This window comes from Candidatus Limnocylindrus sp. (genome assembly GCF_040397215.1).
In the GTDB taxonomy this organism is placed as follows: Bacteria; Chloroflexota; Limnocylindria; order Limnocylindrales; family Limnocylindraceae; genus Limnocylindrus.
Genome location: NZ_JBBAWK010000006.1, coordinates 1 through 57671, shown reverse-complemented (window position 1 = coordinate 57671; position 57671 = coordinate 1). Strand labels below are relative to the sequence as shown.

The following is a 57671-nucleotide window of genomic DNA, read 5'->3' as shown; positions in this document are numbered from 1 at the left end:
TGATCGGGTACTCCGCCGGATTCTGGCGCTAGGCCTCCGCCCGCGATGGTCTTTGGCTTTCTCTCCCGACTTGTAGATTCAAACGACCGCGAGCTCGGTCGCCTCAAGCCGATCCTAGACGCCGTTAACGCGCGCGCCACCGAGATGGAGGCGGCGACCGACAATGAGATTCGGTCGCGCATTGACGCGATCTCCGCCGTGCTGCGCACCCTTGACGGCGAAGCGCTGAAGGTGGCGCTCGACAAAGAGTTGCCTGAGATTCTCTCCGCCGCTCGCGAAGCATCGCGTCGCACCACAGGAATGCGCCCGTACGACGAGCAGATCCTCGGTGCCATTGTGTTGCACCAGGGGAAGATCGCTGAGATGCGCACCGGCGAAGGGAAGACGCTCGTTGGTCCGCTCGGTGCCACCGTCAACGCCGTTGGTGGCCGCGGCGTGCACGTGGTGACCGTGAACGACTACCTCGCCCGTCGCGACGCACGCTGGATGGGTCCAATCTTCGCCTTCATGGGTCTCAGCATCGGCGTGATTGCGCACGACAGCTCATATCTGTTCGATCCCGAGCATCACAGCAACGACGAGCAGACCGCCAAACTGCGCCCTGTTACCCGACGTGAGGCGTACGCCGCTGATGTGACCTACGGCACGAATAATGAGTTCGGATTCGACTATCTGCGAGACAACATGGTCACCGAGCTTGAAGCGCGTGTGCAGCGCGGCCACGCCTTCGCCATCGTCGACGAGGTTGACAACATCCTGATCGACGAGGCGCGCACGCCGCTCATCATTAGTGGACAGGCCGCAGAGTCGCAGGATCTGTATGCAACGTTCTCAAAGCTTGTGCCACGCCTGCGTGCGCGTGACGCCGGCGCAGAGGGCGGCGGCGACTACTTCCTTGACGAGAAGGAGAAGGCGGTTTCACCAACAGAGGATGGTGTCGCTCGCGTCGAACAGATGCTCGGCATCGAGAACCTCTACAGCGGTGATCCCCTCATGGCTCGACATTTTGAATCGGCGCTCCGTGCGCACGCGCTCTTCAAGCGCGACCGCGACTACATCGTTGAGGGTGGCGAGATTGTTATTGTCGACGAGTTCACCGGACGAAAGATGCCGGGGCGACGTTGGTCTGAGGGCCTTCACCAGGCAATCGAGGCGAAGGAGGGGCTCCACGTTCAGCGTGAGTCAGTGACGCTTGCAACGATCACCTTCCAGAACTACTTCCGCCTCTACAGCAAACTCGCCGGCATGACCGGTACCGCCATGACCGAGGCGGAGGAGTTCAGCAAGATCTACAACCTTGAGGTCACCGCGATTCCAACGCATCGACCGATGGTGCGCGACGATCAGTCCGACCTTGTCTATCGCACTGAGCGTGCCAAGGATGGCGCCATCGTGGAGCACATTAAGGAGCGACGTGCCGCCGGTCAGCCGGTGCTTGTCGGCACCACGTCCGTTGAGCGCTCCGAACATCTCGCGGCGCTACTGAATCGCGAGGGGATTACGCACAACGTCTTGAACGCGAAGCAGCATGAGCGCGAGGCACCCGTTGTTGCACAGGCGGGACGCAGCGGTGCTGTAACGATCGCCACCAACATGGCCGGTCGTGGTACCGACATCGTGCTCGGCGGCAATCCTGCTGGGCTTGCTTCGGAAGCGCTGCGCGTGCGCGGACTCAATCCCGCCGAGGTTGATGCGACGACGTACGCCGAGGCGCTCGCTGAAGCGGAGCGCTCCTGCGCAACAGATCGCGAGATCGTTCTCGCCGCAGGTGGCCTCCGCATTCTTGGCACCGAGCGCCATGAATCGCGCCGTATCGACAACCAGCTGCGGGGTCGCGCAGGCCGCCAAGGCGACCCGGGCTCCTCGCGCTTCTACCTCTCGCTCGAAGACGATCTCATGAAGCGCTTCGCTGGCGAGCGTGTCGTGAGCCTGATGGATCGCCTCGGCTTTGATGAGACACAGGCGCTTGAGTCCGGCATGGTCAGTCGCACGATTGAAGGGGCGCAGACACGCGTTGAGGGGTACAACTTCGACATTCGTAAGCGCGTCGTTGAGTTTGACGATGTCATCAACAAGCAGCGCGCAACCGTCTACGGCGAACGTGATCGCGTGTTGCACGGCGACGATCTAAACCTGACCGTTGAGGATTCGCTCAGCGCAGAGGCGCGCTCCATCGTCATGACCCACTGCCCTCCGGGGATTCCTGCCGATTGGAACTTTGAGGCGCTCAAGGGTGACCTTCGACGCGCTGGCATTGAGCCGCCGGAGAACCTCGAGAACATCGTTGAGGATGCGATCTTGATTGATGCGATTGAGGTTGCCGCACTTGCGGCGCTCAACAAGAAGGCAGAAGAGTTTGGCCCGGAGATTTGGCCGCGCGTCTTACGCGCCGTGATCTTGCGCAGCATCGATCAGCTCTGGGTTGAGCATCTGACTGAGGTGGATGACTTGCGCCGTGGCATTGGGCTGCGCGGATACGCCCAAGAGGATCCGCTCAATGCGTTCAAGAAAGAGGCGTTCAAACTCTATGACGAGTTCCAGGGACTCATCCGCGTCAGCATCGGCCGATCGATCTTGCGCGTTAGCGTGGTGCAGCAGGAGGCGCCGCGCCCCAAAATCGTGGCCACCAGCGCAGCGAGCACCACGTCAGCCCCAGCGCCAAAGGCGCCTGTTGCGGCCGCCGCCACGGTCGGCCGGAACGACCCGTGCCCCTGTGGCTCTGGGAAGAAGTACAAGAAGTGCCATGGTGCGTAGCGTGAGCAGCAAGTCCCCCGTGGGTGCCGCGGTTCGGCTGGGTGAGGGTGCAGGGTGAGCGTCGACGCCGCCTCCCTGCGGGACCTCCTCGGCCGCATCGAGGCAACCTCGGGGCGTCTTTGACCCTGTAACAAAGGCTGCCCGCCTGGCCGAGATCGAGACGGCAATGCTCGCCCCAGGCTTCTGGGACGACCAGAGAGTAGCTCGGCGGCTCGCCCGCGAAGCGGAGGGACTACGCGAAGAGCTCACCCTCTGGAGGGAGCTCACCACCGCCGCGCGCGACCTCGGCGAACTCTTCGAACTGGCCGAATCAGAGGCTGACCAGGGGCTGCAAGACGAGGTCTCTGCGAAGGCGGCGCTCCTTGAGGGCGACTTCGAGAAGGCGCGCACCTCACTCCTCTTTAGTGGTGAGTACGCCGACGCCGACGCCATCGTCACTCTTCAAGCGGGCGCCGGCGGCACCGAAGCGTGTGATTGGACCGCCATTCTGCTGCGCGCCTACATGCGCTGGGCTGAGCGGCATAGCTTCGCGGCAGAGATCGTGGACTCGACCGATGGCGAAGGTGCGGGGTATCGCAGCGTTGTTCTAGAGATTCGCGGCCGCAATGCGTTCGGATGGCTGCGCGCAGAGCGTGGCGTGCACCGCCTTGTGCGCATCTCACCATTCGATGGACAGAAACGTCGACAGACCACCTTTGCAATGTTCGAGGTTATTCCAGAGGTAGAGGATGATGCCGAAGTCACGCTCAACTGGGATGAGATTCGTGTTGACACATATCGCTCCAGTGGCGCGGGTGGCCAGCACGTGAACAAAACTGAGTCCGCAGTGCGCCTCACCCACCTTCCAACGAACTCTGTCGTCTCCAGTCAGAACCAGCGTTCACAAATGCAGAACCGCGAAACCGCTGAGCGGATGTTGCGCGGCAAGCTGATTGAGCTAAAGATCCGTGCGCGTGAAGATGAGCTTGCGCGTGTGCGTGGCGAGACGATCTCCGCCGGCTGGGGGAACCAGATTCGCAGCTATGTGTTGCACCCGTACCAGATGGTGAAAGACCACCGCACTGGCCAGCAGACCTCAGACACCGTTGGCGTGCTTGATGGCGACTTCGATGCGCTCATCCTTGCTGAGCTTGAGCGGGTCTCCACTGGGGCACCGCTCGCTGGCGGCAGTGTGGATGAGGAGTAGGATCAACCGATGAGCAACGCAGTAGATTTTGGTGCAAGCGAAGGCGCAGTCGTTGACCTGCAGGGTATCTCCGTGACCTACCCGAGTGGCCACATTGCCCTCGGTGATGTGAGCCTCACGATTCAGCGCGGTGAGTTTGTCTTCCTCGTTGGACCGTCGGGTGCAGGTAAGTCCACCCTGATCGGACTTCTCGTTCGCGACGTGCTCCCAACGGCGGGCGAGGTCTACGTTGCGGGCTTTCCGATTCATCGCCTCTCTGGTGGTGAGGTGCCAAAGCTTCGTCGTCGGATCGGCGTCGTCTTTCAAGACTTCCGGCTCTTGCCGCGACGAACCGTTCGCGAGAACGTTGCCTTTGCGCTCGAGGTGACCGGAGCGGCACCAGAGCTCGTTGCCTCCGCTACGGATCGCGCGCTGCGCATCGTTGGCTTGGCGCGTCTCGCCGATCGTTATCCCTCTGAGCTCTCTGGCGGCGAGCAGCAGCGCACGGCAATCGCGCGCGCCATCGTCGGTGAGCCGGAGCTGCTCATCGCCGACGAGCCGACGGGCAACCTTGATCCGCTCATCAGTTGGGAGATCATGGAACTCCTGATGGACATCAATCGGCTCGGCGTCACGGTACTGGTAGCAACCCACGACTCCGACATCGTCACCACGCTACGTCGTCGTGTGATCGGCCTTGAGGGTGGCCGCCTCATTCGTGATGAAGCGAACGCAACATATCACCGGGTGGGCTGATGAGCGTGCAGCGCGAGAGCCAGTCAAATCGCGGTCGCCTGATCCGGCTGAGCATCTCTGCGGCGGCAAATGGGCTCTCTCGTAATCGATTAGCAACGATCGCCGCCACAACGACGATGACGCTGATGCTGATGGTCCTCGCCTCTGTGCTCGTGATTCGAGCAGGCCTCGACGCAGCGCTCTCATATGCCGACTCAAAGGTTGAGGTTATTGCCTATTTAAAGAGTTCTGTCACAGAGAACCAAGCTCGCTCTATTCAGGTGCAAATTGAGGGTATTGACGGGGTTAAGGGGGCTACGTACGTGAGTGCGGACGATGCTCTCGCCGCCTTTAAGGTGCGCCTGAAGGAGCGTGGCGAACCAGACCTCACCGGCAACCTTGGAGTAAACCCGCTGCCCGCCAGCTACGAGATCGCCCTAGACAACCCTGCAGACACGGGGCAGGTTGCTGACGGCCTCGCATCGATTACCTCGGCCTCTTCATTTAGTCGCATCATTGATGGGCGCGCACTTGCAGAGAGCCTCGTCGCCATCACTGGTGCGCTGCGCATCGTTGGGCTGATCATCGTGATCGGCTTCTCGCTTGCGGTGCTCGCCGTGGTCGTCAATGCCATTCGGCTCGCAATCTTGGCGCGCAGCGATGAGATCGCGATCATGCGCATTGTCGGCGCGAGCGCTACCTGGGTGCGCCTCCCATTCATTCTCGAGGGCCTCGCGATCGGGGCCGCCGGAGCGCTGATCACACTCTTCATCTTCGGCATTCTGAGTGCCAGCATTGGCGCCGTCATGCTCAACCTCTTCCGTGTCCTTCCTGTGCAAACGTCGGCGATCCTTGCCGGACAGGTCTCGCTCTCAGTGATCGCCGCTGGGCTCGGCCTTGGAGCGCTCGGCGCGCTACTCTCTCTACGAGGGCGATTAAACTAGTCGCCACGCAGAGCGAAGGAGCACCACCATGAGCCTGCCGCCGAACGGAACGCCGCTCCTCACGCGAGCCGGTCGTCTCCTTCTAGCCGTCATCATTGCCGTTGCCGCCTATAACGCCGGGTTGCGCTCGAGCGGAAACACTGCACAGGGGAACGGCACCCTCAATCTCACGCGCTTCAACGAGGTCCTCACCCTTATTCAGGAGCAGCATGTTGGTACAGAGACCAATGAGGCACTCATTAACGGTGCGATCAAAGGCCTCGTCAACTCGCTAGATGATCCGTACTCCCAATATCTAACCGCCGAAGAGATGGCCTCAATGAAAGAGGGGCTCTCAGGGAGTTTCACTGGCATTGGCGCCGTGATTGACCTGCGCACCTCAGCGGGTGAGCTTTGCACGGCAATCAGTGCAGACTGCCTCCTTACCGTTGCTTCAACAATTGAAGGGGCGCCGGCACGTGCCGCAGGGATTCTCGGTAGCGACAAATTTCTCGCCATTGATGGTGATGCGCTAACTGGTCTCTCCGTTGACCAGGCGGTGCTCAAGGTGCGTGGCGCTGAAGGGACAACTGTGGTCATCACCGTTCGCACGGGCACCACTGCGCCACGCGATGTTTCAATCGTTCGCGCAAAGATTGAACTGCCAGCGGTGGCGACCAAGCAGCTGCAAACAGCCGCTGGGAATCGTGTTGACTACATCGCGCTCAACGAATTCACCGACATCGCTGCTGGCCAATTCCATGACGCACTCCAAAAGATCGTCGGTGCTGGTGGCGACAAGATTGTTTTAGACCTTCGCAACGATCCAGGTGGGTACCTCTCCACGGCGCTCTCCATCGCAAGTGAATTTATTGCCGACGGCGTGGTCTACATCGAAGAGAACAGCAAGGGTGTGCAGTCCAGCACCACAGCGCAGGCTGGCGGGGTCGCGACTAATGCCTCTATTCAGCTTGTTGTGCTGATGAATAAAGGGAGCGCATCTGCGAGCGAGATTCTCGCTGGTGCGCTGCAGGATCGTGGGCGGGCGATCCTCATCGGAGAGACCAGTTTTGGTAAGGGGGTTGTGCAAACGTTCATTGACCTCAGCGACGGTTCTGGTTTAAAGCTCACGATCGCCAAATGGCTGACACCAAACGGGCGCTGGATCCATAAGGTTGGTCTAACGCCCGACATTGCCGTTACCTCGGCCCCTGAGGGCTCAGGCGCCGACCCCGTGCTGGACGCTGCGCTGGGCGCCTTTAAGTAGCGCTCGCGCTGCACAGTACTTGCGCCCTCCCCTTCGGAGGCGTATCCTTCGCCACAGACGAAAGGAGGTGGTGTGCAGTGTCAAATGACAGTTGTACCGCCGCCTCTCACGAGGTCAGCGCATAGTTGACCCGCGAGAGCGGTAAAAACTGAGCAGAGCCCTGGCCTTCGGGCCGGGGCTCTCTCGTCTCCGCCGTTAGTCACCCCGCAGTACACCCGCCCACGGTTGGCGCGTACCCTACAGGGGCGCCCACGGGTGGCAACGCAGCTCGAGAGGAGGTAACGCTATGGCTAAGGCCCCAGTAAAGACGGCGCCCTCCCCTGCCCCAAAGCCGAAGGCGCCCCCCTCGGGGACCACGCTCTCCTCCAACCGCAAAGCATCGTATGAGTACGAGATCATTGAGCGCTATGAGGCGGGGGTCGTACTCTCAGGAACCGAGATCAAGTCGATTCGCGCTGGAAAGGCCGATATCGGCGACGCCTACGTGCGCCTCGAGGCGGGCGAGGGTCGCCTGATCGGCATGCACATCGCGGAGTGGCCCGGTGCCGCCAGCCAGAACCACGAGCCGAAGCGGGTGCGGCGCCTCTTGCTCCACAAGTCTGAGATCATCGCCATCGGTACGAAGGTGAAGACCAAGGGGCTCACGCTGATTCCGCTGCGCCTCTACCTCTCGCGTGGGCGTTGCAAGGTCGAGATTGGCCTCGGGCGCGGGAAAAAGGCCTTCGATAAGCGTGCCGCGATCGCCGATCGCGAGGGGCGTCGCGAGGCGGAGCGCCAGCTCAGCGACTGGAAGCGCGGCGAATAGCTTCGCTCGTACTAGTAATCACACCGCACGCGCGGTATCATCCGCCCCTTGGGGATGCGTGGTTTCGACGGAGATCCGCACCTTGGGAACGCGAGTCGAGGTTGCTATCAGGCCTCGTTAAACCGGTAGCAAAAAGAAGTAACTGGCAATCGCCAGCCTGCTCTCGCCCTCGCTGCCTAAGGCAGTAAGGTGAGCGTGGAAGCGGCCCCCGCTTCGCGGGTCGTGGAAGCGTCATAAAGCGAAGCTGCAGTGATGACGAGCGACGCATAGTCATCGCGTAAGCCCGATTTAGGGACATGTATCTCGGTTGAGGGTCGATCCGGCCTGTGGGAGCGCCTCAACTTAGACTAAACCGCAGGACACGCTCGTAGTGGTCTCAAGGAAGGCTTTTCGGACGAGGAGTTCGACTCTCCTCCATCTCCACCAATTCTTACCCGTCGCGCCGTCGGCGCGCGCTAAGCGATCTCTGCAATGCGCGCCTTGGCCATCGCGAGCAGTAGCTTCTCGTCGATCTCCCAGTCGTTGGGGATCGTGATCGAGTGCTTTAGTACGCGGAGCTCCTTTATCTTTGGAGTAAAAGCGTCGATGACCGCCTTGCTAAACGGATTGATTAGGAGGTACTTCTTCAACGCTGATGCGCCGAGCACATACTGCGTTCCCTTGCGAAGCATCGGTTGGTTGTAGGCGATTACGAACTCAAGCTCTGGATACTTTGCACGCACCACCTTGAAGACCGCGCGCATCGTGCGGGCCTGCTGCGCATCAATGGTTTTGAAATAGGCGGTCGGCGTTGCATGTCGCTGGGACGATGTTGAACCGCGCGAGAAGAGCACCAGCGCATTTGCATGCGCCTGCGAGAATCCGTAGTTCTCTCGCAGATGTGCGATCTGTGCCGGGTAGCGCTCCCCTGCAATGCTCTGCATCACGGTGAACCAGTGTTTCATCGGTTCGCCGTACCGCTTCTCAATTGCAGGGAAGTGAGCCTCCCGTCGTGGATCTTTTGGTGGCATTCCGCTCTGTTTGGAGGTTAGGCTGGAATAACGACGACGCGGCGCACTGGCTCTTCCCCCGCCGACTCGGTCGCGATGCCATCCATCTCCTGGAGCTCAACATGAATCCAACGGCGCTCCAGCGCCGTCATTGGCTCAAGCTGCACTGCGCGGCCGGTCTCCTTCACGCGGTCTGCCGCCTTGCGTGCAAGTGCGCGGAGCTGTGCCTCACGTCGACCTCGATACTCTTCAATGTCTACGGTGACACGCGCCCACTCGCCCATCTTGCGGCTGAGCATCAGGTTGACCAGGTGCTGGATCGCCTGCAGTCGCTCGCCGCGGCCGCCGATCAGGTTGTTCAACTCATCAACCGCCTCTGGTGAGGTGCCGGCAACGTTCAGCACGGTGTCAGCACCAGTTCCAGTGATGCGCACTTCGGCCTCGAAGCCGAGGTGCTTCACCAGCGTCTCAAGGATCTCCTTGCCGCCGCTGATCATCTCTGGCGTCGTCTCGCTGCGCTCGCGTCGCTCTCGTGGCTCCCGCTCCTCACGTGGTGAACGCTCAGGGCGCGGTGCACGCTCAGGTCGTGGCCCACGATCGCCGCGTGGCGCGGGGCGCCCTGCAGCTTGTGGCGCAGCAGCTCGCGCTACTGGTGCATCGTTGCGTGGCGTAGGACGCGGCGCTCGCTCTTCGCGAACCGGCGCCGGCGCTGGGCGGCTTGACTCGCCGGCACGCTTCGGAGCGGCACCGCCAAGTGCGCTGATTGGCGCAGCGACGATGCGGGCAGGCTCAGCACCCATGCCGAGCACGCCGCGCGACCCTGGTGCAATGATCTCGAAATCGAGATCGCCGATGCCAACCTTGAACGCCTCGCAGGCACCCTTGAGTGCCTCTTCAACGCTCTTCCCAGTGAACTCCTGGTATGCGCTCTCGTTCGCCATCACTTACTCCCTCGTCGACCATGTCGGTCGCGCTTCTTCGCCGAACGGATCGTGGCGGCCGCTGATGCAGCGCGGTCAAGATCCGTTCGCTCGTGTGGTGCCACCACTTCCCCAGCAACATTCGGAATCGATTCCGGCATTGCCACTGGGAAGCGTGGGGCATGGTTAGCGGCAAAGGCAGGCGTCCACCCGAAGAGCGGGAAGAGCCCACCGAAGCCGAGGATCAAGTACTGCTGAACGATCGAGAACAGCGTGGACGAGATCCAGTAGATGAACAGGCCGGCAGGAAGGATCCCGCCGTACAGTACCGAGATGAGTGGCAGGAAGACCAGGGTCTGCCCCTGCGCCCCTGCAGTTGCGTCGTTCTTCGGTGCGTTTGGATTAATCGTCATGCGCGTCTGAATCACCTGCAGCAGTGCGCTGATGATCGCGAGGATCGAGACCCCAAAGCCGGCAATGAGAATAACCGATGGCTTCGATGCATTCAGCCCCCCGAGCCATGGCACGGTGGCCTCGATGCACGGCTTCATTTTGTCATAGGCGGCGGTGCCGAAACCATTCGCGCACACCACGCCAACAGCATCTCCAATGTTAAACCCGAAGACGCTCAACATTCCTGTTGGGTTCGGGTTCGTGAGGCCGTTCGAGATCACGGTGTACATCGGAATCAGCACGATGAATTGCAACAGCGTTGGGAGACAGCCGCCGAACGGGCTGACGCCACGCGATTTGTAGAGCTCCATCTGTGCCTGCTGAATCTTGACCTTGTCACCCTTGTAGCGGCGCTGAATCTCCGCCACCTCTGGTGCGAGGAGTTGGGTGCGCTTCTGTGAAACCAGCTGCTTGCGGTATGGCGAGATCAAGATAACGCGAATAACGAGCGTCAAGATTAGGATTGAGATGCCAACATCGCCGGTGAGGCGATCAAGTAGCACGAGGCCGATGAAGAGCGCCTGGAAGACTGGCGTGAAGAGCCAGGCGAGCAGGCTAAACGGATCCGCACCTGGGGCAGCAGGAACGAGCGGCGGGTGTGGTGTTGGGCTCACGCTCGCCGTTGCTCCAGCGCCGCCGCATGCGGCAACCAGGAGCAGTGCGAAGCCGAGCAGTGCGAGGACCTTCAACGTGTGGCGGCTCATCGAACTGGGTCCAATCCGCCAGCGCTGAGTGGCGAGCAGCGCGCGATGCGCTTGGCTCCCATCCATGAACCCTTCAGTAGTCCGTACTTCAAGATCGCCTCCTCTGTGTAGCGCGAGCAGCTCGGCTCGAAGCGGCAGCTCGACGGGGGCCAAAAAAACAACACGCGGTATGCCTTGATCAGTAGTGTTCCAGCAATCGCTGGAAGATTGGCAACACGTCGCAGCGCGTTCATGCCGACACCTCGACGAGTCGGGCGCGGCGCAGGCACTCGGTGAGCGCGGCGCGCAGCTCTGCGCTTGAAGCGGTGCTTGCCGCGGTGCGAACGCCGATCAGGATCTCTGCGCCAGGGCGCATTTGTGGTGCAAGCTCGCGCGCGATGCTCTTCAGTCGACGGCGGATGCGATTGCGCACCACGGCGTTCCCCACCTTGCGGCTCGTTGCGATGCCGAGTCGGAGTGACGCGGTGCCCTCTGTGACGGCGACGGTGCGATGGCGAACGCCGAGCAGCGGCGTGGTAACGCCGGGTGCGGCGCTTAGCGCGGCGAAGTCAGAGGGTGTGCGCAACATGTCAATGCTCCTGGGGCGCGTACGCGCCGCCTTGATCAGACGGTGAGGCGCTTGCGACCGCGTGCGCGGCGTCGGGCCAGGACCCGGCGGCCGGACGTTGTCGACATGCGCTTACGGAATCCGTGCTCGCGGAACCGCTGGCGCTTCTTCGGCTGGTACGTTCGCTTCATTGGTGTCACTCCGATCCGGTGGTCTCAAGTGCCACGGTTGCCTTCGTCGGCGGTGGCCCCCAAGGGGTTCTTCCTGGTTTTCACTCAGGCCGCGAAGAGGGCGGTTCTGAGAGGGGAAGTATCGTTCCTCGCAGGTGACGATGTCAATTCTGACCCCCGTAACGGGGATTTTCCCAGATACCCCTAGGGAGTATATAAAATCGGAGTGAGCCTGGGCTTGCAGGAAGCGCCGTGGATGCTATTCTCCGCCTCCCCACAAAGGGCCCGATCGACATCACACCGTCGGTTGGTCTCTCTGAACGGGGCTGTGGGAGGGGCTGGCGTGAGTCAGTCAGCACAGACTCAATCTTGCACCAGGGTGGTACCGCCGACTCCTCGGCAACTCGCCCTTCTGCCGCGATGTTGGTGGCGTACACCAACGGGACAAAGGGGGGCGCCGCGGAATGGATCAACGACAGGTCTGGCGCGCGGTCCTCGGAGAGCTGGAGATCAGCCTTTCGCAGGCCACCTTCGAGACCTGGTTCCGTCGCACCGCACTCCTTCGTGTCGACGAGTCGAGTGCCACCTTTGTTCTCGGTGTCCCATCTGGTTTCGCAAAAGATTGGGTCGATGAGCGCTACCGCTCCCTGATCGCACAGACGTTGGCAAAAGTTGTTGGCTATAGCGTGACGCTCTCCGTTGAAGTGGTGAGCGACGCAGAGCTTGATGCACACGGCGCACTCGCCGCGAAGGGGAAGGGTGTTGTCGCAACCGACGCAGCGCCGCGCGTCACCGCACCACAAGAGAGCGTGCGCATCATTGATCGCGATGTGCCAACGCGCGCAACGAACTTGAATGCTCGCTACACATTCGCCACGTACGTTGTTGGCGCAGCAAATCGTCTCGCGCATGCTGCGTCGCTCTCCGTTTCCGAGCGGCCTGGTGGCGCATACAACCCGCTCTTCTTGTATGGCGGCACCGGCCTTGGTAAGACACATCTGTTGCACGCCATTGGTAATGCGGTTGCCGAGCGCTCGCCGAAGCGTCAGGTGCTCTACATCACAGGCGAAGCGTTCACCAACGAGTTCATCACGAGCATTCAGCAGAGCGGCGCTGAGGCATTCCGTTCACGTTTCCGCAAGATTGACGTGCTCCTCATTGACGACATTCAGTTCCTCGCCGATAAGGAGCGCACGCAGGAGGAGTTCTTCCACACCTTCAACGCGCTGCACTCCGCCGGGAAGCAGATTGTGTTGACGTCGGATCGCACACCGAAAGAGATCTCGTTGCTCGAGGAGCGCCTTCGCTCGCGATTTGAGTGGGGTCTCATCGCCGACATCTCGTCGCCAGATCTTGAGACGCGCATTGCAATCTTGCGCGCCAAGGCGGAAGAGAGTGGCGTCATCGTTGCAAACGATGTTGTTGAACAGGTTGCGCGCCGCGTGCAGAGCAACGTGCGCGAGCTTGAAGGCGCACTGACGCGACTTGTCGCTGTTGGCCGACTCAGCGGCATGCCGGTCACGATGGAGCTCGCGGCGCGCGTACTGAACGAGGCTGTCTATCCAAACCCGAAGCGCATCCTTGAGCCAGAGCAGGTGGTCGCCACCGTTGCCGAGCACTTCAGCCTGACGGTTGAGCAGCTCCGTGGACCGAAGCGCGACCGGGAGATTGTGACCCCACGGCAGATCGCGGCGTACCTGTCCCGCGAGGAGACCGACGCTTCGCTCGTTCGCATTGGGGCTGCCTTGGGCGGTCGCGACCACTCGACCATCATTCACGCCTGCACCAAGATCGAACGGGAGATGGGCTACGACGGTGAGTTGCGCCGAGAGGTTGCCCTTCTACGCGAAGCCCTTCTTCGCCTCGGCCAAGGGGTCGCCGCCCGACCGTAGCCCCCCGTTGCAGGTGTGGACATCTCGTGGATAAAGCCCCTCCAGGTGTGGTTTTGTGGTGGTTTTCTCAAGAGGGTATGAAGAAAGGTGTGGGTAACCCCGTGCGGTTCTCCGCAGAGTCTCCCCAGCCCCGGGGGTGCCCCGGGGGGTGGGTGGGGGTTCTCCACGTGGAGAGGGGCCCTTCCCACGGCGCGTTTGTGCGAAGGTGAGCACGGCTCTCCACATCGCCCACAGTACTAATACGGTGATGACGAGTTAAAACAACTAAGACACTATTACCCTAGAGAGGGAACCTATATGTGGAGGAACAGATGAAGCTCTCGGCAATCCAGGAGCACTTAGCCCGCGGACTCGCCATCGTTGGCCATGCTGTGGCAACCCGTAACACCCTGCCAATCCTGTCGAACGTATACCTTGGAACCGAGGATGGCGGGCTTCGCCTTGTTGCCACAAATCTTGACATTGCGATTACCCACTGGGTCCCCGCAAAGGTTGAAGAGAAGGGTTCCACCACCATCCCCGCCCGGCTGCTCGCCGATGTGGTGAACGGTCTGCCCAACGAGAAGATCGACCTTTCGCTCCTTGCAGACGGGCGTGCGCAGATCAAGTGTGGTCGGAACGCCTCACATCTTCGCGCCACACCAGCCGATGACTACCCACCAGTGGGCGCCGCCAGCGAGCGACCAACAGCGCGCATCACACAGAAAGCGCTGAAGGCAGCACTTGAGTCGACCGTCTTCGCCGCCGCTGGTGACGAGGCGCGGCCGATCCTCACTGGCGTGCTGACTAAGTTCACCGGCCAGAAGGCGACATTCGCGGCCGCCGACAACTACCGCATCGCCGTCGCTGGCGCACCGCTCGCAGAGGCGGCCTCGGAGACAAACCTGATCGTGCCTGCTCGGTCATATGCAGAGCTGCTACGCCTCCTCTCAGATGTGGAAGACCTTGTTGAGATCACTTTCACCCCAACAAAGAACCAGCTGCAGTTCAAGCTCGGCGACACCATGTTGGTGAGCCGCCTGATCGAGGGGCAGTTCCCAAACTTCCAACAGGTTGTTCCAACAAGTCACACCACAAAGGTCACGCTCGATCGAGATAGTTTCCTCTCAGCAGTGAAGTTGGCACAGGTTGTTGCCGACGCGTCTGCGCACATCGTGCGCTTCGCCATCACAACCACCGGTGGTGGCGCGATTGACATCACAGCAGCGGCGGATGTCGGCGACCACGCTGCGCACATCGAGGCGAAGGTTGAGGGCGAGGGAACAACGATCGCATTCAACGCGAAATACCTTGTCGACGTGCTCTCGCGCGTGGAGGCCGATCAATTCTCACTCGAGCTCACCGGCCCAGTCGCACCCGGGTTGCTTCGCCCGCTTGACGGTCGCGACTACCTGCACGTTGTGATGCCGGTGCGCACACCCTCCTGATCCGTACCGCTCGCGAACGCGCGGCGCAGCAGTGATTGAGAGCGTACGGCTCCACCAGGTTCGTAGCTGGGCCAACGGCAACGTCGCGCTGACACCAGGGACGCACATCTTCTGGGGCGAGAACGGCGCGGGAAAAACCACCATCCTGGAAGCGTGCATCATTGCTGCGACGGGTCGCTCACACCGAGCCGGCGCGCTCCGCGAAGTGATTGCTAGCGACGGTGACCAGGCGTCTATCTTGGTGACGGTGCGCGATGACGGCGCAGACCCCACGGACACACTCGCGCAGTCAACGCTTGGCGTAGCGATCTCGCGCGCCGGGCGAGCGAAGCACCAGTTGAATGGAACCCCACGCACAACAACGGCGCTCGGGCAGCGGCTGCGCGTCGCGGCGTTTGTTCCTGAAGAGACCGGCTTGGTTGTCGGCGCGCCAGCCGTGCGACGCGGGCTACTCGACCGTGTCGCGTCGCAGTGGCAGCGCGGGTACGAGGCGTCCCTGACACGCTATGAACGTGCGCTCCGTCAGCGCAACCGCCTGCTCAAAGATGCGCTTGAGGTGGATGGCGCCGCACGCCGAGCCATCGCTAGCGAGATGCGCCCATGGACTGAGATGCTGATCACTACCGGGTCAGAGGTGGCGGCCGGCCGCCTCGCCCTCCTTGCAGCGCTCGCCCCAGTTCTCTCGGCAACGCACCGTGAGGTAGCGCCGAGCGAAGCCGAACTTGAAACGCACTACCTTTCGCGTGAGGAGTACCGCCCCGACGAATCCGCGAGCGAATGCGCGACGCGCCTTGCGGAATCGTTCGACCAGACGGCCGAGTCAGAGGGCTATCAGGGATACACGCTCGTGGGCCCACACCGCGACGACATCGCCTTTCACGTTGGTGGGAACGACATCGCCCCAACAGCGTCACGCGGGCAGCAGCGCAGCCTCCTTCTCGCGCTCCTCTTCGCTGAGATCAAGCTGCTTACCGACGAGCACGGCCATCCGCCCGTCCTCTTACTCGACGACGCGTTCTCCGAGCTCGACCCACAACGCCGCGAACACCTGGTGGCGCGCATCATTTCGCTGCCACAGAGCATCATTACGGCGACCGCGCTCAAAGACTTAGCCCCCAGCCTTGTGGCGCGGGCGACCTCGCGCGAGATCCAGCGGGGCCCACAGGGCAGCAGCGTGTCAGCGTGAGCACGAAGCGCCCACGAAAGGGGCGACCAGAGGGTCTAGCCGGACTGCTCCCCGAAGCGGCGCGCGCCCTCGGCTTTGAAGAGGAGCTCCGATTCGCGCGAACAATGGGCGTCTTCGGTGATCTCCTGCGAGAAGTGGTGCCACACCTCGCCCCCGTCAGCCACCTCGTTGCTATTGAGCGCGGCCAGCTCATTGTTGAAGCACGGAACCCCGTGGCAGCACAAGAGCTACACCTTCGCGGTGCAGAACTCGCCCGCGCCTTTAGCGAGCGACCCGGCGGCGAACGCTCGCTCGGCCTAACAGTCCGGATCGCCATCTCAGGCAGCGAGCAAGACTGAGCGTATTCTCAACACATGGACCAGAACGAACAGACCATTCACCCTGCAGTACTAACCGCTGCCGAGCCAGCTTTTGGTCCAGGCTGGCTGCTGCTCGCACGCACGCCGAAGGGGCCGTCCGAGGAGCGCGTACTTGGCACACGCGCCGTACTCATCTCGCTCGTCGGTGCGACAACAGCACAACTCCAAAAAGCCGCCAACGAAACGCTTGACCTCTTTGACAAAGACGCGTCGGCTAGTCCCGCGGAGCGAGCGCGTCGCGCCCTCACCGCTGCCCAAAAGCGACTCGGCGAGAGCGTCGCAGTTGGGCTCGTCGCCCTATCGCGTAACGAGGTCCTTGTAGTGCGAACCAGCGGCGTAGCGATTGCCGCACGGCGAACTACCGAGGGTCGCATGTCGACAACCATGTTGCCCGAGGAGGCGCCTGGTGCATCGTCGCGCACGCTCGAGCGCGGCGGGATCTCAGCGACACGGCTCTCGATGGCTCCAAAAGATCGCGTCGCGCTGGCGATCACGTCGGAAGATGCGAAACGCACAGTCAAAGCACACACACCTGTGAGCGGCGTACTCGCACCACTCGCCTACCCAGCGGTGCTTCTTGAGGTGCTGCTACCGGTGCGAAAGGCTGTTCAGTGGGCAGCGCCAGACTCCGACACGCTGATCAATGTTCCAACTGATCCGGTTGAAGTCGCAATGATCAATGCGCGCGCACGCTGGGAGGAGGGGAACCTTGAACGCGAGGCGCGGATCGCCGCTGCAAAACCAGTGGCGCCAAAAGCTGATCCGAATCGGCCAGACGCGCAGACACGGCCGTATCAACCGATTGACACCGCAGCACAGGCGGTGATCGATGCGCGACGCCCAAGCACACGAAGCGGGGCGGACGCACGTGCGCGAGGGAAGGCTCAACCGCCTCCAGCCCGCGACCAGCGGACAAGCGATGCAGTGCGAGTAGCGCAAACGAGTGCGCGCGCGGAGGCGCGACTGCGCGCAGAGCATCGCAGCGCAGCAGAGCCACGAACTGAGCGATCTTGGCGAGAGCGCGCCGCAACGTCAACGTCGTTCTGGCAGCGCGTTGCTGCGCGCATTGCAAACGAGATTGAGCGACGAGCACCATGGCTGACAGCCACGCCAGCTGAGCCAACGCTTCGTGCAGCGACAGGGAGCGACGAGCAGGCGGAGCACGAAGTTCAGCGCACGCGTCAACGTCGCTCAGCCGCAATCCTTCTCGCTGCGTTATTGGTCGCAGGGATCGGCGGCGCAACGGCACTCGTCCTAAATGGGTCAAGCCCCGAGCTGGACACGGCGGCGCAGGCCCGCGAGGCGCTACGAAGCGCAGAGATCGGTATCGGTGAAGCGCTTGATCCCCAGACCAACCTTCTTATGAACGACCCGGCGCGCGCGAAGAGCCTCCTGCTCACCGCTGTTGCCAACCTGAATATTGCAGAGAATGGAGGCGGCTCGCTCAATCAAATCACGACACTACGAACACAGGCGACAGAGACGCTCAATAAGATTTTTCTGGTGAACAACACAACCCCGATCGAACTCTTCGATTTTAAAGCGGCAGGCGCTACAGTCGAGATCCAGGCGATCGTCCAGGGGCCAGACGGCCTGCCATATGTCATCGATAAGGTGACGGGCGCGGTGTACCGAATCGATGCCGAGCGCGGCCGTGCAACCGTTGTGTACCAGCCAGGGTTTGACCTCTATGGCACGCGCACTGGGCGCGCACTCCTCATCACCGCCGCTGGGCCCGACCTCGTGGTGTTTGACGCCTCCTCCAACCTCTGGCGCTGGCGCCCCTCCGGCGGAGCCGGCAAGGGGACGCTGGTCAAGCTTCGCGTTCGCGACGGCGAGCTGTGGGGGAGCGACGTCAAGGCGATTGTCGGATTCGCAGCCGACCCAGGGACTGGGCTCTACCGCCTCTACGTCGTTGACCCGTCGGCACGTCAGATCTTGCGGTACCAGCCAGCCCCCGACGGCACGGGCTACCCCGCCGCCCCAACGGCGTATCTGATCAACCCGATGTCGCTGGGCACCATGACGGGCATCGCGATCGACGGCGATGTCTATATGACGAGCGGCGGTGCGCTGCGCCGCTACTCAGGCGGTGCGCCAGACGAGTGGACCCCAGCAGAGATTGGCGACGAGCTACTGCGGCCCCTGCTCACCCCAACGGTCGTGATGTCCGCGGGGGCGAGCCGAACAGGGATCATCTACGTCTGGGATAGCAGCGCACACCGAGTGATCGCGTACAGCAAGGCCTCCTCCGGCGCCATGCTCGCGCAGTACGTTATGAGCGATCAAGTCGACCAAATCGGTGAAATTCTCGGCGGATACATCCTCCCCGCATCTGATGGCGGGGCACCAACATTTGTCTGGGCTGAGGCAGGGCGTGTGCGTAGCGCCGTCCTTGGGAAACCGATTACACAAGGGCCAGGGGCCAGCGTTGGCCCAACTCCTGATCCTGTTATCGAGACCCCGATTCCCACGCCGTAAGCGTGCGATCATAGAGCGATGGAACTACGACGCGCGGTGGTTGAGGGGGTGCGCATCCAGATGATCTCTGGGACGCACGTGCTACTCCTACGCGACGCCGAAGAGGCGCGCTACCTGCCGATCCCGATTGGGCCCAACGAGGCCAGCGCCATCGCCTATCACCTTCAGGGAATCACACCAGAGCGGCCACTAACGCATGACACTGCACTCCGCGCCATTCGTGCCCTAGGGGCAACACTTCGCGAGGTGCGCATCATTGAAGTCCGTGACGAGACGTTCCGCGCGCGGATGTTGATGGTTGCCCCAAGCGGCGAAGAGGCTGAGCTAGATGCACGGCCGAGTGATGCAGTCGCACTCGCGCTACGTGCCGAGGCTCCAATCTTTATCTCAACAGAACTGCTCTCAGCGGAAGGGATCGTTCCGGAGGCTGCTGAAGAGGAGCGGCTCTCGCTCTTCCGTGACTTCGTTAACTCTCTCGACGGCGAGGAGCCACCGGCAGCGCGCTAGCGCTCGTCGTTCAACAGCGCGTGACCCCGCGAGAGCGTTTCAGAGCGGTTCAACCAGAGTCCAATCCGCAGCGACCAGAAGTCGCGAATGGCTCGCGCGATAACCGAGAGGCGCGCCCCTGTTGGCGAGCCGGCAGTACGCGGATAATGCGGCACGCCAATCTCACGAATGTTCAAGCCAGCGAGTTGCAAACGAATCAATAGCTCTGCTGAGAAGAAGGCGCCGTCAGAGTGCACGATGACCCCACGCAGCGCGTCACGGTGGAACAGCTTTGCAGCGCAGTCAACGTCGCGGACACGCAGTCCAAACCAGAGGCGATTTGCAATACGGTAGAACGTTGCGTAGACGAGACGCAGCGCCGGATCAGCGCGCTGTAGGCGATATCCAATGACAACTGGCGAGCGTGTTGCCTCGGCACATTCGACAAGGCGCGCAAGGTCAGCAACACGGAACTGGCGGTCACCGTCGGTGTAGGCAAGGTGGTCATACCGTGCTGCCGCAAAACCTGAACGAAGCGCACCGCCGTATCCGCGATTCACCTCGTGGCGCACCAGGCGAACGGCTCCCCCGTGCCGCTGCGCCAGGCGCTCGGCTACGCGGGCAGTGTCATCACGCGAACCGTCGTCAACGAGAATGACCTCATAGGTCGTGGCGAGGGCGGGGAGCGCAGCGAGCGCATCGTCGACGAGCGCCTCAAGGTTCTCGGCCTCGTTATGGCAGGGGAAGAAGAGCGAGAGCTCTTGCAGTGGCACCTTCCACAACCCCCCTCACCGCTACACTCGGCAGATGACTCCTCAGACGGCCCGTCGACCAACCGAGCAGGTCAGCCTTCGCACAATTGCGCTGATTGCCGCGCTCGGAATTCTCTTGCGCGTGATCATCGCATACGTGGCACTCCCTCCAGACGCAGGATTTGCCGCCGACCTCAACTCATTCCGAGCGTGGGCATCGGAATTAGGAACGCGCGGACCGTGGGGTTTCTATGCGCGTGGAATCTTTGTCGACTATCTCCCCGGTTACATGTGGGTCCTGTGGGCGCTTGGCTCGCTCACCGCACTCATCACAGGCAGCACCGACCTCGGGGCTCTCGTAAAGCTCCCTGCGATCCTCGCCGACGGGCTGCTGGTACTGGCAACGGTGCGACTTGCCACCGACCTTGGCGCCCCACGCCGCAGTCAGATCGCCGCCGCAGTCGCCGTGGCTTTCGGGCCAATGATCTGGCTCGACTCGGCCGTGTGGGGGCAGGTCGATTCCATCGGAGCTGCCGCCCTCCTCTATTCACTCTCCGCGCTCATCCGCGGCCAGACTGTCCGCGGTGCGATCTTCGCCGCCCTCGCTGCGGTGCTCAAGCCACAGTTCGGCATCCTGATCCCCATCGTTGGCGTCCTCGCATTTGTGCGAGCGCGTTCGGCACGTGACCCATGGGCCTTCGTCGTAGCGGGCTTGGCTGGCGCCGCCACGGTGGCCCTCGCCGCCCTGCCGTTCGGGCTCACGCTTCCTGATGTGCTGGCCAAGGTCGCAGAGGCGGCGGGTGGCTACCCGCACCTCTCGGTAAACGCCTGGAACCCTTGGGCACTCATAACAGTAGGAGGGCGAGCGGTCGTTGATGCGAGCGGGTGGGCCTCTGACATCGACCCACTTCCGCTCATCGGTATCCCCGGAGTTGCAATTGGTAGCGCAGCGATCGCCGCCGCCGTACTCGTTGCGATGCGCTACGTACGACGCGATACGGCAATCCATACCGTTACCGCTGTTGCCATCCTTGCCATCGCCTTCTTCGTTCTCCCAACGCGAGTGCACGAGCGCTATCTCTTCCCGGCGATTCCGCTCACGATTGCACTCGCCGCAGCACGTCCCGCCTGGCGCTGGATTGCTGTCGCAACCTCGGTCGCCTTCTTTGTGAACAGCTGGGGGGTGCTCACCATCTCGTACTTCCAGAACCCAGGCTTGCCAAAACTTGGCGCTTTCACTGACGCACTCCACACACCGATTGCGGTCACGGCTACCGCGGTCGCAATCACGGCAACGCTGTTCGCGGCAATCTGGCTAGCGAGGAGCGCCGAGAAACGCACAGCGATTGCTCGACTAGCAACCACGCAGCGGAAACGCGTTGACGCTGTGCCACGACGGGTCGTGATTGCAAAGTCGGAGCCCCGCCGAACCCTTACACGGATTGACCTCTGGATCTTGATCCTGGTGACTGTGAGCACCTTGTCGCTGAGAGGTTGGCGCATCGGTGAACCGACGCACTTCCATTTTGATGAGGTCTACCACGTGCGAACCGCAACAGAGTTCATGCAAGACTGGAAGTATGGCGAGCCGCATGCGATCTATGAGTACACGCATCCGCACCTTGCCAAGTACCTCATTGCACTTGGTCTTGAAGCGTTCGGCGCACCTCGTGTGGATGCGCACACAACATACCCAACAAGGATCGGCGCAATTGCGATTCGGTCAGAGGATGCGCTAAGCCCTGGACGAATTTGGATTGCGGGGCCAGACGAGATCAGCGTGATCGATGCATCGACTCGCGCAGTCCTTGGCGCACTCCCACTACGCAGTGTTTCGCAGCTGCTCGCCGCCCATGATGGCTGGCTCTGGGGCGCCACCGCAAACGGTACAATTTTTTCAGTCGACCGCGTCACCGCCGATCAGGGCGGCGCAAGGGGCCTCCGCACATGGCCATTAAGTGGAGGTGCCATTCTGGGCATCGCGCCACTTGCTGATGGCAGTGTTGCCGTCGTGCAACGTGACCGGGCGCTGATCATACGCGATGGAGTTGTTGTGGCGAGCGCACCTCTCGCTGGCGGCTCGTCAGTCGTTGCACTAACCGTCAGCGCCGATGAGAAAATATTCGTTACGAGCGACAATGGGTTAACGAGCTTTACGGCACGAGATTTATCTAACCCGCAGCTCTTATCAATTCCTGGTGGAGCAAACGCCATCGCGGGCGTTGACTGGTTTGACTCCCCGCGAATCTATGTTGCTGGGCGCGACGAAGTGCGCGTGTACAGCACCAAGGGCGAGAGCGCGACGCTTATTTCGCAGATCACGATCCCGGGTGCCACGGCGATCGTGCCCAACGATGCAAGCCGCATGGTGCACGTAGTGGCACCGGGGCCCGATGGCACGGGCGCGTCGCTGTGGACGGTTGAGCCGAACGGCAACGCTCGGTTTGCAGATGTTGCCGTGGGCGCAGATGCACTCACGCTCGGCGTAAGCGCCGTCGCCCTCGACGCCTCAGCCGAGCGTGCCGATGGTGGCAACGGCGAGCTACTTATTGCAACTCCGTCTGGTGCGATGACACAGGTAAGCGTGGGAGACCTCGCCGCCGGCTGGCGCTGGCCTGGGGTGATTGCCGGCGCTCTTGCCGCAGCCCTCCTCGTGCTCTTGGCTCGGCTGCTGACGGAGCGCCGCGATGTCGCCGCCCTCGTCGGCCTCCTCGCCCTGCTCGACGGGGCCGGATTCGTGCAGAGCCGCATTGGCATGAATGACGTCTACCTCCTTGCCCTCTTGCTCGGCGGCGCGGTCGCCTTCGTGGCGTGGCTGCAGGGCCGCATCCGTGGCGCTCTTCCTGAGGGGCTCCTCCTTGTCGTGGCCGGACTTATGCTCGGCGGCGCACTCGCGAGCAAGTGGGTCGCCCTCTACGGCATCTTCGGCCTCGGCATTATCTGGCTCGCACGGACAGCACCCGGGCGCCTGCTGGTCGCGGGCGGACTCGCACTACTCGGCGCCGTGCTGCTTCCGCCAGCACTCGCGGTTGCCGACGGCTCTACCCGCATCCCAAACCTACCGTTCGCCGTTGTGTTGGTGCTGCTCCTCGCGGCGACCGGCGCAGCGATCTATCGCGCTGGTGGCATCTCGCGACGCGACGCAACCCCACGTTCTCTTCTTGGGTTGCTCTCGCTCCCAGGCGAAGTGACGCTCATCTTCTTGACGCTCGCCGCAATTCCGCTCGGCGTCTACATCGCGAGCTACCTACCGTGGGCAGCACTCGGTAATCAGTTATTCACCGGTTGGCCGATCGGCAACACTGGGCAGACACTGACTGACCTCACCGCGTCGATGTATCGCTATCACGACACACTGCGCGTCGCGCACGCTGCAAGCTCACCCTGGTGGGCGTGGCCACTTGACCTGAAGCCCGTCTGGTTCTTCCAACAAAACTTCACTGCCGGCGGCGGTTCATGGACCGCTGCGGTGTACGACGGTGGCAACGTGCTCTCCCGCGTCTTTAGCATCGGCGGCGCAATCTGGCTCGCCGCAGAAGCGTGGCGCCGGCGAAGCTGGGGCCTCGCGTCGGTTCTCATTCTTGGTCTCGCCCTCTGGCTACCGTGGGCGCGCATCGATCGCGCCGCATTCCAGTATCACTACTACCCAACATCACAAATCGCCCTGATCGGGTTCGCGCTCCTGTTAGCCGATCTTCGCGCTGGATCGCATCGTGCCGCGCAGATCATGCGCATCAGTGGCGCATGCGCGGTGCTTGCTGCACCGGTGCTCTGGATGGCTACTGGCGCGCTCTGTGCACTTGCAGGGGTAGCGAGCGTCTACCCCGAGAGTCAGGTGTGCCTATCAGGCGGATTTGGCACACCGGGTCCACTCGTTGGTGCGATTGCGCTTGTTCCCGCTACGGTGGCGGCGTGGTCAATTCTCGGTGCGACTGATGTGCGCCGGATCTTCATGATCACTACTAGTAGCATCGCCGCTGTTGCGCTCCTCTGGTATCCAAACTGGTCGGCGCTGCCACTCCCGACCGGAGTTCACAACTGGTATCAAGGAGTGCTACCAACATGGACATGGCCGTTCCAGTTCGGTGTCACCCTTGAAAGCCCTGCCGAGACTGCGCTTGTCAGTAGTGCGACGCTCGTTGTTGGCGTGCTACTCCTCTGCGCCGCCGCCGCTGGTGCCTATGGCGCGAGCCGAATCGGTCGCGCTGCTCGGCGAAAGCTCAACGAGGATCGCGCGTAGCGGTAACTCTCGCGCAGCGATGCTATAGGGCGTAAGCCGCTCAAGATGTAGCGACTCACCAGCGGCAAGTTGCACGAGCACTTCGCGTGCAGAGACCCAGCCACCACCCTCAATCACTACGAGCACAACCTCACCAGCGCTGCGCAGCGGACCGTAGGTGCCACCCGGCGTGACCGTGAACTCGGTGATTTGCGCGATGTCGTTCGAGAAGATGGCGCTACTGAGAACACCCTGAGAGCCCGCAGCGCGGTCGGCACGTCGATGACCAGGGCCAAAACTTCGGATGTTCATGCTCTTCCGCAGTGCGCAGCTGCGCACACCAAAGGGCTATCCGCGACGGTTCGCTGGGCGAATGGTCGCCTCAACGCCGTCAGCAACCTGGCGTCGCGTGCGCAAGAGTGCGGCATGCTCGGCTTCAGCGGCGAGAAGTGGAGGGAAGCGCTTTGTGACGGTGTCACGCAGCGCAAAGAGCCCAACAAGCGTGGTGGCAATAGGGAAGAGGCCGTACCACTGGAATGCGGCGTAGATCAGATTCATGCCGAAGGTGCCGAGGCTGATCCAGAGGATGTACTCCCACTCGTCGCCGACCACCCCTCGTCCACGAGCGCCGCGGGTCGCGAATGAGTAGACCAGGATCGTTGCGAGGAAGAGCACCAGGTTTGCGATCCAGAACGGCGTGTAGAAGGTTCCAAGATCGGCGTTGAGGACGGTGAAGAGGTACTCCCATGGCCAACGAAACATCTTTTCCTCACTCGCTAGGTTTCGCTTCACCCAGCACAACAGCGTGCGGGTTCGTGTGAGCGAGTATGCCACCATCAGCAGCATGCGCGTCCTTCTGCTGATCTCCCCCGAGAGCCCCGCCCTCGCAGGGCTGACACCCATCCTCGCGACCCTTATCGCCCGTGGGGCCACGGTCGAAGCTGGTCCCGCCGCCCCGCACCTTCGGGCGGAAGAGATCCAGGTGACCGAATATGCCGATGCCGCGACGCTCGATCAGGCAGCGGCGAGCCTTACCAGTGCCGACCTCCTGATCGCCCCAGTAGGGGCCGAAGTCCCACCAGCCGCAATCGTCGCCATTACGCGAGCACTCCTCGCCGCCGAGGAGGGGCCGATCATCGTTGTTGACCCAACTGCGATCGGCGACCTCCTCTCCGACATGGGATCCACCGGCAACTTAACCGCACTACGGAGCGAACTCCGGCGTTCGGCAGCCCTCGTCATTGCGGCCCATGTTGCGCCGCTGGTTCGCGACAGCGAGAGCGCCATGCCGGCTCGAGACGTAATAGTGCTTGAACGCATTCGCATATTTGGCCACGGCGAGAATCAACACCAGGCCGCGGCGGCGTACCGGCGCGTACATGCTGCAAACGCGGGGATCATTAGCTCTCGAGTGCTGCAGGGGCAAGAGCCCAGCTTCAACGACCTACTCGACCTCGACGCTGGTTCGCGACTCGTTGCCGACCTACCAACGCCGAGCGTTGCGCTCATTCGACACACAGATCCGATCGGCGTCGCAACCGCCGAGACGGCGCTCGGTGCACTCACACGCGCGATTGAGACAGACGCAGCGGCAAGCTCTGGCTCAATCATCGTGCTGAACGTGCCGATTGATCGCGCCGTTGCCGCGGTGATCGCATCGGGCACATTTGAATCGGTGCTTGCGCCAGCACTCGCAGACGATGGCGCCGCGGAAACGTTGCGCACGCGGCAAGATCTGAGCGTCATCATTGATCCCTCTTATCGCGAAACGGAGTTTGACATCATTGGCGTTAGCGGCGCGGTACTCTTACAAACAGCCGACACGGGAAACATTGAGCGTTCGCAACTTCGTGTTGTCACCGAACGCCGTCCAACACTTGACGAGCTTACCGACCTACTCTTCTCGTGGCGCATCGTTCGACATATCCGATCGAACGCCATTGTAGTGGCGCGTGGCGCTGCAACACTCGGTATTGGTGCTGCACAGGTGAATCGGCGCGTTGCCGTTGACATTGCGCTCAATCAGGCGGGAGACCGCGCACGTGGTGCAGTGATGGCCAGCGATGCGTACTTCCCATTCGCAGAGGGGATCGCCGCCGCCGCAGCAGCGGGCGTCACCGCAATCGTTCAGCCGGGCGGCTCACGTCGCGACGCAGCGGCGATTGAGATCGCCGATCGTCACGGCATTGCAATGGTCTTTACCGGGCGGCGACACTACCGCCGCTAACGCCCTACACCCAGCGCAGCGCCGCCTGATCCCACGCGCCAACGCAGAGTGCAGCCGCATCGCCCTCAACGCCTCGCTGAACATCACGCAGTTCGCGTGCTGTTCCTTGCCACCCTGGCGCTTTCAGTGTTGGAGAGATGTCGGCGAGTGGCGCCAAGACGAAGAGGCGCTCGGTTGCGGATGGATGTGGAACGACAAGTGGTCGATCCGCATCAGCGCCATCAGGCTCCGTGCCGTGCGGTCGTGGATGCACGACCGCGATGTCCTCCATGGCAATAATGTCAATGTCAAGTCGGCGTGGGCCGAACCGCACCGTCGGCACGCGGCCAAAGATTTGCTCTAGCTCCTTGACGCGCGTCAGCACCTCAACGGCCGCCGCCGCCGGTCCTTCAGGCAGCGTCGCGCGCATTTGAAGCGCGGCATTGAAGAACTCTGGTTGATCAACGAGGCCGACCGGAGTGGTGCGGTAGAGCGGCGAGACCTGCTCAAGGCTCCAGCCAGGAATGTGTGCGAGTGCAACGACCGCTTCGGCGAGCGTGGCGACAGGGTCGTCGAGGTTGGCCCCGATCGCTAGGTGTACGACGAGCTCACGCATGTGCCCGACGGTAGCGCCGCGTAGGATCTACTGCATGGAAGAGGTAGAGCGGCTCATTCGGGAAGAGGTCCAACGCGAAGGCTCGATCAGCTTCGCGCGCTTCATGGAGCGCGCCCTTCTGGAGCCTGGACTCGGCTACTACGCAACCGCGCAGCGACGGGCTGGTCGCAGCGGAGACTTCATGACCGCGCCGGAACTGCACCCCATCCTTGGCGCGGCCATAGCGCAACTGGCCGCCGCAACCTGGGAGCGCCTCGGCCGCCCAGCACGATTCCGTTGGCGTGAATACGGCGCCGGCGAGGGAACCCTTCTGTTGGCGGCACTCGACCACCTCGCCCGAGGAGGGCACCCCCTTCTCGAAGCGCTGGAGGTTTCGGTGAGCGAGGCAAACCCACACCGCCTCGCTGAATTGACGGCGGCTCTGGCGGCACGCCCGGGCGGGGGGCCACCGCTCGTCGCGGCATCGAGCCCACCCGCCGCAGGGATCATGGTCGCCAATGAGTTTGTCGATGCCCTTCCCTTCCACATCGTGGTCGGTCGTCCTACCGCTCCAGGCGGCTTCAAAGAGCGCCGCGTCCTCGTTGATCCTGTAACAAATGCCTTCACCTGGGGCGAAGGGGCGCCCGTCGCGGAGACGTTGGAGCAGCTTGCCCCCCTTATGGCTGGCTGGCCGCAGCTTGCCGAGGGACAGCTCGCCGAGATCTCGCCAGCCACGGCCGACTGGGCTCACGGGCTGGGTGGTGAGCTCACCGAGGGGGTTGTTCTCGTGCTGGATTACGGCCGCGAGGGGAACTCCCTGCGCGACGCCGTCAGCCGCATGGCGGGCACCGCCCTCGCCTACCAGGGGCACCGGGCCACCGCCGATCTCCTCAGCGAGCCGGGGAGCCGAGACTTAACCGCTCATGTGGACCTCACCCTACTGCGGGCGGCGGCTGAGGCTGGCGGGCTCCGCCACCTGGCGAGCACGAACCAGGCCAGGTTTCTCGCGACGGCGGGGGTCGACGGCGAGGTCGCCCGCACGCGTACGGGACCAGCGGCGACCCTTGAAGGGGCGATCGCCCTGCGCTCCGCGCTCGCACAACTGATGGATCCGCGCCGCATGGGCGGATTCGCCGTTGAGCTGTTTGTTGCGGGGCGTTCCCCAGGGGCAATTGCGCTCGCAGACCCTGCATCGCCACTCCCCGGAGCGGCGGCTCCGAATCGGCCCCTCGTCTAGAATGTGAGTGTAACGACCCGAGCCCCGGCTGCGGGGTGCGCGCCGGGTCGATGAATCGAACGGGGGAGTTTCATGACAGGACTCTGGTACGTCCTCGGTTTCGCAGGCGCGGGTGCTTCCTTCGTCTTCCTTACAATCGGCCTCGCTTGGCTGATCTCCCATCGCACGCGCGGCAGCCGGGGGAAGCAGGTCCCCTACGAGTCTGGCATTGACACGTACGGTGACACCCACGGACGCTTCGGCCTCTCCTTCTATCTCTACGCGCTCCTCTTCGTCGCCTTCGACGTTGAGATCGTCTTCATCTACATCTGGGCGCTGAACTTCAAGGTGCTCTTGATGAACGGACTGATCTCCATGGCGATCTTCATCGGCGTGTTGCTTGTCGGCCTCGCCTACGCGTGGCGCAAGGGGGTCCTCTCATGGCGATAACGCGCGACCCGAAGTTCGGCAACCTCCCTGAAGTGCAACCAGACGGCAGCCTTCAGTCGCCAGCAACCGTCGGCAACACGTTGTGGAGCACTGATGATGCTCGAGCGTATGGCGGACTACCACTCGAAGCACACCCGAACCTAGAGCTCGCGCGATACGACGCGACTGGCGAAGGCCGTGTCGATGATGCGCGATGGGGCGGCGCACTCTCCGCCATTCCAACGAAGGCCGACGTCGTGCTCGACCTGATTCGTGCCAATAGCCTATGGCCGCTGCTCTCTGGATTGGCATGCTGCGCCATTGAGATGATGTCGACTGCAACGCCGAAGAACGACATTGATCGCTGGGGAATGTTCCCGTTCCGCGCCAGTCCACGTCAGGCCGACGTGTTGATCGTTGCGGGAACGCTTACCACCAAGATGGCCGAACCACTGATTCGCTTGTGGGAGCAGATGCCTGAACCGAAGTGGGTTGTGGCGATGGGCGACTGTACCTGTTCCGGCGGACGCTACAAGCGAAGCTACTCCGTAGTGCAAGGAATCGATCGCGTCATGCCAGTCGATGTGTACATTCCCGGTTGCCCACCGCGACCGGAAGGCTTGATCTACGGAATGATGAAACTACAACAGCTCATTAAAGATCGCCGCGGCCATTGGCCGGAGCGCGCGATCGGCCCAACTGTCCCGAAGGGGATCTAAGTGGATCGTCGTCTTGCTGCACTCCTTACCGAAACATTCGGAGAGCGATTACTCACACCGGTTCGCCAGCGATACGACGAGAGTGAGATTCGCGTCGCACTTGCCGACGCAACCGATACGTTGCGCACGCTGCACGACGAGCCAGCGTTGCGATTTGAAATGTTGATCGATTTATGCGGTGTTGATACCGGTGAAGAGATGCAGGTTGTGTATCACCTCTCCTCTTCAACAAGTGGCGATTGGCTGCGCGTGATTGTTCCAGGTCTAGATCGCACCGCGCCACGCATCGCCTCGGCAACCTTTATGTGGCCAGGCGCCGAATGGATGGAGCGCGAGGCCTACGACATGTTCGGCATCATCTTTGAAGGGAACCGCGATCTGCGCCGCATCTACATGCCAGACGATTACCGCAGCTTCCCGCTGCGCAAAGACTTCTATCTCGCCGATGATGCATCGCGCTCACCCGCCGCCGGCGTGCGCAACATGGAGCGCGCCGGAACACCGGCCGACGCGACCGCAGCAACGCTGCTGCGCAAGAGCCCAGGGGTATAGCGATGACACAGCAGATGCGCCCATCGCTCGACGATCCACGAGTTGCAATTCCCGCGGAATCAACGTGGTACGAGCCAGCACCAATCCCGCAGACCGAGCGACAGGCGGAGTTCCTGACGTTGCGCGATGGTGAGATGTTCGTAAACATGGGGCCACAGCACCCATCAACGCACGGTGTGCTGCGCGTGATCATTAAGGTGAACGGCGAAAAAGTTATCGACCTCGATCCAGTGCTCGGCTACCTGCACCGTGGTGTCGAGAAGCTTTGCGAGAACGCCGACTACCACTCGGCGATCTGCTACACCGACCCACTTGAATACGTGGCCTCACTCTTCTGCGAGGCGGCGCCAGTCGCGGCGTTTGAGAAGTTGATGGACGTTGAGGTGCCACTCCGCGCGCAATACATCCGCGTGCTGACGATGGAGCTCAACCGCATTGCAAGCCACACCCTCTTCCAAGGCTGGATGGCGCTCGACCTTGGCGGCATCACGCCAATCCTCTGGGCCTTCATTGAGCGCGACGAGATCGTCGACATGCTCGCCGCTCTCACCGGCCAGAAGCTCCTCTACAACTACTACCGAATCGGCGGCGTGAACGGCGACTTGAACCACGAGTTCATGAGCCGCCTCGGCACCTGGATGAGCCGCGCCGCCGCCCAGATCGACTCCAACCTGGCCCTGATCAACGAGAACGAGATCTTCGTGCGCCGCACGCGCGGTCTCGGCGTTCTCGATGCAAAGATAGCGCTCAAGATGGGCGTGACCGGTCCAAACCTACGGGCCAGCGGCGTCCCCTACGACCTGCGCCGCGACCGCCCATATCTCGTCTACCCAGCGCTCGAGTTTGACGTGCCGACCCGCGACGAGGGCGACTCGCTGGCGCGCTACCTAGTGCGCATGGATGAGATCAAGCAGTCGATCCGCATCATTGACCAGGTCCTTCACGAGATGCCCGACGGCCCAGTGATGGCGAAGCTGCCACGCCTTCTTCGCCCGCGACCGGGCCGCGCATTCGGCGCTGTTGAGGGTCCACGCGGCGTGTATGGCACGTACGCCATTAGCGACGGCACCGACCAGCCATTCCGCATGCGCATTCACGACCCATCATTTGTGCACCTGCAACTTGTTGGGCCGCTCACCAAGGGGAACCTCATCGCCGACATCATGGCCGTCATGGCAAGCCTCGACCCGGTCATGGGCGGAGTTGACAAGTGAGCGGCGCATCGATGGCCTGGAACCGCCTGACGCCAGCCGGCCGCGCACTCGCGGTGCTGCTCCCCGTGCTCGCAATTGGTGGCGGGCTGACGACCGCACTACTCGCCACATTTGGCGGCGCCATTGCCGAAACGATCGGAGCAAACCTTCCGATCGTGCGCTTCCTCGTAGCTGCGATCGTCACCTTCCTCATCTCGGTCCCTGTCGCATTCCTCTTGATCTATATGGAGATGAAGATCATTGCGCTGATGAACCTTCGTATCGGACCAGATCGCATTGGACCAGCGGGCGCTGTGATGAGCGTCGTGCACGGCTTAAAGGTGCTGATGAAGGAGGACTACACGCCACCGAGCGTCGACGTTCCAGTCTTCACGCTGGCACCAGTGGTCGTCTATCTCGCCAGCTTCATGACTCTGCTCGTCATTCCGTTTGCGCCAGAGCTCACGAGCATGGGCTTTGAGCTTGGTCTTCTCTACTTCTTTGCGATCGGCGGGCTCAGCGTCGTTGGCTTGATGATGGCTGGCTGGTCGTCGTTCAATAAGTACTCACTGCTCGGCGGCATCCGCGCCGCAGCACAAGCGATCAGCTACGAGATTCCGCTGACACTCTCCGTCGTGGGGATTGTGATCCTGACCGGCACCCTTTCACTGCCGAAGATCGTCGCTGCACAAGACGGCTCGTTCCTCGACTGGTTCATCTTCCGCCAGCCACTTGCCGCAATCATCTTCTTCATCGCCATCACCGCCGAGGCCAACCGCACCCCATTTGACAACGCTGAGGCCGACCAGGAGATTGTTGCGGGATTCGCCACCGAGTATTCCGGCATGCGCTTCGGATTCTTCTTCTTCGCGGAGTACGTCAACGTCTTTATTGTGTCGGCGCTTTTTAGTTCCGTTTTCCTCGGTGGATCAAACCCGCCAATTCATATTGACCTACATCCACAAATCTTGATTGACCTGAGCGCGCTCGGCATTGGCCTGCCGCTCATCGCCGGACTCGCACCCGTTATTGGCACGCTACTGTTCGCGGCGCCACTCTGGTTCGCCAGTACTCGCGTGAAGGCCTGGCACGCGCTCGTCGGAGGATTCTTGATCTTCGGCGGCGTATCAACGGCGCTCGTAGGCGTCTGGGCCTTTGTGATGCTGCCGCCCGTCGCCAGCCTCATCTGGTTCTTGATGAAAACATTTTCGCTCATTTTCACCTTTGTCTGGATGCGCGGCACACTGCCGCGCGCACGCATCGACCAGCTGATGGGCTTCGCCTGGAAGTGGCTCTTGCCTGCATCGCTACTCAACATCTTTGCGACGGCGTTTGCCGTGTTGATTGCGGGGAGGTAGCCATGCCACGAATTCCTGGCGCGGGTCTTGTTTCAGGGATGCGCCTCACGCTGACGCGCTTCTTCCAGCCGAAGCGTACCGTGCTGTATCCAGAGGTGAAGCCCGACATTGCGCCGCGCAATCGGGGCCGACTTGAGCTCATTACTGACGAACACGGCACGCTGAAGTGCGAAACTTGTTTTCAGTGTGCGCAGGCCTGTCCGATCGAGTGCATCGATATGGGCGGCACCGACACGAAGGGGCGTTTCGCGGTGCATTGGGGCCCCGGCGAGCAATACGCCGAACGTCGCGAGGAGTCGGCGATGCGTCGCTCCGGCCGCGCTGTCTCTGATGCTGCAGCGGCAACAGGGGCGACCGTCAACTTCGCGAAGGTCGACGAGATCCTCGAAGCGCACGACTACGACCCGCACCACATGCTCGCGATCCTTGAAGCGATTCAGGGGGCCTACGGTTACCTGCCTGTTGATGCGTTGAAGCGCGTTAGCGGCGCGACTGGTGCTTGGTACGCCATGGTCTATGGCACCGCCACCTTTTATAAGCACCTTGCCTTTGAGCCAGGGGTGACCCGCTCGATCGCCGTCTGCCGCTGTGCCAACTGCCTCGTCTCGGGGGCGGGTTCGGTGATGGGCACCCTCAGCTACGAGTTCGGCACCGAGTTCGGCCGAGCGATCCCATGGAGCAACTTGCGCCTCGAGTCGCTTCCGAGCCACCTGCTCGGCGCCCCGTCGCCGCTGGTGGTTATTGACGGAGAGCCGCAGCGCGAGCTCAGCGCCAAGAATGCCGCCAGCTGGGCGGCCGCTCTCGCCGGCAGGTACGCCGCATGAAGCGCCTGAGCGCCCCCAAAGGCTGGAGCCAACTGCTCTTCGTGGCGCCGACCGAGCCGTGGGCGGCACTCCGCGCCGCCGCAGCCGCCGGGGCCGCTGCCACGACCACAACCCTGATCGCCGCCGGCCTGCGCGGTCACGGAGGTGGCGGTTTCCTTACTGGGGCGAAGTGGCAGGCGACCGCCGCCGAGCCGGCCAGCCAGCACTACGCCGTGGCGAACGGCTACGAATCTGACCCGGCCGTCTTCACCAACCGCCTCCTTATGGAGGAGAACCCGCAGGGGATCGTTGAGGGGCTTGCCATCGCCGCCCTCACCGTGGGTGCCAGTGAGGCGCTCATTGCCGTGCGCGCTGAGTACACCGAAGCAATCAAGCGACTCGAAGCGGTGATCGCCAACGCCGAACGCGAGGGAGCCCTCGGCGCAACGCTGCTGGGCACTGGTCGCGAGCTGATCATCACCGTGCGCCCACTGCAGGGTTCCAGCATGATCGGCGAGGAGACCGTGTTGATGAAGGCGCTCGCCGGGAAGCGCGGCCAGCCAGAGCAGACCCCCCCATACCCATCAACGGTTGGCTATCTGGGCAAGCCGACCGCTGTGAACAACGTCGCCACACTCGCCGCGGTGCCATGGATCCTGAACAACGGCGCAGAGGCTTTTGCCCAGATTGGCGATACGACACAGCCGGGGACGGTGCTCGTGCAGATCAGCGGATCGGTCGCGAACCCTGGCGTTCTTGAGGTGCCGACCGGCACGCCACTCAACGAGATCATCGCAGCGGCGGGCGGCACGGCCAGTGGCGCAAGCATCAAGGCGCTGCTGGCTGGTGGGCCGACTGGCGGATTCATTCCTGCAAACCTCTTCGGCGGCACCCCATATAGCGGCGCAGGGCTCAAGGGCGTTGGCGCACACATCGGCTCGGGCGCACTCTTGGCACTCGACAACTCCGTCGCGATCCCAGAGCTCGCCACCATGCTCACACGCTGGTGCGCTGATGAGGCGTGCGGCAAGACGATCCCCTGCCGCATCGGCACACGCCGACTCGCCGAGATCGGCCAGCGCTTTGTGGATGGGCTCGCGGGCCCTGAAGATGCAGAGCGCCTGCAGAAGCTCGCCGCCGATGTTACCGATAGCGCCCTCTGCGCCCATGAGGCTCTGGCGCCAAACCCCCTTCTGACAGGAGTGCGATACTTTCCTTCTGAGTTTGGACCAGCGGGCGCCGTGCTGTCGGCAACGCCTACAAGCGGACGGAGCTAAAATGACTGACCTGATTGATCAGCCGGCAAGCGGAGTGGCGCCAGTCTCGCGCGCGATCACTCCAGCACCATCGGCAGAGGTCGCTGTCGACAAGCTTCTCACCACGCGCAGCCCCCAGCGGCCGCAGCGCACACCGACCTTCTACGTCGAGATTGATGGACAACAGCTCGACGCGTTCGAAGGTCAAACAATTCTTGAAGTGTGCCGCGCGAACGGCATCGAGGTTCCAACCCTCTGCTACGACCCGAAGCTGCCAGGATTCGGCGCCTGCCGCATGTGCGTGGTGGATGTCGAAGGCTGTGATCAGCCATCCATTAGCTGTTCATCAAAGGCGGAGCCGGCACAGGTCGTTTCAACGCAAACCGACCGAATTCGCGAGATTCGGCGCACCAACCTTGAGTTGATCTTCAGCGACCACAACGCCTACTGCTTGCCACCCTGCCAGAACAAGTGCCCGAGCCACATCGACATCCCTGGATTCTTGAAGGCGAATGCAGAGTCGCAGTTCCGCGAGTCGGCACGCATCTTCAAGCGCACCATTCCATTCCCAAGCATCCTTGGTCGCGTCTGCCCGGCGCCGTGCGAGGATCACTGCCGCCGCGACGAGGTTGATGAGGCGATCGCAATTCGCGATAGCCACCGCTACGCCGGCGATCAGGTGTTGAAGGCAATGTGGGATGAGGATCTCGACCCACCTGTGCCATTCGAGCTGCAGCCAAAGACGGGCAAGCGCGTCGCCGTGATTGGCTCTGGTCCAGCGGGCGCATCAGCCGCGTATTACCTGCTCGTTGCCGGACACGACGTTACCGTCTTTGAGAAAGACCCTGAGCCAGGCGGCATGTTGCGCTACGGCATTCCGCAGTACCGACTACCGAAGATTGAAGTGCTCGATGGTGAGTACCAGTCCATCACGCGACTCGGTGGACGCTTTGAGTGCGGCAAGATGCTCGGACGTGACTTCACCGTCGCCGACCTGAAGGCGCAGGGCTACGACGGCGTCGTGGTTGCCATCGGTTGCTACGACACGAACGACCTCGGCATCCCAGGCGAAGATGCCGACGGCGTCATCGACGGCCTCGACTACTTGCACACGGCGGCGCTCGGCCTCACCTACCCAGGGCATGAGGGGAGCCGCATTGTCGTGGTTGGTGGCGGCTACACCTCAATGGACTGCTCACGAACAAGCGTGCGGCAGGGGGCCAAAGAGGTCACCCTTGTCTACCGCCGCGACATGAAGGACATGCCAGCCGCCGACGAGGTCCACGAGCTGATCGAGGAGGGGGCACGCGCCATCTTCCAGGCCGGGCCGACCCGCGTCGTCACCGATGCGAATAACAAGGTGATCGGTCTCGAGTTCATCCGCATGCAGCTCGGCGCCCCCGACGCATCGGGCCGCCGACGACCAGAGCCAGCTCCTGGCACTGAATTCATCATTGAGTGCGATCGCATCCTGAAGGCGATCGGCCAAGGTCCCGACATGACGTGGGCGAGCGTTGGCGCAGACGGCGTCGCCACCACCAAGAACGGACGAATGAAGGCGGATGCTGTGACCTTCCAGTCTGGCCGCGATGGCGTCTTCGGCTGCGGCGACCTGCGCAACGGCGCAACAACCGTCGTTGCCTCGATCGCGGATGGTCGGCGTTGCGCCTACGCGGTTGATGCGTACCTGCAAGGCCTCGACCTCTCGGAGATTCGGAACCGACAGACACTTGCTGAGCCACAGCCAGAGTTCTTGAGCATCGTGCCGTTCACCGCCGAGGTGAAGGAGCCACGCCTGCGCATGAAGGCACTCCCGGCCGAAGAGCGCAAGGACGACTACATCGAGTACGAGCTTCCGTATACCAAGCCTGAAGTGATGGCGGAGAGCACGCGCTGCCTGCAGTGCACCTGCGAAGCCATCGGCTTCTGCGATCTGCGACGCCTCGGCATTGAATACGGCACCACACTTAAGACGCTCGAGAAGGATCACCACGGCGGTGCCGGGTTCCGCTCCATTACCGAAAACCGCTGGACTGGTGCAAATCACGACTACATCCGTGATGACTCGCACGCGTTCATCCTGCGTGAGCCATCACGCTGTATCGACTGCGGACGCTGCGCCAGCGTTTGCGCCGAAGTAGTTGGTGCCGCCTGCTACGACTTCATGCGCACCGGCTTTGACACGCTTGTTACCACTCCGCTTGACATGAGCCTCAACGAATCACCATGCGTATCGTGCGGTCGCTGCGCAGAGACCTGCCCAACTGGTGCGCTGATGCCGAAGCCACGAATCCTTGCCAAGTTCGAAGTTGACGAGTCGCGCTGCATCCTCTGTGGAATCTGCGTCGACGCTTGCCCGTATGACGCGCTTCGCAGCGGCTTTGATTTTGAACTTGCGCATACCGATCGCAGCGAGCCGATGATTGACCTTATCGCCCTCTCGAAGCTCGAGCGCACGTCGGAGGCAACCTTCATTCGTAGCGAAGCCAATTGGGAGAACACCGTCGCCGGGCGACGCTACGATCCAGCCCGACAGCTACCTGTGTTGCCACAAAGCCTACGCAAATAACGGATGCCGCTCCCCGACGTCATTCCGTTGATCGGACTCGGGTGGTCGGACGTTCTCTTTTTACTTCTTGGCGGCGTGGTGCTCGCCGCAGCGTTCGGCGTGGTCTTTGGCCGCGACATTATTAAGAGTGGCCTCTGCCTGATCCTGACCCTTGGCGCACTCGCTGGCATCTACGTGATGTTGGGGGCCGCTATCGTTGCCGGCGCGCAGGTCTTGGTGTACATCGGTGCTGTCAGCGTGCTGATCCTCTTTGCGATCATGCTCACGCAGTCAAAAGTTGCGCCGCTGAAGCTGGCGTTCCAAACACAGGTAGCCTCCGCAGCGCTTGCAGCGGTGCTCCTTGCTCTACTCTTCGGCCTCGCCTTCGGCAGCACGGACTGGGGATCAACCGTCTTTACCGACACTCCGGCCGCAACCGGCACCGCGCCCGTCGCCGCCGCACTCTTTGGGCCGTACCTCCTCGCCTTTGAAATTGCGAGCGTGCTCATCCTTGCCGCCGTCATCGGCGGCCTCTACCTCGCGATGGAGCCGAAGGGCGACGAAGTGGGCGAGGAGCTTCCGTGAGCCAGATCGCTGGGCACCTGGAGCCGTACCTCGTTCTTTCGGGGATGCTCTTCGCGATCGGGTCGTTTGGGTTCCTCGCGCGACGCAATGCAATCAGCATGCTGATGAGCATTGAGGTGATGCTGAATGCCGTGAACCTCGCCGCACTAGCGCTCGGCGCATTCATTCCGTCACTCGTAGGGCAGGGGGCAGCCTTCGCCCTTTTGATCATTGCCGTGGCGGCGGCAGAGGCCACCGTTGGTCTGGCGATCGTGATCGCCATCTTCCGCAACCGGAAGACGCCGTTGGTCGACGAGTACGACACGATGAGGCAGTAGCTGATGATCACAGCAGAGACTGCGGTTGCAATCGGCACCCTTCCTGGTTACGCCCCACTCCTACTACTGCTCCCCCTGATCGGCTTCGCCTTTACGGCGGCGGTCGGGCGCCGGCTCGGCAAGATGGCCCACCTGGTGCCGCTCGGCGCCATCGTGGCCACCTGGGCGCTGGCCATGAGCCTGGCGATCCCAGCCCTCGCAGGGGGCCTTGGCGAGGCGGGTGCCTCGATGCCGCTCTTCACCTGGATCGCCTCGGGCGATCTCAGCTTCGGGCTCGGCCTGCACGTGGACGCCCTCACCGGCGCTCTCCTCTTGGTGGTGACCACAGTAGGTGCCCTGGTGCACCTCTACAGCGTTGGATACATGAGCCACGACGACAGCTACTGGCGCTTCTTCGCCTATCTGAACCTCTTCATGTTCTCGATGCTCCTGCTGGTCCTCGCCGACAACCTCCTCGTCGTCTTCGCCGCCTGGGAGCTCGTCGGACTCTCCTCGTATCTGCTGATCGGTTTCTGGTACACGAAGACCGCGCCAGGTCTAGCCGCGAAGAAGGCCTTCATTACGAACCGCGTCGGTGATGTCGGCTTCGCCCTTGGCCTGATGGCCCTCGTGGTGGTCTTCGGCTCACTCGACATCCACACCGTGCTGGCCGGTGTTGAGGCTGGTGTGCTCGTTGGCCCCGCGGCGACGGTGATCGCCCTGCTGATCTTCTGCGGCGCCGTTGGCAAGTCGGCGCAGTTCCCGCTGCACGTGTGGCTCCCCGACGCCATGGAGGGGCCAACCCCCGTAAGCGCACTCATCCACGCGGCGACGATGGTGAATGCGGGCGTCTATCTTGTGGCGCGCATGAGCCCACTCTTCGCCGCGAGTCACGACGCCATGCTCATCGTTGCCGCGATCGGCATCTTCACCGCAATCTTCGCTGCCTCAATTGCCTTCACGCAGACCGACATCAAGCGCGTGCTCGCCTTCTCTACGCTCTCACAGCTCGGCTACATGTTTGCCGCACTCGGCGTTGGTGCATGGATTCCGGCGATCTTCCATCTCATCACGCACGGATTCTTCAAGGGGCTTCTCTTCCTTGGTTCAGGCTCCGTGATCCACGCCGTAGACGGCGAGCAAGAGATGACGAAGATGGGCGGACTCTGGCGCAAGATTCCGATCACGTACGCCACGATGTTGATCGGCACCGTCGCAATTGCTGGGCTCCCACCACTCGCTGGCTTCTGGTCGAAAGACGAGATTCTTGGTGAAGCATTCAAGTTTGGGTTTACGTGGGTCTGGCTCGTTGGCATGGTTGTCGCCGGCATGACCGCCTTCTACATGTTCCGCTTAATGGGGCTTACCTTCTGGGGGAAGAGCCGCGTTCATGACGAGTCGCATGTGCACGAGTCGCCATGGACGATGACCGTGCCGCTCATCATCCTTGCTGTGCCGTCGATCGCAATCGGGGCAGCGCTCGGCTTTCCATTTGCTAACGGCATCTTGGCGAATGGGCTCGAACCGATCTTCCACCCAGCGAGTGTGTTGCTTGCACATGAACACGAAGCTTGGACACTCTTTGGCATTGATGGCTTACTGATGCTTGCAAGCGTCACCGTTGCCTCCATCGGCACCGTTATTGGCGTGCGACTCTTTCGTGACGACAACAGCGCGTCCCTCAGTAGCGTGACGAAGCGCTTGCAGCCGCTCTACGACGGAAGCCGAAACCGCTGGTACTTCGACGATCTCAATGACCTCGTCTTTGTGCGCTTCGGGCGAAAGGTTGCCAATGCGCTCTGGTGGTTTGATCGCCGCGTTGTCGACGGCACGGTCAACGGCGTTGCGACCCTGACCTCAAGTGGTGGCCGCGGGCTTCGACAGATTCAAACTGGTCGCGTGCAGAACTATGCGCTCAGCATCGCGTTCGGCCTTGTTGCCATCGCGGCCGCTTACTTGGTACTTGCAGGATGAGCGACATGCCAATCCTTTCACTAATCATCTTTTCGCCACTCCTCGGTGCGCTCGGCATCGCCTTCCTACCTTCATCGCGACCGAGCCTGATTCGCTTCGCCGCACTCGGCATCTCGCTGATCACCTTTGTGTTGAGCCTCGGCATGCTGCTCGGCATTCGCGGGCAGAGTGGCGAGTTTGCGTTTAGCGAGCAGCTTTCGTGGATTCCGTCATTCGGTATCACCTATCACCTTGGCGTTGATGGGCTCTCCGGTGCGCTCGTCGTGTTGACCACGCTGCTCAGCTGGATCTGCATCCTGGCGAGCTTCGGCCCGATCCAAACGCGCGTGAAGGAGTACTTCATCAACTTCCTCATCCTCGAGACCGGCCTGCTCGGCGTCTTCTTGTCGCTCGACCTCTTCCTCTTCTACATCTTCTACGAGATCGTGCTCGTGCCGATGTATCTCATCATTGGCATCTGGGGCGGCGCCGACCGCATCTACGCCACGATCAAGTTCGTCCTCTATACGCTTGTTGGATCGCTCCTCATGCTCGTGGCGATCCTCGCTACCGCCTTCAGCCACCAGGCCGTCACCGGCTCATGGACCGGGGCGTTCGATTTGATCGCGCTGCGGGGCACCATCGCCGACCCCTCGCTGCAGGTCCTCGGATTCGCCGCTTTCGCGCTCGCGTTTGCCATCAAGGTGCCGATGTTTCCGTTCCATACCTGGCTCCCCGATGCGCACGTGCAGGCTCCCACCGCAGGCTCGGTCATCCTCGCCGGCGTGCTGCTGAAGCTTGGCGGCTACGGCTTCATTCGCTTTGCGATCCCACTCTTCCCTGATGGCGCGCACCTCTTTGCGCCACTGATGATTGCCCTCTCCGTCATCGCCATCATCTACGGCGCGCTTGTGGCGATCGTGCAGACCGACCTGAAGAAGTTGATCGCCTACAGCTCAGTGAGCCACATGGGTTTCGTCACGCTCGGCATCTTCACTTTCAATCAGCAGGGTGTTGATGGGGCAATCTTGCAGATGCTTAATCATGGCCTCATTACCAGCGGACTCTTCCTGCTCGTTGGTATCGGCTACGAACGCACGCACGATCGCGAGATTGCCAAGATGGGCGGCTGGGCGGCGCGCACTCCCGTGTACGCCGCGCTCTTCGGCTTCTTCCTCTTCGCCTCTGTGGGCTTGCCTGGCCTATCGGGATTCGCCGGTGAGTTCCTAGTTCTCCTCGGCGCATTCATCGCCAACCCGATGGTCGCGGGCGCATCAACCTTGGTCATGATCCTCGCGGCGGTCTATCTGCTCTACATGTATCAGCGCGTCTTTACCGGCCCACTCTCGCCATTCTTAAAGGGGCTTGGCTCGCATCTTACCGATGTCACACCAACTGAGATCCTAACGCTTGCGCCTCTTGCCGCACTGATCATGATCTTCGGCGTTATGCCAACGCTTCTCACCAGCTCGTTTGCGCAGAGTGTCGAAACGTTCCTGATGTCGGCGATTAGTACGGTGGGTCAATGAGCAACGAACTGCTCACTCTCGCGCCGCTGATCACGGTGATTGTTGGCGCAATCGCCGTGTTGATCAGCGACATGGTCACGCCGAACCGCAATCACGCGCCGGTCGCCGTCGCGCTTGCCGCACTCGGAGCAACGGCCGCACTGCTCATCAGCCAGGGCGGAAGCAGTGCCAGTGCGCTAGGTGGCAGCTATGTTGCGGGGCCACTCGTCGCCTACCTTGGCCTCCTTGGAATCTCAATCGTGGCGATCACGCTCCTGATTGCGCCGGCGTACCTCGCTGCGCGCAACTATCCAACTGCGGAACTCGCAGCAATACTCCTCTTTGCCCTTGCCGGTGCGATTATTCTCGGAGCTGCAACCGATCTCGTCACCCTCTTCGTTGGCCTTGAGCTAATGGTTATCCCTGGTTACGTTCTTGCTGGATACGCAAAGCGCGATCCACTGAGTACCGAAGGTGCGGTGAAATACTTCCTGCTCGGAAGCTTTTCGAGCGCTATCCTGCTCTTCGGTATCGTGGTGCTCTGGGGCGCTGCGGGAACCGCTTCGCTGAGCGGCATCGCAATGGCGCTGGCATCTGGCAACGCAAGCGCTGGCCTCGCGGTTGCGCTCGCGTTGATTACCACCGGCTCGGCATTTAAGATCGCAGCGGTGCCGTTCCACTACTGGACTCCCGACGCCTACCAAGGCTCACCAACGCCGATTACTGGATACCTCTCGGTTGGCCCGAAGGTTGGCGCCTTCGTCCTCCTCATTAAACTGTTTGTGATTGCCCTCGCGCCGCTTGCATCGCTCTGGATTCCCGTGATGGTGGTGTTGGCCGCAGCAACGATGACGCTCGGCAACCTCGTGGCCCTGACGCAGAGTAACGTGAAGCGCATGCTCGCCTACTCATCAATTGCGCACACCGGCTATCTGATGGTGGGCATCGTTGCGGCAGGTGCAGGGCAGGCTGCGGGGATCGCCGGAGTGCTCTTCTACACCGCGGCGTATGCGTTCATGAACCTCGGCGCGTTCGCCTTCCTGACTGCGCTGCAGGGTCGACCGGGCGCAACCACGCAGCTCTCAGATCTCGCGGGGCTCGGCCGTAAGCATCCGCGCATGGCGATCCTCGCGGCGATTTTCTTGTTGAGCCTCACCGGCATTCCGCCGACGGCAGGCTTCTTCGCCAAGACGTACGTAATTTTGGCTGCGGTGCAGGCGGGCGGACCGGCCACGATCCTCGCCGTGATCGCGGTGCTCAACGCCGCCATCGCGGCCTTTTACTACCTGCGCGTCATCGTCTATCTCTTCATGCGCGACCCGGCGGAGCCTGCGATCCAGGTGGCCGAGGGGCCGATGCTGCGCGCCGGCCTGCTGCTCGCCGCCATCGGCACGGTGGCTCTCGGCTTGGCGCCAACCCCGATCATCGAGGCGGTCGTTCGGGCCCTCGCGAAGTAGGCGCGGCCCCCGAGGCGGGGGTGTAACAATCGAGCTCTCCGTCGCGCCCCCTCCGCGTCGCATCAGCGGGAATTCATATAAACTTCTGCTTCTATGAGCGCACAGCACGCATCCGCACTCTCCGCCGCCACGGGCGCCGCCGTCTCCCGCCTCGCGGGAGAGCGTGACGTCATCGAGGCGGCACGCCGCGTGCACCGTGCCCTCGGTGATACCAATCGCCTCGAGGTGGTCCGCCGCCTGGCCGCTGGCCCCGCCACCGTCTCCGAGCTGATTGAGTTCACCGGCCTCTCACAGCCGCTCGTCTCGTGGCACCTGCGCCGTTTGCGCGCCGCCGGCCTCGTGACCACTGAGCGCTCTGGGCGCGAATCGATCTGCACGCTCCGCATAGCCACCATTGCCGAAGGGCACGCGCTGATGCTCTCCGCCCTCGGCATCGCTGACCCCGCCGCCTGGATCGCCCCAGCCGATGCGCTTCCGAGCGCCACGCCACTCGTAGACGCTGTTCGTGGCGAGGAGGCCTAACTGTGGCGAAGCGCACGAGCGGCAAGCGCGTCACGCAGGGGAGCCTGCTGACCACCACCGAACGCAGCAAGATCAAGCAGATCGGTGAGCCGATCGCACTCCTGCTCGGGCGGATCGGTTTCTCGCCCGACGCGCTCACCCTTGTTGGATTCGGCATTGTGTTGATCGCAACGGTGCAGGTCGCACTCGGCAACTGGGCGATCGCGGCGGGCATCCTTATCGCCGGCACGCTCTTTGACGGTCTTGACGGCACGCTCGCTCGTGCAACGAATCGCGTCACCGCATTCGGCGCATTCTTTGATTCATCGCTTGATCGCGCCGCAGAAGCGGTGATCTATGCCGGCATCGTCTACAGCGCCGCTGTTCTTGGTGATATTCAGATCGTCACCGCAGCGTCACTGGCACTCGGCATCGGCTCGCTCGTGAGCTATGTGCGTGCGCGTGGCGAAGGCCTCGGCGTCTCCGCACACGGTGGCATTGCGCAGCGCGCCGAGCGCGCGGCTCTACTCATCCTCGGCCTGCTCGCCGCCGGTCTCAGCGGAGAGACAAGCTACCTGCTCTACGCACTCCTCATTATCGTCACATTGTCAGTACTCACCGTGCTGCAGCGAATCTTGTTCATTCGCGCCGCGTTGACGACCACCGGGCGTCGCGCATAGCGCGCCAATTAAATACTCGCCGCCTGGCGTGAAACGGGCGGTTAGTGAAGGCGGACTCACAGGTGTGGGCTCGCAAAGCGGAAAGGTCGCGAAGGCGACAGAGAAAGGGGTAACAGGAAAATGGTAGAGATGAACGGGCCTCGCGCCCAATGGAATGCACGACCAGCGCCGACAACGCCGATCAAGGCAACGAATCCGATCCGCGTCGCAATCGCGGGCGTCGGTAACTGCGCCAGCAGCTTGGTGCAGGGTCGCTACTTCTACGCCGACGTGGCGAACGATGCAAAGGTCCCAGGGCTGATGCACGTCGACATCGGCGGCTATCACGTACGCGATCTTGACTACGTTGCGGCGTTTGACGTCAACGTGAACAAGGTTGGCAAGGATCTCTCCGTTGCACTTGGCGCAGAGCCAAACAACACCTGGACCTTCCAGGAGATCCCAACCACCGGCGTGATAGTTCAGCGTGGACCAACGCTCGATGGCATTGGCAAGTACCTCAAGGACGTGGTGATCGAGTCACCAGAGAAGCCAGTTGACGTTGCCGCTGTGCTCAAGGAGCGCAAGGTTGACGTGCTCGTTGCCTACCTTCCGGTCGGCAGCGAAGAGGGGATTCGCTACTACGCTGAGCAGGCGATCAAGGCGGGATGCGCGTTTGTGAACGCAATTCCAGTCTTCATTGGTCGCGAGCCAGAGTGGCAGAAGAAGTTCGCCGCAGCCGGTCTCCCAATCGTCGGAGACGACATCAAGAGCCAGGTTGGCGCAACGATTGCGCACCGTGTTCTTGCTCGACTCTTCGCCGATCGTGGCGTGCAGCTCGACCGCACCTATCAGCTGAACTTCGGTGGCAACACCGACTTCCAGAACATGTTGGAGCGCGATCGACTTGAGAGCAAGAAGATCAGCAAGACCAACGCGGTCACCTCAATCCTCGACGAGCAGCTTGGTGATAACCAGGTGCACGTTGGGCCATCGGACTTCGTGCCGTGGCTTCTTGACCGAAAGTGGGCAAACATTCGCCTTGAAGGGACAACCTTCGGCGGTGTGCCACTCACGGCGGAGCTGAAGCTCGAGGTGTGGGATTCGCCAAACAGCGCCGGCGTCATCACGGACGCTATTCGCTGCGCGAAGCTCGGCCTTGACCGCAAGTTGGCGGGGACGCTCGTAGCGGCGTCGTCGTACTTCATGAAGAGCCCGCCAATGCAGCTGCGCGACGATGTCGCCCATGCCGCAGTGGAGGCCTTTATCCGCGGCGAGGACAATCGCGTCCTCGACGGAACCCAGGTGACCAAAGAGGGATACCCCACCTCTGAGTCACTGAACTCCGTCCGCGCCTAAGCGTTCCGCTGCGAGGCTGGCTTCGGCCAGTCCCGCCTTCACACTGGAGAGAGCCGTCGCACCCCGCAAGGGGGCGGCGGCTCTCCCCTACACTCCCCGAATGAGCGAACCACAGCCGCCCCAGGGGGCAGCCACCCCCTCGCCGCTCCGTCGCCAGGCGCCAAGGCGCACCCCTGGGTATCTCGCTCGGCGCGCCTGGGAGCGCAGCGTCTACGCCGGCTACCGCCTCCTCATGGCGCTCATCGGGATCCTGCCTCCACGCCCCGTCGAGGCGCTCTTCTCCGCCGTCGCACCCCTCGCCTATCTCCTCTGGCCGGCCAAGCGTCGTATCGCCGACGGCAATGCCGCGGTCGTCCTCGGCGTGGCCGATGCGGAGGGTCGACCACTCCCAGGGAACGAGAAGCTCGTGCGCGCCCGCTCCCTTGCGAACTACCGAACCTATGGACGCTTCGCAGCAGAACTGCTGCGACTTCCGAGCCGCTCGCTGCGCGACATCGCGACGGACGTTGATCTCACTGAGGCGGTACTCCTTGACGACTTCCGGGCGCGCGGTCAAGCGGCGATCTTTGTCGGCTTTCACGCCGGCAACAACGAACTTGGAGCCGCCGCGCTCAGCGAGCGCAAGTACGATGTCAACGTAGTTGCTGATGACAGTGCCTTCCCAGAGATGTACGAACTCCTCCGCCGCCTCCGCGCATCGTGGGGGATCAAGGTGATCGACTGGAAGGCGATTCGCGATGTGTTTGGCGCAATGAAGCGCGGCGGCGTCATCGTGCTGCTCAGCGACTGGGGCTACAAGTCCGATGGCATTCCCTGTCAGCTCTTCGGACGCTGGACAACGCTTCCCAGTGGACCAGCGGTCTTGAGTGCACGCGGCAACGCGCCGATCGTGCCGTTCTTCGTTCGCCGCGAGGCTCCTGGAAAGTTCCGAATCCTCTTCGGTGCACCAATTAGTTCGGGCAATGGTTCACCAGCGGAACTTCTACGCGCAACACAAGAGACAGCAACGGTGATGGAGAACCTCATCCGAACCGAGCCACTGCAGTGGAATTGCTTCAAGCCACTCTGGCCCAATGCAGCAAAACAACAAGAGCTTGCAGTTGATGCAGCCCGCAGATCAACAGAGACCGCACGTCGTGGTGGCGAGAGCGCAACGTGAGCGCGCTGATCGGCTATCTCATCATTGGGGCGCTTTCGTTCATCTCACGGCTTCCAGAATCTTTTCTTGTCGCGATTGCACGGGCATGGGGAAGAGTCGGTCCGCGCGTTCTACGAGCGCGTGCTTCAATGGCCCGAAAGAACCTAGCGCGCGTCTACACCCATCGTGATGGCGCTGCACCTACGAGCAGGGCACTCGATCGCGGCGTAGGTCTGCTCTTCGAGCATCATGTGCGCTTCTATATTGAAACCGCACGAGCGCCCCGACACGCGCGAAGGATCATCGCCACACGCGTACGCCTTGAGAGCGAGGAGTCTGTGCGCGCCGCATTTACGCGCGGTAGTGCTGGTGCAATCTTTCTTGCCGCACACTTCGGTGCGATCGAACTTCCTGGCAGCATTCTCGCAGACCGGAGTGGCATGAAGCCGGTGGCGCCGATGGAGGAGCTCGGCAACCCTGTGCTGCAACGCTGGATGCTGCGTGTGCGCGGTGAGGGCCTTGGTCTACGCATCATCCCTGCACATGGCGCCGCCGCTGTGATGTCGGCTGAACTCGCCTCTGGTGGAATCGTTGGCCTTGTCGGCGATCGCAATATTGTTGGGCGCGGTGTGCTGGTCTCGCTGTTCGGCGCACCGGCACGCTTGCCGATCGGGGCGGGCCTGCTTGCCGTAGAGAGCAATGCGCGTCTCTTTGTTGCCGCTGTCATTCGCGAAGATCGTGGGCTCTACACGGGTTATATTCGTCAGGTAGATATGCCCAGCACCGGAGACCGCATGGAGCAAACACGCGCAGCGCTCGTTGGCGTCGCCGCGGCATTTGAAGAGCTGATCAGCAAAGCCCCTGAGCAGTGGTGGACGCTCTTCTATCCAATCTGGGACGATCTACCGTCATGAGCCCAACAAAGCGACTGATGACTGGCGTGCAGGGGAGAGCCGATCTGCACATCCATACGATGGCCTCCGATGGCACCGCCGGTGTTGCGCAGGTGCTCGCACAGGCGCAAGCGGCGCGACTTGATGTGATCGCCATCACCGATCACGACCGCATTGATGCAGCGCGAGCGGCGCAAGCGATGGCGATCAAGAGCAAGTTGCGCGTGCAGGTCATTGTTGGCGAGGAGATCTCCACGCTGCAAGGCCATGTGCTCGGGCTTTTCCTTGAGGAGCGAGTTCGCCCCCTCCGATCGCTTCGCCGTACCATCGCCGAGATCCACGAGCAGGGAGGGATCGCTATCCCAGCCCACCCGCTCTTCCCGCACCCTCTCTGTGCCCAGGCGGGGGCCCTGCGGGCCGTAGCGAACGATCGTGACCGCGCCTGCCGCCCCGATGCCCTGGAGACCTTCAACCCCACGATTTTTGGTACCTTCCCGCGAGCGCGAGTGCAGCGGCTGGCAAAGGAGCTGAGCCTCCCTGGGGTCGGCTCCTCTGACGCCCACGTGCTCGAGGCGATCGGGCGCGTTTACACCACCTTCCCCGGTCGCTCGGCCGCTGCGCTGCGTCGAGCGATCCTCGCCGGCACGGTGAAGCCCGGCGCGGGCGAGGATCACACCGTGCTGGAGAGCCCGGCGATCTTTGCCCGGCAGATGCTGCGCAACCTCATTGGTCTGGGACAAGACTTGCGCGGCGTAACTCGCCCAATCTGGACCCTCGGCGGCGAGCGACATGGGCGCGACCTCGGCTACCCAGAGAGCCACAAGCGACCGGTGAAACAGAGGTGAAAATCGGACTCGTCACCCCGTACGTCTATCCGATGCCAGGCGGCGTGAACGATCACGTTGGCAGCCTCTACCGCGTCCTCCGAGCACGCGGCCATGATGTGCGCATCATCACCAGTAGCCACGGACTACAAAAAGCATCCGAAGGTGATGTGATCCGCATCGGCAAGGGATTCAGCGTCCCATTCAATGGATCCATGGGCACGATCACGCTAAGCCCAACCTACCTGCGCCAGGTACGTGAGCTCCTCGAACGCGAGCAGTTTGACGTGCTGCACTTCCATGAACCGTTCGTGCCGTTCCTCAGCCTCGTCGTGCTGACACTTTCCACATCGGTAAACATTGGCACCTTCCACGCGTTCGGTGGACTCTCACTCAGTTACGAGTTCGGCCGACGCGTGATGGGCGATTACGCCAATCGACTGCACGGGCGCATTGCCGTGAGTCCCGCAGCGCGTCACTTCATCAGCCGCTACTTCCCGAGCGAATACAAGATTGTGCCGAACGGCGTTGAGCCGAGTCGCTATCGCAACGCAGTGCCGATCTCTCGCTATCGCGACGGCGTTCCAAATGTGCTCTTCGTTGGCAGAATGGAGCCTCGCAAAGGCTTGATCCACCTCTTGCGTGCGATTCGCAGAATGCAGGTCAACGGCGAGCAGGTTCGCCTCCTCATCGTTGGTTCCGGTCCAGGTGAGCGCGAGGCGCGCCGCTACGTTCTTACGCGGCAACTAAACGACGTTGAGTTTCTTGGGCGCGTAGGTGATGCAGAGAAGGCGCAGCTCTTCAAGACGGCCGATGTCTTTGTCTCTCCGGCAACAGGGCGCGAGTCATTCGGCATCGTGCTTCTTGAGGCGATGTCCTCTGGCGCACCAGTGATCTGCTCCGACATTCACGGTTATCGCGCCGTAGTTCGCCGCGAGCGAGATGGCATCTTGGTTCCACCAGCCGACTCTGATGCGCTCGCTGATGCGCTTGCGCGCGTTATTCACGATTCGGAACTGAAGGCACGACTAAGCGCAGCGGGCATCGAGCGATCGGAACTCTTTACCTGGGACCGTGTCGGCGCATCGGTTGATGAGTACTACGGCTTCGTGATCCGCCGCCTTGCGGTGCAGGGAGCGCTACCGAGCGGCTTCAGTGCACCGATCCCTCCGCCACCGGGGCCGCGCCGCCGCAGCGCCTAGCGCGCTACGCCTGCGCGAGTCGCGAGGCGAGCTCGCAGAGGAGACGTGCAGTAAGACCCCACACACGTCGCTCTCCAGGCACTGGAATAACGCCGTATCGCAGAAGTCCTCCCTGCTCCTCTGCATCAACAACGTGCACCTCATGTCGCGGGTCAAAGAGACCGAGCTCAGCGCCGAGTGTTTCAGCGACTTCGCGTGGATCGGGTGTGATCTGTGGGGTCTGTGGTGCTACGGCAACAAGCACCTGCACAAGGAAGTTGCTTGCTGGCACGTAGGCGGCGTCAAGCGAACCAACGAAGCGAATCTCATGCTCAGGATCTGCGGCGTGAAAGCCGAGCTCCTCGTGTAGTTCGCGGATCGCCGTCTCTTGTGAAGTTTCGTTTCCTTCTACCTTGCCCCCCGGGAGGGCGATCTGCCCGCCGTGACGGCCGTGCTCCGCCCTCTTAATTAGCAGCACCTGGCAATCGAACGGATGCGGGTCAACGCTCTCACCGCCGCCAGTTGAGCCGCAGCCCCCTAGGGCCACAGGGGGTACAAGGAGCGCGGTTACCACCGCAATGCGCGGGTTGCCACTTGTGGGGGGATTGAGGTCGACGGGCTCAAGGCCTGGCAGGCGGAGCGGGGTGAGCGCCTCTGGGAGCGGGAAGGGGAGTGCGGGGAGACGCCCCGCCGCATCGCGACGGAGCGCCTCCTCAATACGGTCTGCGAGTCGGTTGATCAACGCGACAGGTCAGCTAGGCCGGCCCGTTGCGTCATGCGAACGGACAGGGATCCGTGGCGGACGCGGCGTGCCGTGATTCGCTGGGAGTGGCTTCGGCTTGCGGCGCAGGGCATGCTCGAGTACCTGGCCGATCGTCTCCACCGGAATGATCTTCAGCGACTTGCGGATCTCCTCAGGGATCTCCGGCAGGTCCTTCTCGTTCTTCTTCGGAACCAGCACCACGCGCGCACCTGAAGCGTGTGCCGCCAGCGCCTTGCTCTTGAGGCCACCGATCGGCAACACGCGGCCGCGCAGCGTGATCTCGCCGGTCATTGCAACCTCTTTACGAACGGGGATGCCGGTGAGCGCCGAAACGATTGCCGTCGCCATCGTCACGCCCGCCGAGGGGCCATCCTTTGGAATGGCACCCGCTGGAACGTGAATGTGCAGACCCGATTTCTCGAAGCGCTCTGGCGCGATACCGAGCTCCGCTCCGTGCGCCTTGATCCAGGTGAGGGCGGCCCGCGCCGACTCCTTCATCACATCGCCGAGTTGACCGGTGAGGATCAACTCCTCGCGGCCCTCCATGACGCCAACCTCGACCGTGACAACGTCACCACCGACCGGCGTTACGACGAGACCGGTCGCTGAACCGATCTGATCGTCGTTATCCATCTCGCCGTACTCATGGCGCTCAGGCCCGAGCCAGGTGGCCAGCCGCTTGGCGTCAACCTCTGGCTTACGACCCTTCTTCTCGGCGACAGCGCGCGCCAGCTTGCGCATCACGGTGGCGATCTCTCGCTCCGCGTTGCGCACGCCCGCCTCGCGCGTGTAGTGACGAATCAGGTGCACCAGCGTCTCGTCGGGGATGATCGCCTGCGCCTCGGTCAGCCCGTGGTTCTCACGCTGCTTCGGCAAGATGTAGCGCTTCGCAATCTGCACCTTTTCCGCCTCGGTATATCCAGGAATCTGGATGATCTCCATGCGGTCGCGCAGCGGCGCAGGAATTGTGTCGAGCTGATTCGCAGTGGCAACGAAGAGCACCTGCGAAAGATCGAACTCGACCTCGAGGTAGTTGTCCTGGAAGGTTGAGTTCTGCTCGGGGTCAAGCACCTCGAGGAGCGCCGACGAAGGGTCGCCGCGGAAGTCCGCGCCGAGCTTGTCGATCTCATCGAGCATGAAGACCGGATTCTTCGTGCCCGCCTGCTTGATCCCTTGTGCAATTCGACCAGGGAGCGCACCGATGTAGGTGCGTCGGTGCCCACGGATCTCCGCCTCGTCGTGCAAGCCACCGAGGCTCATTCGTACGAACTTGCGGCCCATCGCGCGAGCAATCGACTTGCCGAGCGACGTCTTGCCAACCCCTGGAGGGCCGGCGAAGCAGAGGATCGGGCTCTTCACCTGCGGGGCGAGCTTGCGCACCGCGAGATACTCGATGATGCGCTCCTTTACCTTCTCAAGGCCATAGTGATCGTCGGCGAGCACCTTGGCCGCCTCCTTGATTTCGATGCGGTCTTCGGTGGCGATGTTCCACGGCATCGAGATCAGCCAATCAACATACGTACGAATCACACCAACTTCGGGCGATGCCGAAGGGATGCGGCTCATGCGGTCGAGCTCCTTGAGCGCACGCGACTTGATCTCCTCTGGCATACCAGAGGCTTCTACCTTCTCGCGCAACTCATTCGTCTCCGCCTGTTGCGGATCCTCTTCGCCAAGCTCACGCTGAATCGCCTTCAGCTGCTCGCGCAAGAAGTACTCGCGCTGGCTCTTATCCATTTCAGAGCGCACGTCCGATTGAATCTTCCCCTTGATCTCAAGGATCTCAATCTGTCGTGACAGGAATGATGCGACGTACTTCAGTCGCGCAACCACATCAATCGTCTCGAGCAGCTCCTGACGCTGATCGGTCGTCATGTCGGGGGTGTAGGCTGTCATGTCGGCAAGCAGCCCTGGATCACTGATGTTCTTCGCCGCGACAGCCGCCTCTGGTGGCACCGGTGCGCCAGAGGTGACGTACGTCTCCACCTGCGCCTGCACGCTGCGCATCAAAGCTTCAACCTCAACGCCAGTGACCTCTGGCGTCTCAACGATGGTTCCCTTCAGCATGAGTGCTGCTCCAGTGGTGTCGAGCGACTTCACCTTGAAGCGACGCTGACCCTGCACAACGGCGCGGAGCGTGCCGTCAGGAAGGTTCACCACCTGCGCGATCTTCGCGAGCGTGCCCATTGCGTGCAGCTGGTCAACCGAGGTGATCTCCTCTTGCTCTGGTTCGCGTTGGGTTACCAGGGCGATCCAGCCGCCCGCGGCAGCAGCGGCGCGAACCGCGGCAACGCTCTTGTCGCGGCCAACCTTGAGCGGCGCAACCATCTCAGGGAAGATGACGATCTCGCGCAGGGGGACGAGGGGAAATGCTCCGCGCCCGCGCGGCACCACGGTTTCGTCGTCGCTCGCGGCAACAGCCTCGTCAATGGCGAGCTGCTCCTCTTCGTTTAGCTCTTCATCAAGTTCTGCCTGAATCTCTCGTTCGGTTCGCTTGCTCATGCTCGTCCCCTTCCCGCCGCTTCCTGCGGCGCTCGCTTCGCCTCTTCCGCTTGACCCTCTTCGTACAGTCGCTCCAAGATTCGTTCGCCGAGCCGCTCCTCGAGATCAAAGAGGAGCTTGATGCCGGCAAGGTTGACCCCAAAGTCTTGCGTCAGGTGGCGTATCCAGAGGATGCGCCGAAGGTCGTTCTCAGAGAAGAGGCGGATGTTCGACTCGGTTCGGGAGGGGCAGATCAGGCCCTCCTCCTCGTAGATGCGCAGTGTGCGGGGGTGGGCCGAGACGATATTGGCCGCCACGCTGATCACGTAGACCGGCCGTGCTGGATCAACTCCTGCACCCCTGCTCTTCAACACCTCCACATGTTACAACCTTATCAACATCATTGTCAAGAGAGTTATCCAGAGAAGGGTAGCAGCGAGGGCGAGCCCGACCTGGCTTGAGGGCAACTAGCGGAGGAGCCGGAGGGGCGGGAGACCCCTACTCGAGGTCGCGGCGGTACGGAATATCGAGAATCACCGTGTTGCGTCGGCCGAGGAGCGTCTCGCGGAGGCGCTTCCCGTTGCCGTTATGTAGGATGCGATCCCACCAGTGCCTGCCGGCGTATTCCGGAATCATCACCACGTTGATGCGGCGCCCCTCTGTTGGCAGGTGCTCATCTTCGCTCTCAATCTCATCAAGGTAGTGACAGATCGGCTCCACGATGGCGCGGAACGGCGAATCGACTGTCACCAAGCGCACGCCAGGGAAAAGCGTCTCAAAGCGTGTCCGCACCTCGCGCTCCTCATCGTCGCTGAAGACGACGCGAATTGCGGTGAGCTCACCATTTTCAGCTTCGAGGATTCGACCAAGGGTAATCGCGCGGACTGTGGAGCGATTGATCTCACCAAATGGCGCGAGAATTCGCCGTGGTCGATGTGGTGCGTCAAACACAACACCCGGCTTTATTGAAAGTTCACGTTCGTGCAAATTATACCGATTGCGCACTAGCTTCATGAACACCGTGAGAAGCGGAATCAAAATGAAGACTAGGTAACCGCCATCGGTGAACTTCGCAGCGGTAATAACGATCAAGACCACAGCCGTTACAAAAGCACCGGCACCATTGAGTAGTGCGCGCCCGGCCCAACCCGCATTTCGCAACCGTCGCCAATGCAGCACCATGCCAGCCTGGCTGATAGTAAATCCAACGAAGACGCCAATGGCGTACGCCGGAACGAGTGCGGTGACTACTGCATCCGTGCCGATGAGCAGTAGTGCAGCAGCGAGGGCAATGATAATAATTCCAGCGCCGTAGGCTAGGCGATCACTGCGCTGGCCAACCTGTCGTGGCAGGTAGCCATCGACCGCCAAGATGCGCGCAAGCTGCGGCCCGCCGTTGAAGCCTGTGTTCGCCGCAAGGAGCAAAATGCCCGTCGTTGCGACCTGGAACAGTGCATAGAGTGGCCCGCTCCCAAATGATGTTCGTGCAATCTGTGAGAGCAGTGTTTCGCCGCCGATCTCCTGCGGCACCTTTCCATACGCAAAGGCGACAAGGGAGATGCCCAAGAAGAGTGTTCCGAGCAGCACGGCCATGACAACAAGTGTTGATGCAGCGTTCTTCGCCTCTGGCTTCTTGAACGACGCAACGCCATTGCTGATTGCTTCGGTGCCAGTCAACGCAACGGAGCCATGCGCAAACGCCTTCAGCAACAGAATGGGCAACAGGATCGTTGCGGTCTCATGTGCTTGGATCACCACACCCTGGCTCCAGGTCACGGCTGGATCGCCTGTAATAATTTTGATCAGACCAACGCCAATCACCCCAAAGGCGCCGACAACAAAGAGATAAGTCGGCAGGGCGAAGATGCGACCTGATTCGCGAAGCCCTCGGAGGTTTGCCAGAACGAGGAGACCCATCGCACCGAGCGCAAGCTCCAGGCGTACGCCTGCGAGTGATGGGATGGCTGAAGTGATGGCGGCGATACCTGCCGCGGTGCTGACGGCGGCGGTCAGGATGTAGTCGACGATCAGGCTCGATGCGGCGATGAGGGCTGGCCAGGTGCCGAAGGTGCTCTTTGCGACGGCGTACGCACCACCGCCATTGGGGAATCCGAAGCAGACCTGTCGGTAACTGATGGCGATCAGCCCGAGCAGCAGCCCGATGCCGAGGGCAACAATTGGCCCATAGATCAGGAAGCTGGCACCAGCCCCGGCGAGCACCAACAAGATCTCTTCGCTGGCGTAGGCGCTCGACGAGATCGCGTCCGACGAGAAGATCGGGAGCGCTAGCTTGCGACTGAGGCGCTGCTCGCCCTCCTCGGCATTTGAGAGAGGTCGGCCCAAGAGTGCCCGCTTTGCGGCGTGGGTCGCCTCGCCGACCAAGCCAAGATCGGAGGCGGCACTGCCAGCCTCCGACGCAACAAGATGATCTGGCTGTGGCTCAACAAAGAGCTCCTCACCATTGTGGTTGTGGTGCCAGTCGGGCTTCCCCTTCTGCTGGTCAGAGGTCATCGCGATTCACTGCACCTTTCCCGTCGATTCAGGGGTCTATGAGGGCTACTTATCGCCCTAATCCTATACCCGCGCTCGCACTCGTTCAGATTCGTGCGGAGTGACGCGCACAAGAAGCGCCCCTTCGAGTGCAACTACGTTCACCGGAATTACCTCAATTGCACTGGCTCCAATGAAAGAAGAGGCGGTGCTTAGCTCCGCATCCCAGCCCTCCCCCGCACGCTTCCATGCGAGCAGCGAGCCCCTTGGCGTGAGAATCGGTGCAGCAAGTCGGATCAGTTCACTCAGCGGTGCGATCGCTCGCGCAGTAATGACATCGAAACGAACGCCACCCCCTGGCGCCAAATCTTCAGCGCGCACATGCGCGACACGCAACCGCGGCGCTAGCCCGCTCGCTGCGGAAACAGCCTCAAGAAAGCGCGCCTTCTTGCCGATTGATTCAATCAACGTCATTGAAAGGCCGTCGTGGTGCGTTAGTAAACGCGCCGCTATCGGCACGCCGGGGAATCCACCGCCAGAGCCAAGATCGGCGATCTTGCCGCGGCCATCAGGAAGCAAGCGCTCAATGTGCGGAGCAGCGACCAGTGAATCCAATAGATGTCGCGTTGCGCGCTCGACTGGATCGCTCACGCGCGTGAGGTTGATTGCTGGGTTCCATGCGTCGAGTAGACGAAGGTGTGCAGTAAAGATTGCAGTCTCAGCAGCAGAGAGTTCAGAAAGCGACGCTACAGTGAGTTGGCGCGCAAGTTCAGCCAGGGTGTCACGTTCGGTTGGCGGCAGCGCACCCGGATCAGTGGGAAGCGGCGCACGGTCAAGGGGCGTTGTGTCAGGGCTCAGTCCGCGGCTCCACTCTTTGGCGTTACGCCGCGTGCCGGACGACCCATGGAGCGACGCACGACGTCGAGCACCTCTTCAATGGACTTCTCGGCATCACCCTTCTCCGCCGCATCTTTCATACAGCCGCGAATGTGGTCTTCAAGGATCAGGAGGCCAAGCGCGTCGACCGCTGCGCGAAGTGCTGCGGTCTGCTGCAGGATGTCAACGCAGTACTCTTCGCGGTCAACCATGCGCGCAATACCACGCACCTGTCCCTCAAGTCGCCGCAAACGATTAAGCAGCACCTTGCGGTCTTTTGTGTAGCTGTGCCCGACATGTTCTGCCATACCCCCTGAGAGTATCCGATCACGCTGCGGTGCTACGATTCAGACGCAGAGCGGCGGGCCCCAGCCGGGGCGCCAAGTCGGGAGGAGCAACCATGGCGGCGAGCCAGAACCCGCACGACGACATCGAGTCGGTACTGATTACCGAAGCGGCGATTGACGCGCGAGTGCGCGAGCTCGGCGCAGAGATTGGCGCGGCTTATGCGGGGAACGATTCACTGATCCTCGTCAGCGTGCTGAAGGGCGCCATCGTCTTCGTTGCCGATCTCATGCGCGCTATTCCAGGCAACGTGCAGATTGACCTCATGGAGGTCTCGTCCTACGACGGCGGCAAGAGCACCGAGTCGAGTGGCACCGTGCGCATCCTGAAGGATCTCTCGGGGACCATTGAAGGGCGCGACGTGCTGATCGTTGAAGACATCATCGATACTGGCATCACCTTGAACTACCTCACGAACTACCTCGCGGGAAAGAGCCCGCGCTCGGTGAAGATCGTCACCCTGCTCAGCAAGCCCGCGCGGCGAGTGGTTGATATTCCAGTGCAGTGGAAGGGCTTCGAGATCCCCGACAAGTTCGTCGTCGGTTACGGCCTCGACTTCGGCGAGCAGTACCGCAACCTGCCTTACGTCGGCGTGCTGAAGCCCTCCATGTACACCTCGATCCTCGGCAAGGAGTAGCTGGGTGAAGCCGATCGGCCGCATTCAGTCGACCTCAGGGGATCTCTTCCGGCGCAGCAGTGGTCGACGCCTGAGCGGCATCGGCGCCGCAGGCGTGGTGCTCGGCGCGCTGCCGGCTTGGTGGACGCTTGCTGCGCCTGGTGTGCCTCCCACCGTTGGGAATGCCTTCGACACCTACGGAGCGGCCGGCTTTTTCGTTGCCCTCGCCACGCTCTTCTTGCTCATAGCTCCAGATGCCTTCGGCGAGCAGTTGCGGTTCGATTGGTGGCCCGTTCACGTGGGACTCGTAACCGTCGCCACTCTTGGCTTCATCGCTACCCTCATCCGAGCTGCAGTCACGGCAACTGGGTATCACTTGCCCCTCTCTTCCGTCTTCGGAGTCGATCACGCCCCGGGCCTCTGGATCACCCTCATCGCATTGGGAGTCTGGATCTCGGGCGTCGCCCAGATCGTTGACGCGCGAGACGACCGCTAAGCATGATTTGTGCTCAATAGAGGGGCGCCACCCCCAACCTGCTAGGGTGGTTGGGTGCAGCCGTGCGCTCCGACGCGCGGGCAGGTGGCCGATACCGGCCCAGCCCCGTCGTAGCAGCGCACGCCACGTTATCTACTAAGA

Annotated in this window: 53 protein-coding genes, 1 other RNA gene and 1 pseudogene (1 of these 55 running past the window's edge); 39 read left to right on the top strand and 16 right to left on the bottom strand. The window is 62.0% G+C overall.

The window, feature by feature from the left end; translation table 11 throughout:
- From AC3LCN_RS03110 to ssrA, 8 genes and pseudogenes are all read left to right on the top strand, one after another.
- A protein-coding gene (locus tag AC3LCN_RS03110; protein ID WP_488648628.1) for a hypothetical protein crosses the window boundary here: on the top strand, positions 1–32 show its final stretch. It extends 202 nt beyond the left edge of the window; only the last 32 of its 234 coding nucleotides appear in the window; the start codon falls outside the window, past its left edge; its stop codon occupies positions 30–32.
- A 13-nt stretch (positions 33–45) separates the two neighbouring features.
- Entirely contained in the window at positions 46–2754 is a 2709-nt protein-coding gene (gene secA / locus AC3LCN_RS03105; RefSeq protein WP_488648627.1) for a preprotein translocase subunit SecA, read from the top strand.
- Positions 2755–2863: 109 nt separating this feature from the next.
- A pseudogene (gene prfB, locus AC3LCN_RS03100) lies at positions 2864–3940 on the top strand (peptide chain release factor 2); the annotation flags it as partial.
- A gap of 9 nt (positions 3941–3949) precedes the next feature.
- On the top strand, positions 3950–4675 hold the full coding sequence (ftsE, locus tag AC3LCN_RS03095) for a cell division ATP-binding protein FtsE (protein WP_488648626.1): 726 nt from the start codon (positions 3950–3952) through the stop codon (positions 4673–4675).
- Positions 4675–5598, top strand: a complete 924-nt coding sequence (locus AC3LCN_RS03090; RefSeq protein WP_488648625.1) for a cell division protein FtsX — start codon at positions 4675–4677, stop codon at positions 5596–5598. Before ftsE ends, AC3LCN_RS03090 begins: the two co-directional genes overlap by 1 nt.
- A 28-nt stretch (positions 5599–5626) precedes the next feature.
- Positions 5627–6844 (top strand): S41 family peptidase, encoded by a 1218-nt coding sequence (locus AC3LCN_RS03085; protein ID WP_488648624.1) that lies wholly within the window; start codon positions 5627–5629, stop codon positions 6842–6844.
- 286 nt (positions 6845–7130) lie between these two features.
- Positions 7131–7649, top strand: coding sequence for an SsrA-binding protein SmpB (gene smpB, locus AC3LCN_RS03080; RefSeq protein ID WP_488648623.1), 519 nt, complete (start codon positions 7131–7133; stop codon positions 7647–7649).
- 50 nt (positions 7650–7699) lie between these two features.
- Positions 7700–8075: a transfer-messenger RNA gene (gene ssrA, locus AC3LCN_RS03075) on the top strand.
- 29 nt (positions 8076–8104) lie between these two features.
- On the opposite strand, the gene AC3LCN_RS03070 is transcribed toward ssrA, so the two are convergent.
- The 6 genes from AC3LCN_RS03070 to rpmH are packed head-to-tail and all read right to left on the bottom strand — an operon-like array spanning position 8105 to position 11453.
- Positions 8105–8659 carry a DUF4287 domain-containing protein gene (locus AC3LCN_RS03070; RefSeq protein WP_488648622.1) on the bottom strand — a complete coding sequence of 185 codons (555 nt, stop codon included), beginning with the start codon at positions 8657–8659 and terminating at the stop codon, positions 8105–8107.
- A 17-nt stretch (positions 8660–8676) separates the two neighbouring features.
- Positions 8677–9579: an RNA-binding cell elongation regulator Jag/EloR gene (gene jag / locus AC3LCN_RS03065; RefSeq protein WP_488648621.1), complete on the bottom strand. Its 903-nt coding sequence runs from the start codon at positions 9577–9579 to the stop codon at positions 8677–8679.
- A complete protein-coding gene (locus tag AC3LCN_RS03060; protein WP_488648620.1) occupies positions 9579–10715 on the bottom strand; it encodes a YidC/Oxa1 family membrane protein insertase in 1137 nt (378 codons plus the stop codon). The genes jag and AC3LCN_RS03060 overlap by 1 nt, the downstream gene beginning before the upstream one ends.
- A complete protein-coding gene (gene yidD / locus AC3LCN_RS03055; protein ID WP_488648619.1) occupies positions 10712–10948 on the bottom strand; it encodes a membrane protein insertion efficiency factor YidD in 237 nt (78 codons plus the stop codon). The genes AC3LCN_RS03060 and yidD overlap by 4 nt, the downstream gene beginning before the upstream one ends.
- Entirely contained in the window at positions 10945–11283 is a 339-nt protein-coding gene (rnpA, locus tag AC3LCN_RS03050) for a ribonuclease P protein component (protein ID WP_488648618.1), read from the bottom strand. The genes yidD and rnpA overlap by 4 nt, the downstream gene beginning before the upstream one ends.
- A gap of 35 nt (positions 11284–11318) precedes the next feature.
- Complete coding sequence (gene rpmH / locus AC3LCN_RS03045) at positions 11319–11453, bottom strand: 50S ribosomal protein L34 (RefSeq protein ID WP_445843764.1); 135 nt, start codon at positions 11451–11453, stop codon at positions 11319–11321.
- Positions 11454–11896: 443 nt separating this feature from the next.
- Between rpmH and dnaA the strand changes: the two genes are divergently transcribed.
- The 6 genes from dnaA (at position 11897) to AC3LCN_RS03015 (ending at position 19284) form a co-directional block, all read left to right on the top strand.
- Positions 11897–13324: a chromosomal replication initiator protein DnaA gene (gene dnaA / locus AC3LCN_RS03040; RefSeq protein ID WP_488648617.1), complete on the top strand. Its 1428-nt coding sequence runs from the start codon at positions 11897–11899 to the stop codon at positions 13322–13324.
- Between the two features lie 311 nt (positions 13325–13635).
- Positions 13636–14751, top strand: a complete 1116-nt coding sequence (gene dnaN / locus AC3LCN_RS03035; protein ID WP_488648616.1) for a DNA polymerase III subunit beta — start codon at positions 13636–13638, stop codon at positions 14749–14751.
- Positions 14752–14782: 31 nt separating this feature from the next.
- Positions 14783–15937, top strand: coding sequence for a DNA replication/repair protein RecF (gene recF / locus AC3LCN_RS03030; RefSeq protein WP_488648615.1), 1155 nt, complete (start codon positions 14783–14785; stop codon positions 15935–15937).
- The gene (locus AC3LCN_RS03025; RefSeq protein ID WP_488648614.1) at positions 15934–16275 is read left to right on the top strand and encodes a DciA family protein; all 342 of its coding nucleotides are present in this window, start codon (positions 15934–15936) and stop codon (positions 16273–16275) included. The genes recF and AC3LCN_RS03025 overlap by 4 nt, the downstream gene beginning before the upstream one ends.
- Before the next feature lie 15 nt (positions 16276–16290).
- On the top strand, positions 16291–18777 hold the full coding sequence (locus AC3LCN_RS03020; RefSeq protein WP_488648613.1) for an SMP-30/gluconolactonase/LRE family protein: 2487 nt from the start codon (positions 16291–16293) through the stop codon (positions 18775–18777).
- A gap of 18 nt (positions 18778–18795) precedes the next feature.
- Positions 18796–19284, top strand: coding sequence for a bifunctional nuclease family protein (locus tag AC3LCN_RS03015; RefSeq protein ID WP_488648612.1), 489 nt, complete (start codon positions 18796–18798; stop codon positions 19282–19284).
- Here AC3LCN_RS03015 and AC3LCN_RS03010 read toward each other — a convergent pair.
- Complete coding sequence (locus AC3LCN_RS03010; protein ID WP_488648611.1) at positions 19281–20036, bottom strand: glycosyltransferase family 2 protein; 756 nt, start codon at positions 20034–20036, stop codon at positions 19281–19283. The two genes, AC3LCN_RS03015 and AC3LCN_RS03010, sit on opposite strands and share 4 nt — an antisense overlap.
- A gap of 34 nt (positions 20037–20070) precedes the next feature.
- Between AC3LCN_RS03010 and AC3LCN_RS03005 the strand changes: the two genes are divergently transcribed.
- Positions 20071–24255 (top strand): phospholipid carrier-dependent glycosyltransferase, encoded by a 4185-nt coding sequence (locus tag AC3LCN_RS03005; RefSeq protein ID WP_488648610.1) that lies wholly within the window; start codon positions 20071–20073, stop codon positions 24253–24255.
- On the opposite strand, the gene AC3LCN_RS03000 is transcribed toward AC3LCN_RS03005, so the two are convergent.
- A complete protein-coding gene (locus tag AC3LCN_RS03000; protein WP_488648609.1) occupies positions 24166–24546 on the bottom strand; it encodes a hypothetical protein in 381 nt (126 codons plus the stop codon). The genes AC3LCN_RS03005 and AC3LCN_RS03000 overlap by 90 nt on opposite strands.
- A 36-nt stretch (positions 24547–24582) precedes the next feature.
- The gene (locus tag AC3LCN_RS02995; protein ID WP_488648608.1) at positions 24583–24996 is read right to left on the bottom strand and encodes a hypothetical protein; all 414 of its coding nucleotides are present in this window, start codon (positions 24994–24996) and stop codon (positions 24583–24585) included.
- Positions 24997–25051: 55 nt separating this feature from the next.
- Here AC3LCN_RS02995 and purH point away from each other — a divergent pair, with 55 nt between their 5' ends.
- On the top strand, positions 25052–26461 hold the full coding sequence (purH, locus tag AC3LCN_RS02990; RefSeq protein ID WP_488648607.1) for a bifunctional phosphoribosylaminoimidazolecarboxamide formyltransferase/IMP cyclohydrolase: 1410 nt from the start codon (positions 25052–25054) through the stop codon (positions 26459–26461).
- A gap of 4 nt (positions 26462–26465) precedes the next feature.
- On the opposite strand, the gene folK is transcribed toward purH, so the two are convergent.
- On the bottom strand, positions 26466–27056 hold the full coding sequence (gene folK, locus AC3LCN_RS02985) for a 2-amino-4-hydroxy-6-hydroxymethyldihydropteridine diphosphokinase (RefSeq protein WP_488648606.1): 591 nt from the start codon (positions 27054–27056) through the stop codon (positions 26466–26468).
- 34 nt (positions 27057–27090) lie between these two features.
- Between folK and AC3LCN_RS02980 the strand changes: the two genes are divergently transcribed.
- The 21 genes from AC3LCN_RS02980 to AC3LCN_RS02880 all read left to right on the top strand — a co-directional run bounded on the left by AC3LCN_RS02980 (position 27091) and on the right by AC3LCN_RS02880 (position 49484).
- The gene (locus AC3LCN_RS02980) at positions 27091–28272 is read left to right on the top strand and encodes an SAM-dependent methyltransferase (protein ID WP_488648605.1); all 1182 of its coding nucleotides are present in this window, start codon (positions 27091–27093) and stop codon (positions 28270–28272) included.
- A gap of 72 nt (positions 28273–28344) precedes the next feature.
- Positions 28345–28701: an NADH-quinone oxidoreductase subunit A gene (locus tag AC3LCN_RS02975; RefSeq protein ID WP_488648604.1), complete on the top strand. Its 357-nt coding sequence runs from the start codon at positions 28345–28347 to the stop codon at positions 28699–28701.
- 215 nt (positions 28702–28916) lie between these two features.
- Positions 28917–29399: an NADH-quinone oxidoreductase subunit B gene (locus tag AC3LCN_RS02970; protein ID WP_445844411.1), complete on the top strand. Its 483-nt coding sequence runs from the start codon at positions 28917–28919 to the stop codon at positions 29397–29399.
- The gene (locus AC3LCN_RS02965) at positions 29400–29951 is read left to right on the top strand and encodes an NADH-quinone oxidoreductase subunit C (RefSeq protein ID WP_488648603.1); all 552 of its coding nucleotides are present in this window, start codon (positions 29400–29402) and stop codon (positions 29949–29951) included. It abuts the gene before it with no gap.
- Between the two features lie 2 nt (positions 29952–29953).
- Positions 29954–31165 (top strand): NADH-quinone oxidoreductase subunit D, encoded by a 1212-nt coding sequence (locus tag AC3LCN_RS02960; RefSeq protein WP_488648602.1) that lies wholly within the window; start codon positions 29954–29956, stop codon positions 31163–31165.
- Positions 31162–32502, top strand: a complete 1341-nt coding sequence (locus tag AC3LCN_RS02955) for a complex I subunit 1/NuoH family protein (RefSeq protein ID WP_488648601.1) — start codon at positions 31162–31164, stop codon at positions 32500–32502. The genes AC3LCN_RS02960 and AC3LCN_RS02955 overlap by 4 nt, the downstream gene beginning before the upstream one ends.
- A 2-nt stretch (positions 32503–32504) precedes the next feature.
- On the top strand, positions 32505–33326 hold the full coding sequence (locus tag AC3LCN_RS02950; protein ID WP_488648600.1) for an NAD(P)H-dependent oxidoreductase subunit E: 822 nt from the start codon (positions 32505–32507) through the stop codon (positions 33324–33326).
- Entirely contained in the window at positions 33323–34582 is a 1260-nt protein-coding gene (locus tag AC3LCN_RS02945) for an NADH-ubiquinone oxidoreductase-F iron-sulfur binding region domain-containing protein (RefSeq protein WP_488648599.1), read from the top strand. Before AC3LCN_RS02950 ends, AC3LCN_RS02945 begins: the two co-directional genes overlap by 4 nt.
- A gap of 1 nt (position 34583) precedes the next feature.
- Entirely contained in the window at positions 34584–37130 is a 2547-nt protein-coding gene (locus AC3LCN_RS02940; RefSeq protein ID WP_488648598.1) for an FAD-dependent oxidoreductase, read from the top strand.
- A gap of 3 nt (positions 37131–37133) precedes the next feature.
- On the top strand, positions 37134–37694 hold the full coding sequence (locus AC3LCN_RS02935; protein WP_488648597.1) for an NADH-quinone oxidoreductase subunit J family protein: 561 nt from the start codon (positions 37134–37136) through the stop codon (positions 37692–37694).
- On the top strand, positions 37691–38011 hold the full coding sequence (nuoK, locus tag AC3LCN_RS02930; protein WP_488648596.1) for an NADH-quinone oxidoreductase subunit NuoK: 321 nt from the start codon (positions 37691–37693) through the stop codon (positions 38009–38011). The genes AC3LCN_RS02935 and nuoK overlap by 4 nt, the downstream gene beginning before the upstream one ends.
- 3 nt (positions 38012–38014) lie before the next feature.
- The gene (gene nuoL / locus AC3LCN_RS02925; RefSeq protein ID WP_488648595.1) at positions 38015–39964 is read left to right on the top strand and encodes an NADH-quinone oxidoreductase subunit L; all 1950 of its coding nucleotides are present in this window, start codon (positions 38015–38017) and stop codon (positions 39962–39964) included.
- Positions 39961–41472, top strand: a complete 1512-nt coding sequence (locus AC3LCN_RS02920) for a complex I subunit 4 family protein (RefSeq protein WP_488648594.1) — start codon at positions 39961–39963, stop codon at positions 41470–41472. The genes nuoL and AC3LCN_RS02920 overlap by 4 nt, the downstream gene beginning before the upstream one ends.
- Positions 41469–42908, top strand: a complete 1440-nt coding sequence (locus AC3LCN_RS02915) for an NADH-quinone oxidoreductase subunit N (protein ID WP_488648593.1) — start codon at positions 41469–41471, stop codon at positions 42906–42908. The genes AC3LCN_RS02920 and AC3LCN_RS02915 overlap by 4 nt, the downstream gene beginning before the upstream one ends.
- Positions 42909–43001: 93 nt before the next feature.
- Positions 43002–43430: an ArsR/SmtB family transcription factor gene (locus AC3LCN_RS02910; protein ID WP_488648592.1), complete on the top strand. Its 429-nt coding sequence runs from the start codon at positions 43002–43004 to the stop codon at positions 43428–43430.
- Between the two features lie 2 nt (positions 43431–43432).
- Positions 43433–44089 (top strand): CDP-alcohol phosphatidyltransferase family protein, encoded by a 657-nt coding sequence (locus AC3LCN_RS02905; protein WP_488648591.1) that lies wholly within the window; start codon positions 43433–43435, stop codon positions 44087–44089.
- 129 nt (positions 44090–44218) lie between these two features.
- Positions 44219–45427, top strand: coding sequence for an inositol-3-phosphate synthase (locus tag AC3LCN_RS02900; protein ID WP_488648590.1), 1209 nt, complete (start codon positions 44219–44221; stop codon positions 45425–45427).
- A 100-nt stretch (positions 45428–45527) separates the two neighbouring features.
- Positions 45528–46586 (top strand): lysophospholipid acyltransferase family protein, encoded by a 1059-nt coding sequence (locus tag AC3LCN_RS02895; RefSeq protein WP_488648589.1) that lies wholly within the window; start codon positions 45528–45530, stop codon positions 46584–46586.
- Positions 46583–47479, top strand: a complete 897-nt coding sequence (locus tag AC3LCN_RS02890; RefSeq protein WP_488648588.1) for a lysophospholipid acyltransferase family protein — start codon at positions 46583–46585, stop codon at positions 47477–47479. Before AC3LCN_RS02895 ends, AC3LCN_RS02890 begins: the two co-directional genes overlap by 4 nt.
- Complete coding sequence (locus AC3LCN_RS02885; protein ID WP_488648587.1) at positions 47476–48303, top strand: PHP domain-containing protein; 828 nt, start codon at positions 47476–47478, stop codon at positions 48301–48303. The genes AC3LCN_RS02890 and AC3LCN_RS02885 overlap by 4 nt, the downstream gene beginning before the upstream one ends.
- Positions 48300–49484, top strand: coding sequence for a glycosyltransferase family 4 protein (locus AC3LCN_RS02880; protein ID WP_488648586.1), 1185 nt, complete (start codon positions 48300–48302; stop codon positions 49482–49484). The genes AC3LCN_RS02885 and AC3LCN_RS02880 overlap by 4 nt, the downstream gene beginning before the upstream one ends.
- A gap of 4 nt (positions 49485–49488) precedes the next feature.
- On the opposite strand, the gene AC3LCN_RS02875 is transcribed toward AC3LCN_RS02880, so the two are convergent.
- From AC3LCN_RS02875 to AC3LCN_RS02850, 6 genes are all read right to left on the bottom strand, one after another.
- Positions 49489–50205, bottom strand: coding sequence for an NUDIX hydrolase (locus AC3LCN_RS02875; protein ID WP_488648585.1), 717 nt, complete (start codon positions 50203–50205; stop codon positions 49489–49491).
- Positions 50206–50214: 9 nt separating this feature from the next.
- The gene (lon, locus tag AC3LCN_RS02870; RefSeq protein WP_488648584.1) at positions 50215–52728 is read right to left on the bottom strand and encodes an endopeptidase La; all 2514 of its coding nucleotides are present in this window, start codon (positions 52726–52728) and stop codon (positions 50215–50217) included.
- Positions 52725–53081 carry a MerR family transcriptional regulator gene (locus AC3LCN_RS02865; protein ID WP_488648583.1) on the bottom strand — a complete coding sequence of 119 codons (357 nt, stop codon included), beginning with the start codon at positions 53079–53081 and terminating at the stop codon, positions 52725–52727. The genes lon and AC3LCN_RS02865 overlap by 4 nt, the downstream gene beginning before the upstream one ends.
- 124 nt (positions 53082–53205) lie before the next feature.
- The gene (locus AC3LCN_RS02860) at positions 53206–55218 is read right to left on the bottom strand and encodes an APC family permease (RefSeq protein WP_488648582.1); all 2013 of its coding nucleotides are present in this window, start codon (positions 55216–55218) and stop codon (positions 53206–53208) included.
- A 63-nt stretch (positions 55219–55281) separates the two neighbouring features.
- Positions 55282–55908 carry a 16S rRNA (guanine(527)-N(7))-methyltransferase RsmG gene (gene rsmG / locus AC3LCN_RS02855; RefSeq protein WP_488648630.1) on the bottom strand — a complete coding sequence of 209 codons (627 nt, stop codon included), beginning with the start codon at positions 55906–55908 and terminating at the stop codon, positions 55282–55284.
- A gap of 143 nt (positions 55909–56051) precedes the next feature.
- Positions 56052–56381 carry a metal-sensitive transcriptional regulator gene (locus AC3LCN_RS02850; protein WP_488648581.1) on the bottom strand — a complete coding sequence of 110 codons (330 nt, stop codon included), beginning with the start codon at positions 56379–56381 and terminating at the stop codon, positions 56052–56054.
- A 92-nt stretch (positions 56382–56473) separates the two neighbouring features.
- On the opposite strand from AC3LCN_RS02850, the gene hpt reads away from it, so the two are divergent.
- Together hpt and AC3LCN_RS02840 are read left to right on the top strand one after the other, a co-directional pair.
- Entirely contained in the window at positions 56474–57055 is a 582-nt protein-coding gene (hpt, locus tag AC3LCN_RS02845; protein WP_488648580.1) for a hypoxanthine phosphoribosyltransferase, read from the top strand.
- 4 nt (positions 57056–57059) lie between these two features.
- Positions 57060–57530: a hypothetical protein gene (locus tag AC3LCN_RS02840; protein WP_488648579.1), complete on the top strand. Its 471-nt coding sequence runs from the start codon at positions 57060–57062 to the stop codon at positions 57528–57530.
- The last annotated feature ends 141 nt before the right edge of the window (positions 57531–57671 follow it).

What these genes read in the sequence shown, in the direction of transcription:
- secA (WP_488648627.1), top strand. Translation starts at nt 46, where the DNA reads ATGGTCTTTGGCTTTCTCTCCCGACTTGTAGATTCAAACGACCGCGAG.
- ftsE (WP_488648626.1), top strand. Translation starts at nt 3,950, where the DNA reads ATGAGCAACGCAGTAGATTTTGGTGCAAGCGAAGGCGCAGTCGTTGAC.
- AC3LCN_RS03090 (WP_488648625.1), top strand. Translation starts at nt 4,675, where the DNA reads ATGAGCGTGCAGCGCGAGAGCCAGTCAAATCGCGGTCGCCTGATCCGG.
- AC3LCN_RS03085 (WP_488648624.1), top strand. Translation starts at nt 5,627, where the DNA reads ATGAGCCTGCCGCCGAACGGAACGCCGCTCCTCACGCGAGCCGGTCGT.
- smpB (WP_488648623.1), top strand. Translation starts at nt 7,131, where the DNA reads ATGGCTAAGGCCCCAGTAAAGACGGCGCCCTCCCCTGCCCCAAAGCCG.
- AC3LCN_RS03070 (WP_488648622.1), bottom strand. Translation starts at nt 8,659, where the DNA reads ATGCCACCAAAAGATCCACGACGGGAGGCTCACTTCCCTGCAATTGAG.
- jag (WP_488648621.1), bottom strand. Translation starts at nt 9,579, where the DNA reads ATGGCGAACGAGAGCGCATACCAGGAGTTCACTGGGAAGAGCGTTGAA.
- AC3LCN_RS03060 (WP_488648620.1), bottom strand. Translation starts at nt 10,715, where the DNA reads ATGAGCCGCCACACGTTGAAGGTCCTCGCACTGCTCGGCTTCGCACTG.
- yidD (WP_488648619.1), bottom strand. Translation starts at nt 10,948, where the DNA reads ATGAACGCGCTGCGACGTGTTGCCAATCTTCCAGCGATTGCTGGAACA.
- rnpA (WP_488648618.1), bottom strand. Translation starts at nt 11,283, where the DNA reads ATGTTGCGCACACCCTCTGACTTCGCCGCGCTAAGCGCCGCACCCGGC.
- rpmH (WP_445843764.1), bottom strand. Translation starts at nt 11,453, where the DNA reads ATGAAGCGAACGTACCAGCCGAAGAAGCGCCAGCGGTTCCGCGAGCAC.
- dnaA (WP_488648617.1), top strand. Translation starts at nt 11,897, where the DNA reads ATGGATCAACGACAGGTCTGGCGCGCGGTCCTCGGAGAGCTGGAGATC.
- dnaN (WP_488648616.1), top strand. Translation starts at nt 13,636, where the DNA reads ATGAAGCTCTCGGCAATCCAGGAGCACTTAGCCCGCGGACTCGCCATC.
- AC3LCN_RS03020 (WP_488648613.1), top strand. Translation starts at nt 16,291, where the DNA reads ATGGACCAGAACGAACAGACCATTCACCCTGCAGTACTAACCGCTGCC.
- AC3LCN_RS03015 (WP_488648612.1), top strand. Translation starts at nt 18,796, where the DNA reads ATGGAACTACGACGCGCGGTGGTTGAGGGGGTGCGCATCCAGATGATC.
- AC3LCN_RS03005 (WP_488648610.1), top strand. Translation starts at nt 20,071, where the DNA reads ATGACTCCTCAGACGGCCCGTCGACCAACCGAGCAGGTCAGCCTTCGC.
- AC3LCN_RS03000 (WP_488648609.1), bottom strand. Translation starts at nt 24,546, where the DNA reads ATGAACATCCGAAGTTTTGGCCCTGGTCATCGACGTGCCGACCGCGCT.
- AC3LCN_RS02995 (WP_488648608.1), bottom strand. Translation starts at nt 24,996, where the DNA reads ATGTTTCGTTGGCCATGGGAGTACCTCTTCACCGTCCTCAACGCCGAT.
- folK (WP_488648606.1), bottom strand. Translation starts at nt 27,056, where the DNA reads ATGCGTGAGCTCGTCGTACACCTAGCGATCGGGGCCAACCTCGACGAC.
- AC3LCN_RS02980 (WP_488648605.1), top strand. Translation starts at nt 27,091, where the DNA reads ATGGAAGAGGTAGAGCGGCTCATTCGGGAAGAGGTCCAACGCGAAGGC.
- AC3LCN_RS02975 (WP_488648604.1), top strand. Translation starts at nt 28,345, where the DNA reads ATGACAGGACTCTGGTACGTCCTCGGTTTCGCAGGCGCGGGTGCTTCC.
- AC3LCN_RS02960 (WP_488648602.1), top strand. Translation starts at nt 29,954, where the DNA reads ATGACACAGCAGATGCGCCCATCGCTCGACGATCCACGAGTTGCAATT.
- AC3LCN_RS02950 (WP_488648600.1), top strand. Translation starts at nt 32,505, where the DNA reads ATGCCACGAATTCCTGGCGCGGGTCTTGTTTCAGGGATGCGCCTCACG.
- AC3LCN_RS02945 (WP_488648599.1), top strand. Translation starts at nt 33,323, where the DNA reads ATGAAGCGCCTGAGCGCCCCCAAAGGCTGGAGCCAACTGCTCTTCGTG.
- AC3LCN_RS02940 (WP_488648598.1), top strand. Translation starts at nt 34,584, where the DNA reads ATGACTGACCTGATTGATCAGCCGGCAAGCGGAGTGGCGCCAGTCTCG.
- AC3LCN_RS02935 (WP_488648597.1), top strand. Translation starts at nt 37,134, where the DNA reads ATGCCGCTCCCCGACGTCATTCCGTTGATCGGACTCGGGTGGTCGGAC.
- nuoL (WP_488648595.1), top strand. Translation starts at nt 38,015, where the DNA reads ATGATCACAGCAGAGACTGCGGTTGCAATCGGCACCCTTCCTGGTTAC.
- AC3LCN_RS02920 (WP_488648594.1), top strand. Translation starts at nt 39,961, where the DNA reads ATGAGCGACATGCCAATCCTTTCACTAATCATCTTTTCGCCACTCCTC.
- AC3LCN_RS02915 (WP_488648593.1), top strand. Translation starts at nt 41,469, where the DNA reads ATGAGCAACGAACTGCTCACTCTCGCGCCGCTGATCACGGTGATTGTT.
- AC3LCN_RS02910 (WP_488648592.1), top strand. Translation starts at nt 43,002, where the DNA reads ATGAGCGCACAGCACGCATCCGCACTCTCCGCCGCCACGGGCGCCGCC.
- AC3LCN_RS02900 (WP_488648590.1), top strand. Translation starts at nt 44,219, where the DNA reads ATGAACGGGCCTCGCGCCCAATGGAATGCACGACCAGCGCCGACAACG.
- AC3LCN_RS02895 (WP_488648589.1), top strand. Translation starts at nt 45,528, where the DNA reads ATGAGCGAACCACAGCCGCCCCAGGGGGCAGCCACCCCCTCGCCGCTC.
- AC3LCN_RS02885 (WP_488648587.1), top strand. Translation starts at nt 47,476, where the DNA reads ATGAGCCCAACAAAGCGACTGATGACTGGCGTGCAGGGGAGAGCCGAT.
- lon (WP_488648584.1), bottom strand. Translation starts at nt 52,728, where the DNA reads ATGAGCAAGCGAACCGAACGAGAGATTCAGGCAGAACTTGATGAAGAG.
- AC3LCN_RS02860 (WP_488648582.1), bottom strand. Translation starts at nt 55,218, where the DNA reads ATGACCTCTGACCAGCAGAAGGGGAAGCCCGACTGGCACCACAACCAC.
- AC3LCN_RS02850 (WP_488648581.1), bottom strand. Translation starts at nt 56,381, where the DNA reads ATGGCAGAACATGTCGGGCACAGCTACACAAAAGACCGCAAGGTGCTG.
- hpt (WP_488648580.1), top strand. Translation starts at nt 56,474, where the DNA reads ATGGCGGCGAGCCAGAACCCGCACGACGACATCGAGTCGGTACTGATT.